Below are 57671 nucleotides of genomic sequence, written 5' to 3'. Positions count from 1 at the left end.
GCCACGGCGCGGGTGCGATCGCGTTCGGCGCTATGGCCCCCGTGGTTGAGGATAGCACGCAGCATCTGTCCGAACCTGATCTCCAGGCGATGGCCGTCTACCTCAAGTCGCTTCCCCCTCAACAGACCTACGGGAGTTTCGCTAACAACCCGCACGCTCAGGTGCAAACCGCGCGAAGCATTCGAACCGGCGAAGTCGAGCGCCCTGGCGCCGGTGTTTATCTATCCTTCTGCGCGCGGTGCCATCAGGTCGACGGGCGAGGTCAGCCCGGAAAAATTGCAGCGCTCGCTGGCAATCCGCTTGTCCTGGCCGAAGATCCGACCTCGGTGATGCGCATCGTCATAGAAGGTAGTAAGGGTCCCAACACCAAGACGGGACCCGCGCCTCAGAAGATGCCCGGATTTAACGGCAAGCTGACGTCCTCTGAGATCGCTCAGGTGGTGAGCTTCGTTCGCGGCGCATGGGGCAATCACGCCGCGCCTGTCTCGGACCAAGAAGTAGAGCGGCTGCGATCGGCCATCCACAAGTAAAGGGCGCCTGAAGTGCCTCAAAAAAAACGTCGCAACAACATTGTTATGCGGAAGGCGTTTAGGCGCCTCAACATTCGCGTGACGGCGTGCTTGAAGGAGAGCCAATGAGACTGGTCGCCGCAGGTTGCAGACGGCATTTGAATCTCACAGTGGTCTTTAACGACACATGTAACGTTCCTGGTCCAGTTATGCGGCGCGCGGCTAGCCCCCTCGAGGGGATGCATAACTTCTGCTTCTCTGCAGCTGGAGGCCGACCGGTCGCGTCCCGTTATCCTTCTACTTTCGGAACTGGCCGCCAGGCACGAAAAGATGCGAACGTCGCTTAGCGGTGTTTTCCAGGGATAAGAGCAGCACGTCTATCTATTGGCACAATTGCAGAACGTAGTCATGCTATGCATTCCGCTCTTGTTACGCGGAAAACCTAGGCAAGCCGAAGGGCAGGTCCTGCTCCAACGCAAGAACGCTACGATGTTCCAGGGCAACGCACCGCGAGCATAACCGCGCGCAAGGCAAATATATCACGGTGTGATATAAAGGAGGAAGCGCGTGTATTGCATGCCTACGTCAGACACTTGAAAAGATGCCCATACGACAACATTCGTTGCCCAGTTCGAACTTGTGGCCAGGCCTACGCTGGTCCGACGCAGTGAGGTGAGTATGTCGATCTTCATTCTCCCAAAATTGCGCGCGACCGTTCGCGATGCCATTTCCCGCCTCCGTTTTAAGTACTCGCACAGCGGAACGGCAGCTAGGTGGCCGATTGTCGGAAGACCGCGCGATTCGCGCTGCAACCAGCTGGAACAGCAAGCACGTTTTCGGATGCTCCTGGAAATGAGTTGCGCACAGGTCATGCATACTCCGGTGACGACCGTTCACGGAGATGCAACCGCTGGAGAGGCGCTCGCATTACTTGACAAAACCGGATTCAAGCTGCTCCCGGTGATCGATCGCGAACGGCGGCTTTTGGGCGTTGTTGCGCGGGATGACCTTCGGCCGGCTAGACAGGAACTTCAGTTCGCTTCACGGGCGGCCGGAAGGCACGGCGGCGAGTTGATAGACGAAGAGGTGACTGTTCACGCGGTCATGCAATCGGACGTGAGTACTATCGATGCTGACACACCGATCTCGAAGGTCCTTCCGCGCTTCATGGCGAACGGACATCATCATTTCCCTGTCGTACGGAACGGCGCTGAGTTGGTTGGAATGTTGACTCAGTCCGATCTGCTCATGGCTGTCTGCGGCGACCGATGAAAGATCTGAAAGCCAATGCCTGCACGGCGAATCTCGGGAATGACCGGAAGCAAGGAGAGGGTTCATGTTGGACTCAGGGTCTTCGTCGCGTTCAAGCAGGAACACCGGTCGCGAACGCCGCCAGCATCTGAAGGTCGATCCTTTCTGTCGCCGATGACTACCGTCCCGGTGGGGAAGCTATCAGTACACGCTCGCCCGACATCTTCGCCAGAACACTGCGACAGGACAATACCGTCCTCATTGCGTTCACCGCCGTGGAAGAATGCGTCGCTCGACCGCTCTGCTCGTGATGCATTGGGGCGGGTTGAACACGGGTTAGGAACTTAGCACTTATCTCGGTCTGTCACCTCGTCCCCGAGCGCGTGGTCCCGATAAAGCCATGCGCCATCCGTCCCTGATTGCCGCAGTTTGGAAGTCGATGGCCTTGCGGCCCTGCGGGCGACAGCCTGAGCGTCGTTCCTCGGCTGGTGTGGGCAGAATTTGCGATAAAAAACAAATTATGGTTCGATAGGTCATGGTGACCGGCTGCCAGGGCTGGTTGCGCCCGAAAGAGAGCGTTCGTATAGGAACAACGCCCGTACCGGAGAAATGCATGAGCCTCGCCGACTTTATTGAAGCTGATTTATCCGGTCTGATCGACGACTGGACCCGCTACGCGCTTGTGCTCAGCCAAGAGGAGAGCCAACTGACGGAAGCGCAACTGCGTGATTCGGCGGCCGACATCCTGAGGGCGATCGCGACGGACATGCGTGAGACGCAGAGCGCCGGGCAGCAGGAAACTAAATCGCGCGGCGACAAGGAGGAGCCGGATTCCGCCTTTAACCGGGTCGCGCGACTGCATGCGGAGGATCGCCTGTCGCACGGCTTCAGCATCGACGACGTGGTTGCCGAGTTCCGTTCCCTGCGCGCCACAGTGCTGCGCCGCTGGCAGGAAACGTCGCCCACCGGTGCCGAGGCGTTTCAAGAGATGATCCGGTTCAACGAGGCGATCGACCAAGTGCTTGCCGAATCGGTGCGGCACTACGCACACCGCACTGAGCGCATCCGCGACTTATTCGCCGGCGTGCTCGCCCATGACCTGCGCTCGCCACTGGGCGCAATACTGAATGCCGGCGAAGTACTCTTACACGACGAGGGTCTCTCTGCTGGCGGCGCAAGGGCAGTGGCATTTGTTCAGCGTGGCGCGATGCGGATGAAACATATGATCGATGATCTGCTCATCTTCACACGCACGCGGCTGGGCGACGCGCTTCCGGTAAGTTTCACACCGCAGGATATGGAGCGGATCTGTCGCGATGCGGCGGACGAAGTGCGCGCGTCCTACCCCAATGCCCATATCGAGCTGCGTCTGGCCGGCGAACTCCGCGGCAGGTGGGACGGTAGCCGACTCAGCGAGTTGCTGGCGAACCTGCTGACGAACGCTGTGCGCTACGGAACAGGTCGTATCGTCGTAGAAGCCACCGGTCATGACGGCCAGGTTACCCTAGTCGTATCCCACGAAGGCAATCCGATCCCGGAACGCGCGCTGCCCACGCTGTTCGATCCGCTGACCCGGGCTGGCCCGGCCGACCGGCGTGGTACGGCGGCAGGCCTGGGCCTGGGCCTTTACATCTGCCGCTGCATTGCCATCGCGCACCAGGGAACAATAGGGGTCGCTTCTTCAGAAAACGGCACTTCCTTCACCGTCTGCCTGCCGTGCTCGCCAGCATGATACGACCGACAACATGTTCAATGGGCGCGTCCAGCTCGTCCGGTCACATTCCGCTTGTACATAGGTCCGTATGGGTCATGTCGTGCTATCCGAGATCGCTAATCTCTACCGCGCGCTGTCTGCTATGCTCGCTTTCGAGCGCCGTAGCGACATCCCACAAAACTGAAGGAAGGGCAGCAACGGGTCCGGGAAGGAGCCAATGGTGTCCGCGGGACAGCCGCTGTTCGAGGACTGCTACGACTCACCGATAGCATGGTGCCGATGCAGATGTGCTTTCAGGCCGCGCTGTTGCGGTAAGTCTTCATGTCGAGACATTCGGCAAACCGATAATGCGCCGCGGCGTCGCGGTGATTACTGATTGATTGCAGCACGGACACGGAAATTCAACGCGCTACTGAACCGCAAGCTGCTCAAGGGTTAAAGCTAGCTGGTATCTGATCCCCGTGGCTATCTCGCCGACGATAGCCCATCGTTCGTACGCAAACGTTCAGCTTACGACAGCATGTATGGACGCCGACATGCTCAAGCGCCAGTTCATCGGCCACCGGTATCGGAACCGACTTTTGATGCCGAGCACTTCGCTCGCCAACGGAGACCAGGCGAGTATCGCGGGGTATTTGGCAACTTCGATGGCTCGCGTTTGGTAGGTATCGCTGGCCTTGGACGCGAGGACCGTCGGCAGCTGAGCCACAAGGCTTTCCTTTGGGGCGTTATGTCGAACCGGACATGAGGCGTCAGGGCGTCAGCAAGATGCTGATCAGCGAAATCCTCAGTTTTGCGAAGCGCGTGCCGGGCATTATTCAAGTGAATCTGACCGTCAAGGCGGCCAACACGGCGGGCCTCAAGCCTTCACGCGTCGCTCGGGTTTCAGCAGTTTGGGCTGGAGCCGAAATCTTGATTAGATGCCGGTGCTTTCCCGGCTGGCAATGGGATACGCCAGCGCTCTCGAACGATATGCAATGACAAAAAGCCACGCCGCACTATAGCGATCTGGCGTCCGCGGAGGGCACGCCCGTGCCGCGTGCAACGTACCGCGCTACCGCGGCGGCTCCTTTTCGTGCGCTTGGCACATCGAGCACCACCAGCGTCAGTTTCGTCGGCGTCAGCGATCCGTATTACGGGCATTTGAAAATCGGCTCGCTCGATTTGTCCGCTGCGCGCCTGCCGCCGCCCTGACGCTAAATAACGACGGCTTGGCCCCGATGAATGCACAGGTGCGCGTGAAGTTCCGCGGGCAGCAAGGAAGGCGGGCCCGTTTGGTGATCACCTTTTGCATAGGTCGAGAAGATAGGCGCGTAGGGCTTTGGGTTCCAATTCGTCGGTCCCAATTCGTCTTCATCCTCGATGCGCTTTACAAAAAGCCTCAGCCGGGAATTTTCCGAGCACCCGCGAGGTATACCGAGCAAGCGCGCTTCAGCGCGCAATCTCCCCACGCATCCTGCACTTTCCAACGAGACCCGCAGGCGCGCGTTACCGCGTCGCTGACCGAGGCGTCTTAAATAGTCTGTCGCAAGCGCGTCGCACGCTTGCGCCCCGTAATTTACTCCAAGAGGTGTTGGAAATGAAAGCAACCTTTCTTCTAGCAATCACGGCCGCGAGCATGCTCGCGGTCGGTCCCGCCGGTGCTCAGGACATGGCGCCGACGGACGGCACGACGATGCAGCAAAGAGCCCAAGGCGGCCAAGCCGCGCCGGGCGACACATCCTATGGCGGTATGGATTCCGCCAGCATGACTGGCAATACGTCGCGAAACATGTCGCCTGCAGGCCCGAACGGGCATTGCACGCCGGGCCTCAGTTGCGACATCTACCGCGGGCAATAAATCGGTATGCGTCGTGTGATCAACACGCATAACACGCGCCATGCGTCGCGCATCAAATGGAGGTAAATGATGAAGACCCTCTTCGCAGTTGCAACGCTTCTTTCGACGGCACTGGTCGCGGCGGCAGCCCAAGGCCAGACAAGTGCACCGCTCACGCGAGAACAGGTTCGGTCCGAACTGGCGGAACTGGCGGGCGCCGGATACAGGCCTACATCTGACGATCCGAATTACCCAAGCGACATTCAGAGCGCCGAAGCTCGATTGTCCGCACAACCCGGCAGAAGCGAGGCCAATAGCGGCCACGGTGGTTCATTCTCTGGTGCGCAACAGGCCGGCGGTCCGGCAGCCGTGGGCGCGACACAGAAGGATATCTTCTTCGGGCAGTGATCGATTTCGCCGTACTCGCCGCATTCCACGGCGTCCGATTGCGCGAATCAGGACGGCCGCGCTGCGACGGGTAGGTTGCTGGCGCGAATGCTGCGCCTCTCGCCAGCGACCACAGCGGCGACGTACTCCCGCGAACGCACTAAGAAACGGTTTCAAAAAGAGTTCGTAGGGGCTGTTAACTCGTAACGCAACCTGTTAACCTCGATCGACGTAACAACAGGATCGAGGAGATGGGCAAATCAATCATCGACGACGAACTGTGGGCACTAATCGAGCCACTGCTACCACCGGCGAAGCCACGCCGATTCAAGTACCCGGGCCGCAAGCCGGTACAGGATCGAGCTGCGCTGACCGGCATCCTGTTCGTGCTGAAGACCGGCATCCGGTGGCGAGATCTGCCAGCGGAGATGGAGTGCGGCTCCGGCGTCAGCTGCTGGCGCAGGCTACGCGATTGGCAGCAAGCCGGCGTGTGGAATCGACTGCACGCATTGCTGCTAGCGAAACTGCGAGCGGCCGAGAAGATCGACTTCTCCCGAGTCGTCGTCGATTCCTCTTCGATTCGTGCGGTTGGGGCGGGCGAAAACTGGCCCGAACCCCACCGATCGAGCGCGACCTGGATCGAAACACCACATCGCCACCGACGCCTACGGAACGCCAATCGCGGCAATCCTGACCGGCGCCAATCGTAACGACGTCACCCAACTGGTTCCGCTGATCGAGGCAATCGCACCGATCGGCGGCGTGCGTGGACGACCTCTGAGCCGTCCTGGCCGCGTCTACGCCGACCGCGGTTACGACCACGACAAATGCCGACGCATCCTTCACGAACGCAACATCCCAACCATCATTGCGAGGCGCGGCCACCCTCACGGTAGTGGCCTTGGAAAAGTCCGTTGGGTCGTCGAACGTACTCACGCCTGGCTGCATCATTTCCGCCGTCTCCGAATTCGCTTCGAACGTCGCGCCGACATTCACGAAGCGTTCCTCAAACTCGGCTGTTGCTTGATCTGCTGGAATATCCGGCCGTTGTAGTCATTGCGCAGAACCATTAGAACTTACAGATTACGAATCGGCCTTTCAGCGAGTGAGTGCAGCAATGATGCGAAGGTGTCGCGCCGTTCCTCATCCGCGAGAATCAGGAATCCCTCGAACTGATCGAGCACTAGCAGAATTTTTTTTTGTGAAATCTTTTTCGTCGCCCTTTCGAGTAGGTCACGGAGAGTCACATCACCGGTCGGTGGCCGCTCCCAGACAGCACCGGGAGCTAGCAACGCCCGAGTAACAGCAGCGATCGGATCGCCAATCAGCCGCGCACTCACGACGCGCACATCCGCATTTTCTCTGGCGAGCCGAGGCAGCACCCAAGCCAAGAGGATCGAACTTTTCCCTTGAGCCCGAGGTTCCGCTGAGACGGAGGAGCGGCGCGGGGTTGCCGACTAACCACGCGTAGACTTTTTCGTGAACGTTGTCCGCACGGCGAAAGTTCGAGCTTGGTTCGTACGGTGTTAAACGGAAATAGTCCGGATCCTTGATCTTGCCGTCTATACCCAACTTCATTGCAAGACGCTTGTACCGCTGCTCGCGCCAAGTTGGAATAAGCCATAGCAGGATCAGCACCGCCGGTACCATGGCAAAGGCGACGGCGATCCAGACTGATACGCCCCATTTCTCAGTTTCCAACCGAATTACACCCGGAATCCCCGAATCGCTATGAGCAGAGCAATGTAAAGCTTGGTGGTCTGGTATACCGCCTTGAGAATCGACAGAAAAGACTGTTCCTTTTTACGCGACGAGAGCGTCCGTTTGTCCGTTGACGTGCTGGAGGCATCTGTTGGTTTCGACATATCCCCTCCAGTATTTTTCAATTTATAGGCGAAGAGCGGGCTGCGTATCAGACGAAATTGCCGACGTCTTGGGCAACGGGCCAAGCCTCACGATTATTTTACAAATCTTAACCGTGCACACAGGAGCAGCGGCGGCATGGTCTTGGTCCGCCCTCTCAAAGATGCTGCGTATATGCTTGCTCACGTCGCGAATCCGCAGGTAGGTTTCGTCGCAGCGTGTAGCGCAGTTGCATGTTGGATGGCACTTGATCATTCGAAAGCGGCCGCAGGGGCCGCACGAGCCTGTACGGCAGCAACAGGTCGGCAAGGGAAGCTCGCCTGTTGGCGCGTTCTGCGGCGAGCCGCGCGTCCAATGAACTTCGGGGATCGGCCAAAAGGCGACCTCCGAAAGCGGGTGGCGAGTGACCGAAACGCCTTGCACAAGCTGCCGCCCTCAATCAGCCCAAGCGCTGGCTGCCGAGGGGTTGCCGCTCAACGCAGTCACCGCTCATCGTCTCCAAGGAGGCTCATTTCACGAATCGCCGTCATCCAACCAAACGATGTCATCCCGCCACTGCTCATTCTGAACGAAGCCCGCCAGCTTTTCTCGCAGCATCGCGGTCCAAGCAGTCACGAATCGGGACGAGGGCGCATCGCGCAACGTGGTTATCGCGACCGTCGAACGTATCGAGGGTCGATTGATTGCCTGTGCTAGTACATCGCCTCTCGCTGCTTCGTCGCGGATCGCGATTGACGTAAGGATAGAGTATCCGACGCCAGCTTTCACAAGCTGCTTGGTGAGAGCAACGCTATCCACCTCAAGCTCAACCCGTAGCCGAATGCCATGTTGGACGGCAGCGTGTTCGATGACGCGCCGATTGCTGTGCGGCAAGCCCGGCAGAATCAACGGAAGGTTGGCGAGGTCGCGAATGTGAAAACCCTCTTTGGGCATTTTCGTGCCCGGGGGAGCGATCAGAATCATCGGCTCACTGTAAAGAGGACGGACGTTGAACGCATCGAGCGGAGGCTGGTTGTACACAACGGCCAAGTCGACCCGTCGGTCCAGCACCCATTCCTGTAGCGAGCTGCTCTGTCCCTCGCGGATATGCAACGAAACCCGGGGAAACACGGCCCGGAAACCGCGGACAAGCTCGGCGCCAATCAAGGTACCCATCGTGGGCGGTAGACCCACGGCAAGGTACCCTCGCTCTTCATCAACGCTCGCCCTGACATGCTCGCCGGTTTCGCCCACCATTTGTGTGATGACTTCTGCCCGCTCCAGCAAACGGGCACCAGCGGCAGTCAATCGCACGCCACGGCCGTGCCGAACGAATAGCGGCACCCCAATTTCTTCTTCGAGCTTGGCAATTTGGCGGCTCAGTGCGGGCTGTGCGATGTAGAGCTCGGCCGCGGCCCGATTAAAACTGCCGGCGCGCGCCACATGGATAAAGTTCTTCAACTCGCGTACGTCCATATCCCCTTCGAGTTATGCTTGGATGGCATACCTTCGTATAGTTACTCGGTCTTTGTCAAGCCTCTGCGGAGCTCTTATGCTTGAGCCAACAAATACAAGACAGAAAGAAGTGGAGACGAGTCAATTCCAACGGATCGCAAAGTGCGCATCCGAACTTCAACAGGCGTGATGACACTGGAACGGTGAAATCAGCCCGACTCGCATTATTCCGCTCCCGCTCTCTGCCCACAGAAACTTGACCAGTGCCAATGGCCGGGCGGGCTTCGAGTGCCCATCGCCCAGTGATTGGACGCGAGGTCAACGGTACAGGCCGATTCACGGCCAATAGTCGATATAGGAGACGAGATGAAGCGGTTAAAGCAATTACATGTGCAAGTACTCATCGGACTTGCGTGTGCAATCGTCTTGGGGTTGACGAAGCCCGAGTGGGCCGTCGCGATGAAGCCGCTCGGCGTGGGCTTCATCGCCTTACTCAAGATGATGCTGGCTCCCATCATTTTCTGCACGTTGGTCCAGGGTATTGCCCACGTGAAAGACCTGCGCATGCTCGGCCGCATGGGCGTCAAATCGCTCGTGTATTTCGAAATTGTGAGCACCGTCGCGATGATTCTCGGCTTCGTGATGGTGAATGTGTTCCAACCCGGCACCGGGCTGCACGCCACGAATATCGCTGAAAGTCAGGCAGCGGTAAAGGCGACAACGAGTGCCGGTGGCATCTCCGCCGTTGACTACCTGCTGAGTCTGATCCCGCATACGCTTGTCGATGCATTCGCGAAAGGCGATATCGTTCAAGTGCTGATCATCTCACTGCTCGCGGGACTCGCGCTAAACATGGCCGTAGGTCCCGAGTCGATCCTCCTGCGCGGTATCGACGAAGCACAGTCGGTTCTCTTTCGCATGCTTGCGTTCATCATGAGGCTTGCGCCGCTGGGTGCATTTGGCGCGATGGCTGCAGCGATCGGGAGCTACGGCAGCGTGACGCTGATGTACCTGCTGAAGGTCATCGTTTTGTACTACGCGGCGTCGCTGCTCTTCGTCTTTGGCGTGCTTGGCAGCATTAGCTGGATAATTGGTTTGCCTTTCTTCAGCATTTTGAAGCTGATTCGGGACGAACTCCTGCTCATTTTTGGTACCGCGTCGAGTGAAGTTGCTCTGCCTCGCCTTATTGAAAAGCTTCAGCGCTCCGGTTGTGATGAGGCGGTCGTCGGATTTGTTCTTCCAGCGGGGTACAGCTTCAACCTAGACGGCACGTCCATCTACATGGCCATTGCGATCGGCTTCGTGGCGCAGGCGACTGACACACCGTTCTCCCTGGGGCAGCAACTTGGACTGCTCGCTATCTTGAGTCTTACCTCGAAGGGCGGCACGACGGTCGCGGGTGGTGCCTTCGTCAAGTTGGCTGCAACGTTGCAATCCGTGCGGAGTCTGCCTCTCAGCGGTCTAGGCCTCCTCTTCGGGATCGATCGCGTGATGGCCACGGCGACGGCCCTGGTGAATGTAGTAGGCAACACACTTGCCGTCTTCGCGATCGCCCGATGGGAAGGAGCCTTTGACGCAAGCGCGTTCGAACGAGAGACCGGTGCTAAACCGCGCCGCTCATGCCTCAAGCAGCAGAAGGGCGCCGCTACGACTGCTACGGCCCAGTCGAACTGAACTCACCGAGGGTACAACGCTCATGACACGTCTTCCTCCAATCGACCCCGCGCAACTTGATACAGAGCAGCGGGCCGTGTACGACGCAATCGCCAATGGTCCGCGCAAGGGTGTACGAGGACCTCTCGCCGTCTGGCTGCATCGACCGAAACTCGCTGATCGCTCCCAGGCCTTAGGCCGCTATTGCCGATACGACAGCAGCGTGCCTGCCCGGCTGTCGGAGCTCGCCATCATGTTCATGGGCCGCTACTGGCTTGCCGAATACGAATGGGCCGCGCACAAGCCGTTCGCGCTCGAGGCCGGCGTGTCGAACGAAGTCATCGACGCAATCCGCGTCGGCAAAATGCCTCCATTCGCCCGTCGAGACGAAGAGTTGGTGTTTGCTTTCCTCACCCAGTTGCATGAACAGCGAAAAGTTGACGACGCGCTATATCAGGAGCTTGTCGAGGAAATCGGCGAAGGCGGCGTTGTGGACCTTGTCGGCATCGCCGGCTACTACACGCTGATCTCAATGACCATCAAAGTTTTCGAAGTGCCGCATCCGCCAAGCGTCGCACCGGAACTTCCCCAAGAATCGAACTGAGGAGCATCAAGTGGAAACTTCGCAGAATCCCATCGATAACACGAATTCAGGACGCCTTAACGGTAAGGTTGCTATTGTCACCGGCGCGGGCTGTGTGGGTCCCGGATGGGGGAACGGACGGGCAGTTGCAGTCCTCTTTGCGCAAGCAGGAGCCAAGATCTTCGCGGTCGACAAGAATCCCGAGGCGATGGAGGAAACCGTACGCCGAGTGCGCGAGGTCGGCGGTGAAATCACTTCCTACGGCTGTGACGTCACGGACTCGACCGCCGTTCAAGCGATGGTCGAGACGTGTCGCGGGAAGTACGGGCGTGTCGACGTTTTGGTGAACAACGTCGGCGGTTCGGCCGCGGGTGGTCCCGTCGCGCTCTCCGAAGATAAATGGGACGCTCAGGTCGCGTTCAACCTGAAAAGCGTGTACCTCATGTGCAAGTACGTACTTCCAGTGATGGAAGCCCAAGGCAGCGGTTCCATCGTGAATACCGCATCGACCTCTGGCCTGCGCTGGACCGGCTCCGCCCAAGTCGCGTACGCCGCATGCAAAGCCGGCGTTATCCAGCTGGGCAAAGTGGTCGCGGTCGAGTACGCCAAAAAGGGCATTCGTGTGAATACGGTCGTCCCTGGGCAACTGCACACGCCGATGGTCGAGGCGCGCCTCGCCGGGCAACGCTCGGGTGGAGACGTGGACAAGTTGCTGGAGAGCCGCGTTGCACGTATTCCGCTCGGCTTCATGGGAGACGGGCGCGACACCGCGAACGCCGCGCTGTTCCTGGCGTCGGACGAAGCGCGTTTCGTCACCGGCACGGAAATCGTCGTCGACGGCGGCATGACCGCACGGTGCGACTGATGAACAGCCTGCACACGACCGGTGGCCGGTGGGACTGCCACACGCATATTTACGGACCGTGGCAAGACTACCCTCTTCCCGAGGACGCTGTCTATCGCCCCCAAGAGGCGCCGCTGACGGCGCTCCTTGAAATGCATCGGAAGCTGGGCATTTCCCACGGGGTACTGGTTCAAGCGGCCTGCTACCGGACCGATCACACCGCGCTGCTCGACGCGCTCTCGCACACCGAGGGCCAATATAAAGGCGTCGCGCTCCTCGATGGCTCGGAAAGTGACAGTCAGCTGGAGGCGCTTCACGACGGCGGAGTACGCGGGGTCCGTTTGAACTTCATGGGGCACCTTGCTGAAGCTCAAAATCTAAGCGAGCTCGGTGGGCTTGCCGAACGGGTTGGTTCTTTGGGTTGGCATGTTCTGCTCCACGGCAAGCTGGATCAGGTCCTTCCCGTTCTCGCCAGTTGGCGCAAGCTTCGCACAACGTTAGTCATCGATCACATGGCACGTCCCGACCTCGATCTCGACGCTGATATCGAGGGGCTGGTGGCGCTGAGAAAATACCTGGACAACGAACACCGCTGGATCAAGCTGTCCGGCGTGGACCGGATGATGGGTGGCTCGGATAAGCCCTGGTTCAAGGCCTTACCTCACGTACGTGGGCTGCTCGCGGCAGCGCCTGATCGAGCGATTTGGGGCAGTGATTGGCCACATCCCAATATCCAGGGCGACGTACCGAATGACGCCAAGCTTCTCGAGTTCATCGAAACGGCCTGCGGCGATACTCAAACCGCTGATGCGGTGCTTGTTCATAATCCCCGCCGGCTTTACCTGTAGGTGGCATCATGCGCACAACGACAATCACTCAGGAGACAGGGTACAGCGCCGAACAGGCTGCTTGCAGAAAAGCAGCGTGGCGCATCGTACCTCTGCTGGCGCTCGCCTACTTCGTCAACTATCTGGACCGCACGAACGTCGGCTTTGCCGCACTCGCCATGAATCGGGACCTCGGGCTGACGGCATCGCAGTTCGGCTTGGCTGCGGGCATCTTCTATGTCGGGTATTGCTTCTTCGAGGTGCCGAGCAATCTCGCGCTTTATCGATTTGGCGCACGACGTTGGTTGGCGCGAATCATGATTACCTGGGGCCTGTTCGCCGCCGCCACGAGTCTTGCGACCGGCCCGATCAGTTACTCACTGCTTCGTTTGCTCGCGGGCGTCGGCGAGGCCGGTTTCTTTCCTGGGGTCATCTTCTTTTTGACATTGTGGTTCCCGGCACGCTATCGCACGCAGATGATGGCGTGGTTCCTGGCGGCCGTACCGCTTTCGTCGGTGTTCAGCGGCCCCCTGTCGGTCTCAATGCTCACGCTCGAGGGCTGGCTTGGACTTCACGGCTGGCAGTGGCTTTTCATCCTCCAAGGACTTCCGGCGTGTCTGCTCGGCATTCTGTGTCTGAAATTTCTGAGTGACTCGCCGGACAAGGCGCATTGGCTAACGGCCGAGGAGCGCTTGGCTTTGCAAGCGGCCGTTGAACGTGAGCGTCCGGCGAACGTCGAGAAGCACTTCGTTCGGTCGCTTTTGGACTGGCGCGTTTGGTTGCTAACCGGCATCCTTTTCAGCTACATCATCGGCATTCTCGGCATCGGCGTCTGGCTGCCGACGATTCTAAAGACGCACGATCTCGGCAACACGGAGATTGGGCTGCTTACCGCGCTTCCCTATGTCGTTGGAAGTGTGGGGATGCTTCTGTGGGGCCGAGTCTTGGCTCGCTCTCAGCGCTATGTCAACCATCTTGCGCTGACCTGCGGGCTGGCAGCGATCGGTTTCTTTTGCTCGGTGGTCTCGGACGACCTGATGCCGGCAATGGCCGGCTTAACGATCGCAGTTATTGGCCTCTCGTCGGTGCGCACGTGCTTCTACAGCATTCCAGCGACGTTCCTCGGCAAGGAAGCAGCAGCCGGCGGACTTGCGTTCATCAACTCTGTCGGCAGCCTCGGTGGCCTGGTCGGCCCTTACATAGTGGGTTGGCTCAAGGATACGACAGGCTCTTTCAAGGCGGGCCTTATTGGAATGGGCGCGATGCTCGTGCTCGCAACCGTTCTGACTGTTGTTCTGCTGGTGATCATGAATAGGAAGGACGCGAGATGAGCACATGGCAACCCAGTATGCGTACTCCCGACCCTGCAATCCGCGCGTTGGACAAGCGATTCGAACATTACCGCCTGGCGCATGCGAAGGTCGAACGCTTATGGACAGGGTGCCGTTGGGCGGAGGGACCCGTGTGGTTCGGAGATGCAAACTTGCTTTACTGGACCGACCTCCCTAATGAGCGCATCTTGAAATGGGATGCATCGACTGAGCGGGTTTCGACCTGGCGCGCGCCATCAAACAAAGCGAATGGCATGACCCGCGACCGCCAGGGCCGACTCATCGTTTGCGAACACGGCACCAGGCGCGTCACGCGTACTGAATACGACGGACGGGTCACTGTGCTTGCCGACCAGTTCAACGGAAAGCCGCTTAATTCTCCCAATGACGTCGTCGTTACTCGCGATGGTGCGGTGTGGTTCACGGACCCGCCATTTGGCCTCGTGAGTGACTACATGGGACAGGTAGGAGAGCCAGAGTTGCCCGCATGCGTCTATCGGCTCGACCCGCAAAGTGGGCAACTCGAATGTGTCGCCGACGACATCGAAGGTCCAAATGGCCTCGCGTTTTCGCCGGATGAGCGTGGGCTGTACGTCGTCGCATCCCGAGCCCGCCCGCGAACCATCATGGCGTTTGACGTTCTCGATGGCCAGAGGCTTCGGCAGGGCCGCGTGCTCATCGATGCAAAAGACGGGACGCCGGACGGCTTTAGAGTCGACGTCGACGGAAACCTGTGGTGCGGGTGGGGCACCGGCACCGAGGAGCTGGATGGCGTCCGCGTCTTCGCGCCGGACGGTACGGCGATTGGACACATAGCGCTGCCCGAGCGTTGCGCGAATTTGTGTTTCGGCGGACGCGACAACAACCGCATCTTCATGGCCTCGACCACGTCTTTGTATGCGCTGTTCGTCAATGCACGCGGCGCAGTCTAGACCGCGAGCAATCCGTATTCATACAGAAGGAGACAAGTAATGGTAGTCGGAAAGAAATGGTCAATGCGCGCGTCCGTCGTGGCGCTCGTCTGCGCAGCCGGATTTAGCGTGGCAGCGCAAGCGGCGGACGTTCATGTGCTCGCAACCGGTGCACTCTCCGCCGCATTCAAGCAACTGGTCCCGGCGTTCGAGCGCGACACCGGCAACCACCTGTTGATTTCCTGGGGTCCATCCTATGGCGCGTCTCCCGACGCCCTGCCCGTGCGCATCGAGAGCGGCGAGCCGATGGATGTCTGCTTCATGATCGGTGCCGCGCTCGACGAGCAAATCAAACAAGGCGCGTTCGTCGCCGACACGAGGACCGACATTGCTGAATCTGCAGTCGGGGTGGCGGTACGCCCAGGCATTCCGAAGCCGGACGTCTCGACGCCCGAAAAACTCAAAGCGGCGCTCCTGTCTGCCAAGTCCGTTGCCTTCTCGGAAGGGGCGAGCGGAACGTACATCACCGGAACGCTGTTCCCCAAGCTCGGCATTGCCGAGCAGATGAAGGAAAAGAGCGTGCTTATAAAAGGTCGTGAGCTGGTAGGTGCGGCTCTTCTGCGTGGCGATGCAGACCTGGGTCTTCAGCAAATCAGCGAATTAAAGGCATTCCACGACATTCAATTCGTGGGTCCCCTTCCGCGAGAAGTACAGAAGGTGAGCGTCATTTCTGGCGCAATTTCGAAGAACGCCCGGCAAGGCGATGCGGCGAAAGCCTTCCTCGTCTATCTGAAGTCAAAAAACGCCGTAGCCATCTTCGACAGCACCGGACTCGAGCAGCCGCAGACGCACTGATACCCAAAAACATCGACCCGAAGCTGCGGAGAACGCTTGTACCGCCGCTGGGTCGTTGTCGTGCCTACTTCCAGGAGACATCTATGAAATTCGCAACAAGCGCACTTGCCGCGGCACTCTTCACTCTTTCCGTGGCCGCGTTCGCAGCAACCGGTACTGCCAAGATAACCGACGACGTCGTCAAGCATGACAACGTCCAGATCGAGGTGCTAAGCCAAGGCACGGGCCCGACCGTCGTCATCCTTCCGTCTTTAGGACGTTCGGTGCGCGACTATGATCAGGTAGCCCAGTACCTGGTCGCAGATGGCTTTCGAGTGCTGCGTCCGGAGCCGCGCGGTGTTGGCAAAAGCAAAGGACCGATGGAGAACCTGAGCGTGCATGATTTCGCGTCTGACGTCGCGATGGTCATCGACGAAAAGAAAGCGGGCCCGGTGGTCGTGGTCGGACACGCGTGGGGCAACTTCGCCGCGCGCCAGTTGGCTGCGGACCGTCCCGACCTCGTCAAGGGCGTCGTTGTGGCAGCTGCCTCGGCAGGCAAAGTTCCACCAGGCTCGACCGAGAAGCCAATCAACGCCGAAATGCGCAAGGCGATCGACGGCGCGGGGGACCTCAAGCTGCCGGAGGCACAGCGGCTTCAGTACCTTAAGGAAGCGTTCTTCGCGCCCGGAAACGACCCGAGCGTTTGGCTGAGCGGGTGGCATCCCGAAACGCATGAGGCAGAGGGACATGCTCGCAATACGACTCCGGTCGACGATTATTTCGCTGCGGGCACTGCACCGATTCTGGACTTGCAGGGAGAGAACGATGCAGTGGCACCGCGTCGATTTTCCCAGGTTCTCAAGTCCATGCTCGGCGACCGGGTGACGGTGGTCGTACTGCCGAACGCGGGCCACGCCATGGCGCCTGAACAGCCGAAAGCGATGGCCGACGCAATCTCCACTTTCGCCAAGCGCGTGAACCAATAACCTGACGTCGATACTCAAGCGGCAAAGCGGATCGAAGTTCACCGCTTCGCCGAAAGGAAGAGCAACCTCTCGATGGCATACAACATGGACACGGAAGTATCGATGGATGGGTTCAATTCTCGCCGGCGCGCCCTGGCGTTGAGTCTGGCGGCGGGATGGATGGCGGGCTCATGGAATAGTGCCATGGCACAGGCGGCGGAAAGCCACCGATTCTCAAACTCTTCCGGCAGTGAAAACCCTGCGTTGAAGGCGCCGCCGTTGGCGTGCGACGCGCATATCCACATCTATGACGATAAGTTTCCTATCGTTAATCCAGCCACCGCACTCCCGCGTCAGGCGACGGTCGACGACTATCTGCAAATTCAGATTCGGCTCGGGACGACCCGAACGGTCATCGTCCAGCCTTCGAACTATGGAACAGACAACCGCGTCACGTTGGACGCGATCGCAAGACTCGGGGCGGCTAAAACGCGCGGCATTGCGGTTATCTCCACGGACATATCCGAGAAGGAACTGCTTGCGCTGCATCGAGGTGGAATTCGCGGTGTGCGATTTTCTCTTTTTGAACCCAAGAATGCCGTGACCCGGGTCGATATGATTGAGCCGGTCGCCATCCGAATTAGCGACTTGGGCTGGCATGTGCAGCTACAGATGCGTTCAGACCTCATTGTCGAGCAAGCTGAAACGTTGAAGCGTCTGCCGTGCCCTGTTGTTTTTGATCACATGGCACGGTTGCCATCAACTGAATCGGGGCGCGAAGCACATAACGTTGTCCGCGGGATGCTCGATCAGGGACGCACGTGGGTCAAAGTATCTGCGGCTTATCTGAACACGAAAGTAGGCCCGCCGACCTACGAAGATGTGACAGCAATGGCCCAATCGTATATCGCGGCGGCTCCCGAGCGGGTCGTCTGGGGAAGCGACTAACCGCACCCGACTGAAAAGACGCGTAAGCCAGACGATGCGCAACTGTTCGATCTACTCGCCGCATGGGTGCCCGACAAGAGGGCACTACAGCGTATTCTTGTTGATAATCCGGCGACGTTATACGGCTTCCAGGCTTAGCAATTTGGCGGAGTCTGTTCGACGTCTTGACTTCTTTCATACAAGGCGCGTCTGCCTGCTGGCTAAAAAGCCGACAACTGATCGCCTGGCCGGCCGGCCGCCGGCGCCTTGACTTTGCGAGCCAGCGGCCCGTGATCTCTGCGAAGGAGACCAGCAGCCGTTTGCTAGAGCTGTGGACCCGCCAGTGACTGGCTGCTTTACATCGTCCTTCGGACAAGCGGGTCCAACGACCGGACGGCCGAAAAGGGTGTGCGCCGTGAAAAGGTGGCGCTTTCCAGCGGGTGCAAGCCCCGCCCGGCAACCGCTCCAGCCGGAAGCAACCGGAGCAGCAATGGAGGCAACGAAGTGGCTGGGCCTTCGGTGATGCGTGTCACAAATTGGTGACAGCGCGAGTGTGCAGGCCGTAACGCGAGTGAACGTCGAGCAAACCTCGAAAAGGTCGATGCGCAGGCCGACCCGACAACCCTATCGGGGAAGGTTGATACGGCTGGGTGAATGAGCAGGCTGGACGCCCAGTCGCTGCACCGGGGTAGTGGCGACAGCATGTACACAAGGAAAGCGTACGCAACACTTGGAAGTCCCTTGGCGTGGTCAGGGATGATCAACCGGACGCCCGCGAGGGACAGGCCGGGCGCCTTGGGATGACGGAGAGGCCCGTATTACCGTTGAAGCCGGTGTAATGCTGGTGGAGGGAAGGGGCCTCAGTTCAGGACAGACGCAATACGTGGTGAGGACGTGGAGATTGGGCAACCTATCAACTCCGATTCGTGTTCAGAAGCTGCAGATGGCGTTACACGCGAAAGCGAAGGCAGAAGCCGGGTACTGCTTCTACGCGCTGTACGACAAGATCTATCGTGAGGATGTGCTGGCGCATGCGTACGCTCAGTGTCGCTCGAACAGGGGCGGCGCCGGGTGTCGACCGGCAGGATTTCGCAGAGGTCGAAGCGTACGGGGTGCAGAAGTGGCTCGGCGAACTGGCGATTGCGCTCAGGCAGGAGACTTACCGGCCGGACCCTATCAGAAGAGTGTTTATCCCGAAGGCCAATGGCAAGCTGAGGCCGCTGGGCATCTCGACCCTGCGGGATCGGGTGTGCATGACAGCAGCGATGCTGGTGCTCGAACCGATCTTCAAGCAGACCTTCCGCCAGAGCAGTACGCTTACCGCCCGGGGCGAAATGCCCAGCAAGCGGTAATCGCGGTGGAGGAGCGGCTGCATCGAGGGCAAACGGACGTGGTTGACGCCGACCTCGCGGACTACTTCGGAAGTATTCCCCACGCCGAATTGATGTTGTCGCTCGCGCGGCGCATCGTTGATCGGCGTGTGCTGCATCTGATCAGAATGTGGCTGGAATGCCCCGTTGAAGAAACCGATACCCGAGGCCGGAAGACACGCACGACGGAGGCCAGAGATAGCAGGCGCGGCATTCCGCAGGGGTCTCTCATCTCACCACTGCTGGCGAATATCTACATGCGTCGGTTTGTGCTGGCATGGAAGAAGCTCGGACTTCAGCGAAGTCTTGGCAGTCGCATCGTGACCTATGCGGATGATCTTGTGATCCTGTGCAAACAAGGCAAGGCCGAAGAGGCGTTGCTGAAACTGCGCGAGATCATGGGCAAACTGAAGCTGACGGTCAACGAGGAGAAGACACGCATCTGCAAGGTGCCGGAAGGCACATTCGACTTCCTGGGCTACACGTTTGGGCAGCTGTACTCGGCCACGACTGGGCAGGCCCGCATGGGCATGCGTCCGTCGAAGAAGAGTATCCGTCGCATGGCCGAGAAGATTCATGCGATGACTGCCCTCAAGATGGTATGGCAGGAGACCACGGAGCTGGTGGGCAAGTTGAACCGCACGCTGCGCGGCTGGGCGAACTACTTCAGTGTAGGCACGGACAGACGCGCGTATCGGGCTCTCGACAACTACACCGCTGCGCGGTTGCGTCGGTGGTTACGCAACAAGTACAAAGCCAGGCGAAGCAGGCGCGGGGGCTATCCACGCCCGCACCTCTACAAGCACTTCGGTCTTGTGCGTCTGACGGGGCCTTGGGTGTAACGTGCCGTGTACGAAGGCGTGATGTCTTGTCCGAGAGCCGGATGCGGGAGATCTGCATGTCCGGTTCGATGAGCGGGGTGTGGAAACGGGGTTAAGGCGAGGTTACTCGGGCACCGCCAGACGAAAGGGGCGGCAACAGACAAACCGAACCTACCGCTACCGCGCCACATCTCGACTCTACCGTGAGAGGCCGATCGCAAAAAGCGAGGCAGCAACGTCAGCAGAGATCTTGCTAACCCTTGAGAGCAGTCAACACGGCTTGACGTACCAATATCGGCTTTGCACTTTTCTGAAGCCGAGCAAAGCGTTGCGATCAGTTTGAAAGCCACGAGGAGATCGCCCGAGCCGAGTCAGGCCGCACGATGAGAAAACCAGCGAATCCGGCGCAATCGATAGAATGCGGGCGAACTGATGAATGCTCAGCACGAGCCTGCCGCGCCGGTTGAACAGACAGAGGCCTTGCAGCATGTTGTCGAGCGCAAGGTCGAGATTGCGCGTGATATCTTCGAGCGCGAGCGCGGTCTGCGCTGCTGGGTGCAGTCGCGCGTGATCGTCGCGAAGCCGAAGAGCGCGCCGTCGTCGTCGTGGATCGCCTCAATCACGACATGCGCCCAGAAGCGCGTGCCGTCGTTGCGGTACGCCAGCCTTGCGCCTCGAACTTACCCGTCGAGCGGGCGGTTTCGAGGCCGTGCTGCGACAAGCTGCGATCATGGTCGCAAGGATCGTAGAAACAGGAAAAATGTTTGCCGACGATCTCGCGCGCCGTGTAACCCTTCGCGCGTTGCGCACCGGCGTTCCAGTTCGATACGATGCCGTCCGGATCGAGCATGTAGATCGCATAGTCGGTCACGCCTTCGATTAGCAGGCGAAAGCTACGCTCGTGATCGCGGGTCTGCTGCTGCATTGCGCGCGCCTCGGTTCGATCGCGCGTGACCTTTGCGTAACTGAGCAATTCGCCATCGTCGTCATGAATGGGATCGATGACCACGTGTGCCCAGGAGCGCGCGCCGTCCTTGCGTACGCGCCAGCCTTCGGTTTCGTACTTGCCGTCGGCAAGCGCGGTGGCGAGGCTGCGTGCGGGCGCACCGGACTCGCGGTCCTCGGGCGTGTAAAAGCAACTGAAATGCTTGCCGACGATCTCGTTCGCCGCATAACCCTTGGTCCGTTGCGCGCCCGAATTCCAGTTCGACACGACGCCGTTGGTGTCGAGCATGTAGATCGCGTAATCGCTGACGCTCTGCACCAGATAGCGGAAACGTCGCTCGTGATCGAGCGTGCCTTCACGCAGGCGCCGATGCTCGGTGCAGTCGCGCGTAATCTTCGCGAAGCCGAAGAGCTTGCCTTGATCGTCGCGCAGTGCATCGATGACGACATGCGCCCAGAAGCGCGTGCCGTCCTTGCGCAGACGCAACCCTCGGCTTCGAACTTGCCCGTCGTGCGCGCGATTTCGAGGTTGCGGCCGGGCTGGTAGTCGAGACGCTGCTCGATCGAATAAAAGCACGAGTAGTGCTGGCCGATGATCTCATCGGCCGTGTAGCCTTTGGCCTTCTACGCGCCGGCATTCCAGGTCGTGATGACGCCGTCGACATCGAGCATGTAGATGGCGTAATCGGTAATGCTCTGCACGAGCCGGCGGTACACCATGTCGGACGCGCATTTCGCGTGCGGCTTCGCAGCGCTTGCGCCGCAGACATGGCAGAACGCGCAGGCGCTGTTTTCTTGGCTCATCGGTGAATTATTGGGTCGCAAGACGGAAGAACGACACGGCTTCGGTCAGACGGCGCCCCTGATCGTCGAGCGATTGCGATGCCGCCGCAGCTTCCTCAACGAGCGCCGCATTCTGCTGCGTCACCTGATCCATCTGCGCGATGGCCAGACTCAGCTGTTCGATGCCGCGGCTCTGTTCGTTCGATGCCGCCGCGATCTCGTTCATGATGTCGCGCACCTTCGAGACGGCGAGCAGCACTTCGGACATCGTCGTGCCCGCGACGCCCGCGAGCGTCGAGCCTTCCGCGATCCGTCCGACGGACGCGCCGATCAGCTCCCTGATTTCCTTCGCCGCGCCCGACGAGCGCTGCGCAAGGCTTCGCACTTCCGCCGCGACGACGGCGAAGCCGCGTCCTTCCTCACCCGCACGTGCCGCTTCCACGGCCGCATTTAATGCGAGGATGTTGGTCTGGAACGCGATGCCTTCGATGATGCCGATGATGTCCGCGATCTGCCCGGAGCGCGCGCTGATATCCGACATCGTTTCGATCATGCGGCTCACGGCGGCGTTGCCCTGCTGCACGATAGCCGACGCATCCGCCGACAACGTGTTGGCATGCTGCGCGTGCTCGGCGTTCTGGCGCACCGTGGAGGTGAACTGCTCCACGCTCGACGCCGTCTCTTCGAGCGATGCGGCCTGTTCCTCGGTGCGCGTCGACAGATCGACGTTCCCGGTCGCAATCTGGCTCGAACCGGTCGCGATGCTGTCGGCCGATGCCCGCACGTTGCCGATCAGCTCGACCAGGTTCTTCTGCATCGTGCTCATCGAAGCGAGCACGCTGTCGGCCGGTGCCTTTTGCGCGTCGGCGACGGGACGCAGGTCGCCATCCGCGACGCGTTTCGCGACGTCGCTCAGCGTGTCCGGCTCTGCGCCGAGCGCGCGCAGAATGCTGCGCGTGATGGCGAAACCGGCCACGATCGCCGCGAGCACCGCAAGCGCGCACACGGCGACCAGCAGCATGCGCGAGAACGCGTAGTGCGACGCCGATTCCGCGACGAGCTGCACTTCGCGCGCGTGCGTCATGTCAGAGTACTCCTGCGTCGCCTTGACGAGCGCGGCGAGCAGAGGCCGGCAATCGTCGTTCATGCGCGCGATGGCTTCATCGTGCCGGCCCTTGAGCGCGAGGTCAACGATGTCGAGCGCGACAGGGCCATAAAGCGATTCGATCCGGTCGATCTCGGCGACCCGCGCGCGCACTTCGGGCGTGACATCGCTGGCACTCGCAACCAGTTCGTTAAACTTGCGAAGATCGCGCTGCACGTCTTCGTGCGCCTGCGCGACGGCGGCTTTTTCGAGTTCAAGATCGGCGGGCTTCGTGACGAGAACGAGATTGCGCGCAGCAATCGCGCGGCGATCCACGGCAGTGCGTACGCCGGCGGCAAGATTGGCGCGCGCATTTATGCCATCGACGAACGACGTGAAGCGCGCATTCGATTCGTGCAACGCCTCGATCGCGAGCGTCGCGACGATCAGCAAGGCGGCCGTGAGCACGCCGAAGCCGATGGCTAGTTTTGTTTTTACCTGCATTCGCTTCAAGTTCATTTTCGTTCTCGTCGTTGATTCGGTGGGCGCCATCGGAAACGCGGCGCCCCCGCCGGGGGCCGTGCAAACCTACTTACGGCACGAGAACAACGACAAAGAGATGAACGAAACGTGAACGGAAAACCGCAAACGTTTGGTGGTAGCGCTTATTTTGTAACAGCGGCGTATTTGCCGTTGGCGGATGCAGCAAATGCATTGGCGGATGCAGCAAATGTAAAAGGCATGGCTTCGTACGAACCTGCGTGAACGAACGACCGTAAGGCTGTGCCGATTTGAGTCGTTTATAGCTGGTCAATACCGGTGCCACGCGCGCTACCCGGAATCTCGATGAACGATAAATCCATTGTCCCGCTCGCCGATGACGACGCGTCACGTCAAATGCACCGGTTGCCGCGTGCCAGCCGGCCAGATCATCGATCAGGCGTTTGCCTTCCAGCCCATCGTGGCGTTAGGGCGTTGACCAGCGCAGAAGCCGCATCGGTAGTAGTAGTTTGAGTTATCGGTTGCCTTCCTTGACTTATCCGTGAGCTGCTGCGCATTGTCCATCATCCAGTTACCCTTTGATCTGGCGACCAAAGCTCGGAGTAGGCGACGGCTCGTCTTCAAGTGTTTATGAATTGACCAACGGTCTTTGCGCGCGATACGGCTGGACGAAAGAGTTGGCCGAAGGGCTTGGCACCACCGCGGTTTTTCTGGCATGCCATAGAGCTCGCTGGGTACGCTCAAAGTACCCTCAACGTTTGGCATAAGCGTTGCTTTGCGAGGGGAAACCCTAGCGCGCGAATGATGGCTACCGTCCTTCTTCTTGATGACAGTGAAGCGAATCTGCCGAGCTTGCGCTCAGCGCTTGAGCTCGCCGGTCATCGCGTGGTTGCAGGCGAAAGCGGTATCAAGGGCCTTGAGATAATTCGTTCCCTATGTCCTCACGTTATTGTTACCGACTGGCAAATGCCGGGCATGGACGGGGTGGAGTTCTGCAAGGAGCTCCGTAAGCGTGTCGTTTTTCGACGAGTTCCTATCATCCTCTTGTCCGGAGAGCGGGAGCCTTCCCTTCAAAGACCAGTCTGGACTAAGTTCTTCAGGAAGCCAGTGCCGCTCGCCGAATTGATAAATGCAGTTGAATCGTTTTCCCGTCGCAGTCGGTTCCTACCGCCCGCGGAAGCGATTGGCGAATTGCCTGCTTCCCGCTGGGCAGCCGTCCGCCCGGCATTATGGCCGTGATTGCAGTGTCACAGCAAACCGGTCAGAATTGCGTATGAAGCAAGATTCGACCACGCGCACGGTAAAACGGCCACATGATTGTCCTACAGCTCGCACCAGAGGTCGTATGGTCCCGTTACTCCGGCGCCGACGTTAGCCCCGAACTCAAAAGCCGACCCGCTCGGCAGCCCGACCTCGCAAGAGAAATTGCGGTGTCGAGAAGGCTTGCTGACGCCTTGGCGAGGGGCGAGAGTGCGACGTTTTCCATTCTCATGCAACACGCGCTGGAGTTGTGCGCCGCAGATTCCGCCGGCGTCAGCGTGTTGGAGGCGCAGCCAGACGGGTCTGCGTTTGCCAGGTGGATGGCGGTTGTAGGTATTAGCAACGAAGCAGTGAACGGGAGCTCACCGGTCGACAAAAGTATCTGCGGTCTTGCGCTTGAGATTGGTGAGGCTCGACTGTTCCGTCATTCGCAGCGATGCTCGACCGGCGGAGACGATGAGGTCGCTCCTGATATCGAGACGTTGGTGGTCCCCATCCCGGGCGTTGACGGTCCGCTGGGCACGCTAGCTGTTTCGTCGCAAAGCGGTGCCCCCCACTTTGACGCCGAGCATTGTCGAATTTTGACCAGCCTGGCGAGCATGGCCGGCGCGGCGCTCAGGACGCAACGCACACTCGACGAGTTAGGCGCGCGAGCAGAATCGGCGGAAGGGAAAGTCACGCGAGCCCGCGAGGCTAAGACTAGGACCGACGGCTTCATCGCGATGCTGAGTCATGAACTCCGAAATCCGCTGGCGCCCATCGATGCTGCGCTTAGGACCATTGAGCGGCTCTCGACGGCGAATGCCGCTGTACTCGCAGCGACGGAGGTTGCGCAGCGTCAGATGCGACGATTGTCGCGGCTTGTCGACGACCTGCTCGACACCACCCGAATTAGGCACGGGAAAATCACGGTCAAGAAGGACTATGCGAACCTTGAGGAAATTGTCGAAGACGCGGTCGCGTCGGTCCGCGCCGACGTGCAGCGGATTGGTCAACAGCTAGTTGTGCACCAGCCCGCCGCGCCAGTGACGGTCTTCGCGGATGCGTCGAGGCTCTCCCAGGTTTTCGCAAATCTTCTGTCCAACGCGGTGCGTTATACGCCTGCGGGACGCAAGATAACGTTGACAGTCGAGGCAACGTCGAGCGTTTGCAATTCGTCTATGCCGTCCAGCGTCTACATCACAGTCGAAGATGAGGGCATTGGCATCAGCCCCGAGACGCTGGCGCACGTGTTCGAGCTTTTTAGACAGTCAGACCCGGAACACCGACAGGCCGACGGCGGCCTCGGCATTGGCCTCGCTGTTGTCAAATATCTGGTTGAACGTCACGACGGCACGGTGAGCATTCGTAGCGCGGGTATCGGACACGGAACGACGGTCCACGTGGCCCTTCCGATTGTGCGGCCCGCCGTAGCGGCAGCCACAGCGCTGCAGCAGAAGCTTGTTGCTCAGCCAACGCAAATCCTTCTGGTCGACGACGACGCGGATTCCGCTCAAGCACTTGCGATGCTACTCGAGTTGGACGGACATTAAGTGCGCACGGCTTTCAGTGGGCCAGCGGCACTTCAGATAGTCGACACATTTCGCCCCGAAATTGCGTTTATCGACATCGGCATGCCGGGAATGACAGGCATTGAATTGCTTCAGCATCTTCGAACCCGTCCCCGCCTTGAAACCACCAGGATAATTGCTCTCACCGGCGCATCCGGGCCGGATACGCAAGCAACGCTTCGGGATGCAGGATTTTCCGAATGCTGTGTAAAACCACTGTTGCCTGAAAGGCTCTACGAAATCATCGATGAACGGCGCAGCTGATAAAGCGCGCAGAATTGCTCCGATTTGGGACTTTAAGCGAAGGGCGTCGCGCCTATCTTTGCGAGTACCTCGCGATACGTACGAATACCAACGATACGTGTGGCACAGTGGTTCGCCGAGCCGAAGACCTGCTGTCACGTCCCGACGCATTGAGGACAAAGCACAGCCATGATGTCAAGCTTCGCAACGCCCTCGAGGAGACCGTGGTGACCGCCGTTGTCCTTTTCACTCGAATACCCGAGGTGCGGTTTTGACATATCGACAATGCCTCGACATTGTGAACAGAGTCCGATTGGGCCTTTGCCTGGAGGTCGAAGTGGAATGCCCTCTCGGGCCATCACAAGAGGTAGTCGTAGTTGCAAGCAGTGCAGCGAGCAGTATATCTCGATACTGTCGGCGTCCCAAAACTCGTGCTCAGGCTCGTCATCGAGATAGTGCATGCGCCGCCACTCGCGAGCAATCCGGAATATAGAACCTTTCAATTTTGTTCCGCACGTGGAACATCTACACAGCTTTGAACTAGGAACCATGCTTGGGCTCCGCCGCGCCTCGGTCAACCGTAATGGTATCTCGCGACACATACCTTGGCCGAACGGCGTCAAGGGACTTTCGTACGGCGCGGCCTCGCAGCTGAAGATACCGCGGCTGTCATTCACGCAACTGAGGTTCTGCGTCATGTCGCGATTATTCTTGTGTTGGCACTCTTACCTATCCCCCTTCGGTAGAAACTTTGCTCGGCGATGCAATGTCGCCTCGGACTCACCTCTGCCATCCTTTCGCTAGCGACCGCGCCGCATGGCGTGGAGGGCTCAGATGACGCCATCACTGAGTTTTCATTTCAGCGATGCCAACGAATTTGAGGCAGGTCGTCCGGTTTGCTAAGCTTTCCCAAGTGGAACGGATAGAAAACGCGAGACTTGGCACCGACAATGCCGGATGGACTTTGATGAGGAGCAGACAAGAGAGCTGTCGACGAGTCGCTATTTCAACCTCGCAAGGGGCGCCCCGCAGGAGCCGCGCTCGCTGTGCATGCGGCACGGATGTGTTGCCGAATTGAAGGCTCCCAGCAACTCCTGGAATCGCACAACGCGTATTCCGTCTCGAAAGATGGGATTAGCGCGTCTACATTAACGCACAGATTTTGGCGGGTCATACTCCGTCTATAGTCATTTGAGACGCTGGCCGTAAGACGCATCGACCCCAACAATCGCAATTTGATGCGTTACAGACTAGGGCGATTTCCGACCGGTTCAGACGGAGGTGATGGTGGGTCAGCTCGATGAAAACAGCCCTTGGAGTCATATCGTTGCGTCGTTGTCCGGGAGCTTCACACCTCGCTTCTTTGCATCCCAGACAGAAGGAAGGCAGAGGGGCGCATTGGCCGCGAAAAGTTCGTGGCCGCGAGATGTCAGAATTCGCGTCCTTGAACGGCCGTCACCACGCACAGTATCAGTAGCATGGGGGCACCCGTGTTCGGGCTACGCGGGCGGACAAACGTGGCGCCGTGTCATGGCGCGCAAGAACGGAGTCTGTGCGCTAAGTGGGGAGCGTGTGCTCCGCGGCGACCCAATCTACAAGCTTGCTCGTTCGTCCGAACGGCACAACCGCGCCGATGAAGTGCTATTGGCGAGACATGTCGACGCTATCTTGCAGGCACAAGAATCAACGTTCCCTACAACACGACATGCCACGGTCCGAACGTTCGGGAACGTTTTCAGCAAAGAAGATAATTGATTTTCTCGACACGGTCGCTCGCCCGCAAATGATAAATACGTTCAACGTTGCGCGAAAGAGGAACGAGGTGGATCTGAACCGACAAGTCAGACTGGCGCGCTGATGCGCGTGAGTCCCCCGAGAACATCAAGATGGATAAAAACGACGATCGGCGGATCGTCGTCTTACGACAGTGCTTCCGACGGGCACAACGTTATCCCTTCAAGGCACAAAGGCTTCCGTTTCCACACGTCGACCAAGCAGGAATGCGTCAGCGACCAGACGCAAAGGCCGCACGTCGACATCCTGCGAGTGCTCGCTAATAAGCGCGTGAAAACGCTCGTACAGTGCGCGGTACTCCCGCTCTGGTTCAAGAGGCACCGGTTCACCGGAGATAACCAGACGCTTCCCCCCTTCGCGGATGGATAGCAGACCTGCATTCGTTTCCACGTCGATGTCCCATTGTTCGACGGGACCGTGACGCCAGTCGAATTCCGCAGTCACAGGTGCTCCATTCGTATCAATGCAGTCAAGATCGGCAGCGATCGGGGTATGCGCATTACGCGGCACGACGAGTTGTGCCCCGCGCAATAGCACTCCATCAGGCAATATTTCAGTGACGATCGACAAAGCATTGATGCCCGGATCGAAAACGCCCAACCCCCCCGGTTCCCAGATCCATTGTTGTCCCGGATGCCAGCGTCGCACGTCCTCTTTCCAGCGTGTTCTAACCGTCTGAACCTGCCGGCCGCTGAGCCAGGCACGAGCCGGCGCAACCGCACTGGCGTAGCGCGAGTGCCAGGTCGCGAACAGAGTCAAGCCATTGGCGCGTGCGATCTCTTGCAAGGCATTCACCTCGCCCAGGTTTGCGCTCGGCGGCTTTTCCAGCATGACGTGCTTGCCCGCTTCGAGTGCTCTGCGTGCCAGCGCATATCGTCCCTGCGGCGGAGTACAAAGGGAGACGGCATCGACTTCAGGTTCGGCGTTCAGCAACGAATCGATGTCGCGATAATTGCGTACATCTTGCACCTCCGCGTGCTGGCTTGCACACGCGACAAGCCTGAAGCCGGAACTATCGGCGATGGCCGGCAAATGTTGATCGCGCGCGATCTTGCCAATGCCTATGACGGCAAGAGAAAACACTGAGGTCATGTGTGGTTGTCTCGGAGAGATGATGACTGCTGTCACGCCCAGCGCAGCACGAGCGGATCGAGCCGTCGGGCAATGTCGATGAGTTCTGCCCGCGTTTCCGGATGCATCGCGGGCAGCGGGTGACGCGGACTTTCGCACGCGATGATCCCGCCTTCCTTCATCAGCGCCTTTGCCGTTAGCAGCCCTGCCTGTCGGTTCTCGTGGTTTATCAGCGGCAGCCAGCGCTGATAAAGCGCGAATGCTTCATCGCGCTTGCCTTCATGGTACGCCGCGAGGATCGGGCGAATACCATCCGGGAATCCACCGCCGGTCATCGAACCTGTTGCCCCGGCATTCAGATCCGCAAAGAGCGTGATCGCTTCTTCGCCATCCCACGGACCTTCGATCGCCTCGCCGCCGAGCCGGATCAGCTCGCGAAGCTTCGCTGCCGCACCGGGAGTCTCGATCTTGAAGTACGAAACCTGTTCGATTTCCCGCGCCATGCGCGCCAGGAACGTCGCGGAGAGGGCGGTGCCGCTCGCGGGCGCGTCCTGAATCATGACGGGAATCGTCACGGCATCCGACAAACGCGCGCAGAACTCGAATATTTGCGTTTCCGGAACGCGGAACGTCGCGCCGTGGTACGGCGGCATCACCATCACCATCGATGCGCCCATCGAATGAGCCTTGCGGCTGCGTTCGATGCAAACGTCGGTGCTGTAATGGCTCGTCGTCACGATGACGGGTACAGCTCCCTTTACGTGCTCCAGAATCGTACGTGTCAGGAGTTCACGCTCGTCATCCGCGAGAGCGAACTGCTCTGAAAAATTCGCGAGAATGCACAAGCCGTCCGAGCCTGCGTCGATCATGAAATCGACAGCCCGCTTCTGGCTGTCGAGATCGAGCGCGCCATATTCAGTGAAGGTGGTCGGCACCACTGGAAAAATACCGCGATAGCGCGGCGTGCGTTGAGTAGTCATTGCGTGTTATCCGACAAGGTCTGGTTCGATTGTTGATTCGAAGAACGTAAGTGCGTTAATGCGAATGGCGCGGCACCGCCGCACCGCGGCAACCTACGAGGAAGTCGAGATCGCACCCTTTGTCGGCCTGCAAGACATGATCGACGTAGAGCCGCGCGTAACCCCCATCGCCATGCACACGCGGCGGCTGATGATCGCTCATGCGGCGCGCGAGTTCTTCGTCGCTGATGTCGAGATGCAGTGTGCCCGCGTCGCAATCGAGTTCGATCCAGTCGCCGTCGCGCACGGCGGCAAGCGGCCCGCCCGCCGCCGCTTCGGGCGCGACGTGCAGGACCACCGTGCCATACGCGGTGCCGCTCATGCGTGCGTCGGAGATGCGCACCATGTCCTTTACGCCCTGACGCAGCAGCTTCGGCGGCAAGCCCATGTTGCCCACTTCCGCCATGCCCGGATAACCCTTCGGGCCGCAATTCTTCAGCACGAGCACGGAGTCCTTGGTCACATCGAGCGATTCATCGACGATGCGCTCCTTGTAATGCTCCAGGTTCTCGAACACGACTGCGCGCCCGCGATGTTTCAGCAGTTCCGGACTCGCCGCCGAAGGTTTCAGCACCGCGCCGCGCGGCGAGAGATTGCCGCGCAGCACGCGGATGCCGCCATCGTCGATCAAAGGATTGTTGAGCGTGCGAATCACTTCGTCATTCGTGTTCGGCGCGGTCTTCACGTTCTCCCACAGCGTTTTGCCGTTGACGGTGAGCGCATCGGGATGCGGGAGGAGATTCGCTTCTCCAAGACGGCGCAACACGGCCGGCAAACCGCCCGCGTAATAGAACTCTTCCATCAGGAAACGGCCCGAGGGCATCAGATCGACGATGGTCGGCGTATCGCGCCCGATGCGCGTCCAGTCCTCCAGTTCCAATGGCACGCCGATGCGTCCCGCGATCGCCTTTAAATGAATCACCGCATTGGTCGAGCCCCCGATCGCGGCGTTCGTGCGTATCGCGTTTTCGAAGGCCTCGCGTGTGAGTATCTTCGAGAGCGTCAAGCCCTCGAGCGCCATTTCGACGATGCGAATGCCCGACATATGCGCGAGCACGTAACGGCGCGAATCGACGGCGGGAATCGCGGCGTTGTGCGGTAGCGACGTGCCGAGCGCTTCGGCCATGCACGCCATCGTCGATGCGGTGCCCATCGTGTTGCAGGTGCCAGCGGAACGCGACATGCCCGCTTCCGCCGACAGAAACTGATGCAGATCGATCTCGCCCGCCTTCAGCGATTCATGCAGTTGCCACACCGCCGTGCCCGAGCCGATGTTCTTGCCGTCGAGCTTGCCGTTCAGCATCGGGCCACCCGTGACGACGATCGCGGGCACGTCGCAGCTTGCCGCACCCATCAGCAGCGCGGGCGTGGTCTTGTCGCAGCCGGTGAGCAGCACGACGGCGTCGATGGGATTGCCGCGAATGGCTTCTTCGACGTCCATCGCGGCGAGATTGCGCGTAAGCATCGCCGTGGGGCGCAGATTCGATTCGCCATTGGAGAACACCGGAAACTCGACGGGAAAGCCGCCCGCTTCGTAGACGCCGCGCTTCACGTGCTCGGCAATCTTGCGGAAGTGTGCATTGCACGGCGTCAGTTCGGACCATGTATTGCAAATGCCGATGATCGGCCGGCCGTCGAATTCGTGATCGGGAATGCCCTGATTCTTCATCCAGCTTCGATACATGAAGCCATTCTTGTCGTTGGTGCCGAACCATTGAGAGGAACGGAGCGTGCGTTTTTTGTCAGACATGGATGTTCTCGAATATGAAGGCAAGATTCGCGGAGAAGATTAGCCGCGCCCGGACATATTGGTCCAATCACTTATTCGGCGATCCCAATACCAGGATCGATATACGGGAAAGCGCGCAGCTCGTCACTCGCTCAACGCTCACGCCGCACGCCATAGACTTCGGCGGCAGCATCGCGCAACGCATGCAACACAACCGACGCCGGCGGCGACAGCGCATGATCTTGTCGCGTGATGATCCCGAAGGCGTCCATCCCGTAAGACAAATTGATCGCGAGACGCCTCAAGGTTCCGAAGTGCTCATACTGCCGGGCGACTTCATCCGGCACGACGGCGAGCATGTCGCTTTGAAGCAGCAAGCTCGAGATCGCAAGAAAGTTATTGGTGTTCACGACGTTTTGCGGCGGATTCAGCCCAAGCTCGGCGAAAGCCATATCGATGCGATGACGCAGCACACTGCCAGGCGGATGCAAAACCCACTCCGCATTCACGATGTCGCGCATGGTCAGTTCCGCGGTGTCCTCCAGCGGATGTCCCGGCCGCACGACCACGCAAAGCGGCTCATCGGCGATCGGCGCGTACTGCACCGAATCTTTCAATTGCCCATGTTGTTCGTGCACGCGGCCGATCATGATGTCGAGCTGACCCTGCGCCACGAGCGGCAGCATCACATCCGATGTCTCCACCTGTAACCAGATCTGCAGCAGAGGGTACTGTTCCTTCACGCGGCCAATGGCGAGCGGCACCATCCTCGCCGCCGCGGCCGCGATCACGCCGATACGCACCTGCCCCACGAGCCCGACGCGCAGCGCGGCGATCTCTTCCTGGGCCTTGTTGAGATTCGACAGAACCATGCGCGCGTGGCGGATCATCACTTCGCCGTATAGCGTCGCGTGCATGCCGTGCGGCGTGCGATCGAAGAGCCGCACCTCCAGCACATCCTCGAGTTCCTTCAACAGTCGCGATGCGCCGGGCTGCGTCATGCCGAGCACATCGGCCGCGCGTCGCACGTTGCCCTCCTCTTCCATCGCGGCAAGCAACAACAACTGGCGCGTCTTGAGGCGCGCGCGCACAAACCAGTTCGAATATCCCTGTCTCAACGTTGCACTCCGATTTTGTTTTCCAACTTGCTTGACATACCCGCTTTGGTATCGATGCTGGCAAAAAAGTGATTGGAAAGGAATCGGGGGCTTCCTTAGAATCCGACCGTCGATCTATCCATGAGTCGGAAACGCGCCTCGACATGAAACGCGAATCGCATCTTCCTCGGGTGCTGAAGCACTATGTGAACGGCGGCTGGACAACCAGTGCGACCACGGGTGTTTCTGTCAATCCGTCGGATCTGGATGAGCCCGTTGGCGAATACGCGCGCGCCGACGCCCGAATGGTGGACGCTGCGGTCGATTCGGCGAGCGCTGCCTGGCGCGATTGGTCGCGGGCCAGCGCCGCCCGCCGTGCGCGCGCGCTCGATGCGATCGGCAGCGAATTGCATGCGCGTCGCGCGGAACTGGGTTGTCTGCTGGCGCGCGAACAGGGCAAGACCTTGCCCGACGCAATCGATGAAGTCATTCACGCCGGTCAGGTCTTTCGGGTTTTCGCTGAAGAAGCCGCGCATCAGCCGGGCGAACCGCTCGGCGTCGTCGCGGTCATCACGCCTTGGAGTTTTCCACTGGCGATCCCGGCCGCAAAAATCGCCGCTGCGCTCAGGGCGGGCAATTGCGTGGTGTTCAAGCCAGCCGAGCTTGTCTCAGGTTGTGCGTGGGCGCTGGCGGACATCATCGACCGTTCTGGCCTGCCAGCCGGGGTATTCAACCTCGTACTGGGCAGCGGGCGCGTTGCCGGGGCGCGTCTGGTGGCCAATGAGATGATTCGAGCGGTGAGTTTCAGCGGCTCGACAACGACCGGGACGAGCGTGTTGCGAGCCAGCGCCGCGCGTCAGATGGAGGTCCATCTGGACACGGGAGGACATAGCGCGCTGATCGTGTTGAACGATGCAAATCTGAGCACGGCCGTCGATGTGGCCATCCAGAGTGCGTACGGCCTGAACGGGCAGCGTCATGCGGCGGCGTCGAAGCTGATCGTCGAACAGGGTATTCAACATGCGTTCACCGATGCACTGCTCGCCCGGCTTTCCGCGCTTTGCATCGATCATGCGTTGAAAAAGGGAACCGATATCGGTCCCGTGTCCAACGACAGCCAATTGCAGCGCAATCTCGATGCATCCGCGATGGCGATAAAGGAAGGGGCGACGCTGATTCATGGCGGTCGCGCAATTGAGCGCGAGACGCGTGGGTATTTCATGGAGCCGACGTTGCTTCTCGGCGGGCCTGAGATGCAGATCGCTCGGGACGATATCTTCGGACCGGTCGCAGTTGTCCTGGCCGCCGATGACTACTACCACGCTCTGGATCTCGCGAATCAAACGGCATCGGGTCTTCCCGCTCCATGCACCGGGATCTGCACGACGTCGCTCAAACATGCGCGGCATTTCCGTCGCCACAGTCATGGCAACAGGGTAACGGTCAATCGGCCGACCACGGCGGCAATCGGGTCAGGCGCTGAATTCCGTCCCAGGTCAACTACGCTTCGCTAATCGCCACGCCTCCTTTGATGCAGCAGAGGCGGGCTCCCAAGCAGTCATGCATCAACTAAAACGTGAGACACCAGGAGACAACATGAAATCGCTAAAACTGATCACCGCTACCCTCGCGCTGGCTCTTTGCGCCACTGCACCCTATGCCAACGCCGAGGACAAGGGCGTCGTAGGCATCTCGATGCCCACCAAGTCGTCCTCTCGCTGGATCTCCGATGGTCAAAGCATGGTCGATGCTTTCAAAGCCAAAGGCTATCAGGCGGATCTCCAGTATGCGGAGGACGAAGTCCCGAACCAGATTGCCCAGATCGAGAACCTCATCACCAAGGGCGTGAAGATTCTCGTCGTCGCGCCGATCGACGGCACCACCCTCTCGAACACGCTGAGCAAGGTCAGGCGCGCGGCATCAAGGTGATCTCGTATGACCGCCTGATTCGCGGCACCAGGGACGTCGACTACTATGCGACGTTCGATAATTTCGGCGTCGGCGCGATGATGGCCGACTCGGTCGTCAAGTCGCTCGACCTGAATAACCGGAAGACGCCCGCCAACGCCGAAATCTTCGCGGGCTCGGCTGACGATAACAATGCGCACGTCGTCTACGACGGCATGCTGTCGGTCATCAAGCCGTATATGGACAACGGCAAGCTCGTCGTGCGCAGCAAACAGCTTGCATTCGACAAGGTCGCGACGTTCCGCTGGGACGGCGCCACCGCTCAGGCCCGCATGGACAATCTTCTTTCCGCGTATTACGGCAATGCGCATGTGGACGCCGTGCTGTCGCCATATGACGGCATCAGCGTCGGCATCATTTCGTCACTCAAGGGCGTCGGCTATGGCACAGCGCAACAGCCCATGCCCGTCATCACCGGACAGGATGCCGAAATTCCGAGCGTGAAAGCGATCATTCGCGGCGATCAGAAGACCACGGTTTTTAAGGACACGCGCGAACTGGCGAAAGCCACCGTCGAAATGGCTGACGCGGTGCTCAACAAGAAGACCGTCCCGGTGAATGACACGAAGACCTACAACAATGGCGTGAAGGTCGTTCCCACCTACCTGCTGAAACCCGTTCTGGTTGATAGCGGCAACTGGAAGACGACCCTCGTCGCGAGTGGCTATTACAAGGAAGCCCAACTGAAGTAAGACCCGGTGCGTTGTCATCGCACAGCCATGCGCGATACGAACGGGCTTCGAATGATTGGCCGGCAGGGCATCCGTCCGGATGCGCCTGTCGGCCTCCAACGCCACTGGTTAGAAGGATATGGATACGATTCTGGAAATGCGGGGCATTCAGAAGAGCTTTGGCGGCGTCAAAGCTTTGAACAACGTGAATCTATCGGTCCGCAAAGGCCAGATTCACGCGATTTGCGGAGAAAACGGCGCCGGCAAATCGACTCTCATGAAGATCCTGAGCGGGGTTTATCCGCATGGGACTTATGAGGGAAAAGTCGTCTATCGCGGAGAGGAACGCAAATTCGCCGGCATCCACGATAGCGAACTCGCGGGCATCATCATTATTCATCAGGAACTGGCGCTGGTTCCGATGCTCTCCATCACCGAGAACATTTTCCTCGGCAATGAACAGGCAAAGGGCGGCGTGATCGACTGGGAAACATCCTACGGGAGGACCCGGCAACTGCTCGCGAAAGTCGGTCTCAGCGATTCGCCAGATACCCGGGTTGTCGCGCTCGGCATCGGCAAACAGCAACTGGTCGAGATTGCGAAAGCATTGTCCAAGGAAGTCAAGCTCCTGATTCTCGACGAACCGACTGCGAGCCTCAATGAAAAGGACAGCAACACGCTGCTTACGCTTCTGATGGAGCTGCGCGAGCGAGGCGTGACCGCCATAATCATTTCGCACAAACTGAATGAAATCTCGCGGGTGGCCGACGCCATTACCGTCATTCGCGATGGCTCGACCGTCGACGAACTCGACTGCAAGGCGCAAGCGATCAGCGAAGACCGCATCATCAAGGCGATGGTCGGACGCGAGATGAACGACCGCTATCCGCCGCGAACGCCGCAGATCGGCGAGACGATGTTCGAGGTAAGCGATTGGACAGTGCGTCATCCGAGCCAGACGGACCGCATCGTCATCAAGGGCGTGAACTTCCATGCGAAACGCGGTGAAGTCGTCGGCATAGCGGGGCTGATGGGCTCCGGACGGACCGAACTCGCGATGAGCGTATTCGGCCGCTCTTACGGTAAGAGCGTTTCAGGCTCCGTCAGGTTGAACGGAAAAGAAGTCGACGTGTCCACCGTGCCGAAAGCAATAAAGCATGGTCTTGCGTACGTGACAGAGGACCGCAAGGGCGCGGGCCTGATCCTGGACGACAACATCAAGCAGAACATCTCGCTTGCCAATCTCAAAGCGATCTCCCGCTTTACCGTCGTCGACGAGCATAAGGAAAATGCGATCGCGTTGGATTACAAGGAAAAGCTGCGCATCCGATGCCACAACATCCGTCAGAAAGTGGGCAATCTCTCCGGCGGCAATCAGCAAAAAGTTGTGTTGAGCAAGTGGCTGCATTCGGCACCCGAGGTGCTCATCCTAGACGAGCCGACACGCGGAATCGATGTCGGGGCGAAGTACGAAATCTACACGATCATCAATCAGGCGGCCAGTGACGGCAAATGCGTCGTCATGATTTCTTCCGAGATGCCTGAATTGCTGGGCATGTGCGACCGAATTTACGTCATGAACGAGGGCTGCATCGTCGGCGAAATGCCGGGCGCCGAAGCGAGCCAGGAAAAAATCATGCGTGCCATCATGAGAAACGGAGCCAACTGAAATGCGCGAGACTCTTCCAACTTCCGTAACGCCTGAAACGAAGGGCCGAAATACGGAATACACCCAATCGCTCAAGCGCGGGCTGCGCGAATATGGCCTCGTCGTTTCGCTGGTCATCATCATGGGATTCTTCCAGGTGTCCACGAACGGCACCTTAATGCAGCCGCTGAACTTGACGAACCTGGTTCTTCAGAATAGCTATATCGTCATCATGGCACTCGGCATGTTGATGGTGATCGTAGCCGGTCAGATCGATCTGTCGGTGGGTTCGACATCGGGATTCATCGGCGCGCTCGCGGCGTTGCTGATGGTCCAGTGGAACTTCGATCCTGTTCTAGGGACGCTCATCTGCGTGGCCGCAGGCGCATTGATCGGCGCGGCGCAAGGCTATTTTGTCGCGTTCTGGCGGATGCCCTCGTTCATCGTGACCCTCGCGGGCATGCTCGTGTTCCGCGGACTCACCATCACCTTGCTGCAAGGCCAATCGATCGGTCCTTTCCCCGACGTGTTCGCCATTGTCAGTTCCGGCTTCATCCCCGATTTTTTCAACGGCCAGCACCTCCGGATCACTTCGCTTCTGCTCGGCCTTCTAGTTGGTCTCGCATTCTTCTACATCGAGTCGCGTCAACGGAGCAAGGCGGCGAAGCATGGGGTCGATAGCGGCTCGTTCGGAATGTTCATTGCCAAGAACGTGGTGCTGACCGCTTTCATCGTTTATTTCAGTTATCTGCTGGCGTCTTATCGAGGCATGCCCACGGTACTCATGATCATGGGTGTGCTCATCGGTGCTTACACCTTTGTGATGAACCGAACGACCATTGGCCGGCGCATCTATGCAGTTGGCGGCAATGTGAAGGCGGCGAAGCTCTCCGGCGTCAACACGGAGCGCATCTCATTCTATGCGTTCGTCAATATGGGCATTCTCGCGGCGCTCGCTGGCCTCATCTTCGCCGCCCGTCTTAACAGCGCGACACCGAAAGCCGGTACGGGGTTCGAGCTGGATGTCATTGCCGCATGCTTTATTGGCGGAGCGTCTGCATCGGGAGGCGTGGGAAAAGTGATGGGTGCGGTGATCGGCGCGTTCATCATGGGCGTGATGAACAATGGCATGTCGATCATGGGTATCGGCATCGATTATCAACAGGTGATCAAGGGATTGGTTCTGTTGGCGGCTGTCTTTATCGATGTCTATAACAAGAACAAGATTGGCTGACGAACTTCGTGCTTGCGCCGTGGCGCGCGAGACGGGACGCTACGCGTATTCATGCTGCATCCGACAATGAACGCGGTCCTGAACGTACGAGGAAGACGATGACGAATGCTGAAACCACCGACGACGAACTGGCATTGCGCGGCGCATCATTGCCAGCCGTCGTGCTGCGTTTGAACTGCTGATGTGGCGGCACAACCGCCGGCTCTATCGCATGGCTCGCGCAACCTTGCGCACCGATACCGGAGCGGAAGATGCGCAACAGGATGCGTATCTGCAAGCGTAACGGTCGATGAACCAGTTACGCGGCGATTCGCAATTGTTCACATGACTGTCACGGCTCGTGCTGAACGGATGCTTCGCGCGATTACGGCGCTCGGCGCGTCGTCACAACGTGACCCCGATCGTGGACACTCCCGATTACATCGACCATGCCGGCGCCATGCCATGGGTGTTTAGGATCGCAGAAATACACGTCGCCGTCGGTGGCAACGGTGAACCGCTTGTGTCCCGCCATCTCCGTGTCCCGATCCCGGGTGAGGGATTTATAGAGTTCCTGGGGAAACTTCCCCACGTGTTTGATGAGCGCCTTAGCCACCGTTTCACTGTCCTTGCTGTCAATCTTGACGAGCATGACATAGCGCGTGTGTCGCTCGACAAGCGTGGCAATTTGACTGTTACAGCTACCGCATAGGAGGTCGCCCTCAGTGCCCCGGAACCGCGCGGTCTTCATCAGTAGCGGGACGTTCGTTGATCGAAACCGCATCGCGGATACGGCCATGATTCTCAGTCTACTGCGTGTGATGACGTGATCGATGCATGGCACGAAGTGCGCCGCAGGTGCTCCAATAGCTCTCTCTTCAGCGCGCCGCGTGCCTCAATGAACAGCGTTCGATAGATCGTTTCGTGCGACACGTGGAGATCCTCGTTGCCCGGCCATGTTCGCTTTAGCCATCCGGCGACCTGCTGCGGTGACCACTGCAGTTGCTGCTTTATGGCCACGATCTTTGCCAGCGCTGGTTTCGTGCCCAATTTGCACACCTTCGGGCGCAACGCCCGCTGCCAGGCAAGCTGATCGGCGCAATCCGCCCGATAGCCTTTCTCGCCGCTGTTGCGCTTGATCTCCCGGCAGATCGCGGAAGGCGCTCGCGACAGGTGCCGTGCGATCGACTGGATCGAATGTTCTGCTGCGATACCTCTTGAGATTTCTTCGCGCTCAGCAAGCGTGAGCGACCGCTTCGATCGCTGTCGCGGTGGAGGCTGAATTCCTCCAGTTTGCGCCAAAATTTCCGCCACGGATGAATGATTGCGATCAAACAGCTGCGCAATGTGCTGCAGCGACTCGCCCGCACGCCAGCGCTCCCACATCAGCGCTTTCTGGCTCTCGCTGTAATAGTTCCGGCGTCTCTGTTTCATCGCGACACTCCCGCCGCTTAAGCAGAGTTCATTGTGTTGCATCGACCGGTTGAATCCGCCCCAGGATGTGGTCGATTCGTATCTGGCGGCTCAAAGTGTCGTTTCGGGTCGCCTAGGGAAGTTGGGCGACCAGTCCGTTCCGGGTTCGGCCAGCTGTTAGACGGTTAACGATACGCGGCAATTGACGCATCAACGGCCGGTTTGCTTCAGACATCCGACACCTGTCCGGCTTTCTTTGTGCGGCCGACTACCGCAACCGCGAGTTCGACGATCATCTTCTTGTGGCCCACGGGGAGTTGCGCATGAGAGCGCTGAAGTCTCGACGGACGAAGTGAGGATCTTCATAGGCCATTACATCCGCCAAACCGGTTCCCTGGGTGGTTTCGGGGCGATGCTTAAGGCTGTCATAGAGAGCACGCATGAATGCTTCAGCGAAGCCAGGCGGGTGAGGATAGGCCGTCTCGACGGCGTCTCGCTGGTCGGAGCTGAAACCGTCATAGCCGGCGCCCACCAGGTCCATGTTGGCTCCCTGAGCAACGAGTGCGGCCAGCGGCGATACCTGCGCAGGGATACCGTTCGTTGTATGTAGTGCAATGGCAAGCCAAACTTGCTCGATGAGGGCTTCTGAAATGCCGTGGCTTCGCAGGAATTCCCGCGCGGCGTTGGCACCGTCGACTTCGTATCGCATATGGCTCTGGGAATACCCCTCCGTCAAGCCGAAATCATGAAACATTGCCGCGACGTACAGGAGTTGCGGGTCGTAAGGTATGCCGCTTCGTCGCGCTGCTAAGGCAGCCCAGTAATAGACCCGTGTTGAATGCTGGAAAAGAAAGTCTCCCTCGGAATCGCGGATGTATCGCGCTGCGTCGCGTGTCAACTTGCTGTCGGGGATCGCGACGTCCGAAAGCCTGCCCGCCGCTTCGGGGACTGGAAGGTCCGGCGCAGGGGCCCGGTCAGCGGCGCGCACTTCAGCTGCTCGAACGATCGATAAGATGGAAATAAGAAGCACGGCGCAAGCCGTGCGTAAAAAGCTACTGATTTTCATGATCCAGGTCCTTCTCAAGAGCAGATAGATTCACACGGCATTCCCGTCGGTTGAGTGATAGCTACAACATCTGCCCCCACGGTTGTCACACGATGCCAACTAAGACGGCGCGGACGATGGTCGACCTGCAACTACACGCTTCATTCCCTCGTTGAACGCATCGATGAGTTGCTCCTCGAGGTCTTCTCCGCGAGGGTGAGCGTTGACCACCTGTAAGCGCTGCTCTTCGGTGAATTCATCGTAGGCAAAGCCGAGGACGTCCAAAGCGACGCCTGCCGTCACCAGCTGAACCACAGGCTTTTTTTTATTGCGAAATACCGGGGTTGTGTGCAACGCTAAGGTGTCCCTTACCAGATCGATTTCGTCTTCGGGAACGCGGTGATTGTGAAGGAAGCGTCGAGCGGCGTTCGCACCTTGATGCCTGCGATGATCGTCATGCTGATGACTCCAAGGATACTTACTCCGCCGTCGAATTCGCTAGCGGAGAAGCGCATCAAAAACTGCGTTTGAAAAAAGCTCGGTGTGCCGAATCCGAGGCGCTTTTTTGCTGTGTAAGACGTGTGGCGGTTACTCTTCCCGGACAGCCTGGGGCGTGTTTCGGAAGCTGATTGCCATACGGTTATAGGTATTCATGAGGCTGATCGCGATGGTCAGGTCAACGAGTTCGCGCTCGTTGAACGCGGTACGGGCAGCTTCGTACGACTCGTCCGGGACACCGGTCTGCGCCACCAGCGTGACCGTTTCCGCCCATGCGAGTGCTGCGCGCTCGCGGTTGTCGAACAGATGGCCCGCTTCCCTCCAAGCCTGCACGAGCGCCAGCTTTTCGATCTTCACGCCTTTCTGGAGGAGATCGCGCGTATGCATGTCGAGGCAATAGGCGCAGTTGTTGATCTGCGACACGCGCAGGTAGACGAGGTCCACGAGAACCGGCGACAGGTCGCTCTGCATGACGTAGCCGTAGACGCCGCCAAGAGCTTTGACGCCCGCGGGCGCAATCTTTGTGTAATCGAGACGCTTGCTCATAATGTGACTCTTTGATGAGGTGGTCTACTTAATAGGGATAGTCAGGGCTTGGTCTTTGCTGTCCGCGATAAAGACGGCGAGCAACTTTGCAGGATTTGTTGTGCTCGCATTGCGGCTTATACGGTGAACTGCGCCTGGCTCTTCGAAGAAGCTCTCGCCAGCGTGATAGACGCGCTTCTGACCGTCATCTACCTGCGACTCGACCTCGCCCGACACGACATAGGCATAGATGAAAGCTGAGCCCGCATGCCTGTGGACGGATGACGCCGCCCCCGGCGGGTAATCAACGACGACAGCGGTCAACGACTTCCCCAGAACGTTGGGAATGGCGTGCTGAAAGTTCGGTGTGACCGTTTCGGTCCCCCCGTGCGCCGACGCCGGCACGGCGATGGCGAAGGCGATGGCTGCGCCGGTAGCTCTCGCGATAGATTGGATGGTCATAATGTCTGCTCCTTTGTGTTGCTCCATTGTCATGCGACGTTGGGGCACGCAAAAGCACCAGGAACGAACAATTTCGATGCACCAAGAAGCGAGCTCGGGCCGGATTCGCGGGTCCCTCAGTGATGCCCGCGGACGATTTCCAAGAGGCGAGAACAGTTGGCCGCCACCGTTCTTTCATCCGAATTCGTGACGCCGAGCAGCAGGCCTTGTTGCGCGGGCTTGCGGGTATACCAAGGCGAGAGAGGAACCGGCGCCAGCCCGAATAGGCGCGCCCGGGAAGCGATATCCGTATCCGATACGGATTGAGGCAGCGCGGCTACCACAGTCATGCCTGCCGCGGCATGGACGCTGATTGATTCCGAAGCCAGTTCATTCAGACAACGAACTAGCGCGGTCTGTCGGGCAGCGTAGAGGCGCTTCATACGCCGCAGATGGCGGAGATAGTGCCCGTCATGCATGAACTCCGTTACGGCATGCTGCACGGATGCAGTCGGGGCAGGCGCGAGGCTCGCCGCGATTTCGCCGAGCCGGCGCGCCATGGAGAGCGGAACAACAAGAAATCCAAGACGCAGTGCCGGGCTGATCGTCTTGCTGAAGGTGCCGATGTGAAGTACCCGACCGTCCGGATCGAGCGAGGCGAGTGCCGGTGCGGCCCGTCCTTTCAGCTGCAACTCACCGAGATAATCGTCTTCGATGATCCAGCCGTCCCGCTGTTTTGCCCAGTCGAGCAATGCGATACGTCGTGGGAGTGACATTGTCATTCCGAGTGGCGCTTGCTGGCCCGGTGTCACCACTGCAAGGGAAGCTTCAGGAGCGATGCGGCTCCCTGCGTCGATATCGAGCCCGTCCGCTTCCACGGGCACCCCTGCCACGGTCATCCCCGCCAGCCCCAGCGCAGTACGGGTTAGAGGAAAGCCAGGATCTTCTATCCAAGCCTGTCGGCCTTCCATTTGCAACCCGCGAATCGCTAGGTTGAGCGCGCCGGCAAATCCTGCCGTGACGAATACTTGCGAGGGACTGCATCGAAGCCCGCGTGAGACGGCAAGATACGAGGCGATCTCCTGTCGCAACTCCGGCTCGCCCCTCGGATCAGGATAGCCGACGGGAGCCGCTGCAGCCCGGCGCGCCGCACGAGACTGAATACGCGACCACAGCTTGAACGGAAAGGCGTCCTGGGAGGGCACGCCCATCTGAAACGCCAAAGGCGCCGTGCTGAAGTCGTAAAAGAGATCCGGAAGCGGTGGTGCGTCCGGCGACCATTTGGTTGTCGCCGGCAAGGGACGCGTGGCTACCCGAGTGCCCGCAGCGCCCAAGCCGATCGCGAACTGCTCGTCGATCAGACGCTCATAGGCGGCCCGCACGGTGCCCCGGGACACGCCGAGCTGGGCAGCCAGGTCGGACCACGAGGGCAGCCGCGCGCCGGCGGCAAGCTGACCCGACTCGATTGCACTTCGAATCGAGCCGTAAATTTGCGCGGACAGCGGGATGCGTCCGGCGCGATCGAGGCTTACAGAGAGCGTTGCCATGGGCGCGATAGTACATTGGAATTCTCCAAACTTAGGCCTTTTCCATGACCTATGGCAGGCGTAATTTGTTCGGTGTAGCGCCCTCTAGACCCTTCTGGTGCGGAATGGCCGGCGTAGGGCGGTCCGGAAGTCAAGCGTGCAGCAGGAACCGCAGGTTCTTCACAGCCCGAGGACATCGATGAAGCAACATAAAGCAGCGCCAGCGAATCAAATGCCCGACATCGTCATTCCTGACAGTCAGCTAGTGCGGGAGGTGACTCAGCTTATCCGCGACACCGAAAGCGAACTGCTGTTTAACCACTCGACCCGGGTCTACCTCTGGGGCGCGCTGTTGGGCAAAAGGAAGCGCATCACCTTCGACCAGGAGCTCCTCTACGTGGCCGCCATGTTCCACGACATCGGTTTGACGCCGGCCTATCGCGAAAGCGAACTGCGTTTTGAGGTCGACGGCGCCAACGCTGCGCGCGATTTTCTACGCAGCCATCATGTCGACGAGGCGGACGTAGCCAAAGTGTGGACCGCTGTAGCGCTCCATACGACGCCGGGCATCCCTGAGCACATGCACGGCGAGATCGCGCTGGTGCAAGCCGGCGCCGGGATGGACGTGGCAGGACGGGGCTTTGATGACTTCACCGAGGAGGAACGCACCGCGGTGATCGCAGGCTTTCCGCGCGGCGCCGATTTTGCCGCCAAGATGATCGACGCCTTCTACGACGGCATGCAGCATCGCCCGAGCACTACGTTCGGCACGTTCAACGACGACTTTCTGGCGTACAAGGACCCCGGCTTCGAGCGGGTGAACTTGTGCAGCATCATCTTGAATTCCCGTTGGAGCTAACGTCCTTTCGGACCAACGAGCCAACTCTCTCAGGCCTTTCAGGATTTTTTCCGATGTTCAAACGTACATTCTTGGTGACGGGCGCCAGCAAGGGTATCGGGCGTGCGTTGTCGAACCGGCTCGCCGCCGACGGACACCACGTCGTCGGTCTTGCACGCGGCGCAGACGACCCAAGTTTCCCTGGGACACTCGTTTCCGTCGATCTGACGGACCGAAATGCGACCGCGCGTGCGCTCGAAGGGCTGGCCGAGCACTATGCCTTCGATGGCGTCGTGAATAACGCAGGGTTCGTCCGGCCGGCAGGTGTTGAAGCGATCGATCTCGACGACCTCGAAGCGTCCTTCCGTCATAACCTCACTTCCGCAGTGCAGACCGTACACGCCCTGCTGCCCGGCATGCGGAATCGAGGGTGGGGGCGAATCGTCAATTTATCCAGCCTTGTCGTGCTTGGCGTGGCCAACCGCACGGCTTACGCTGCGGCTAAAGCCGCGATGATGAGCTTTACGCGGACGTGGGCGCTTGAGCTTGCGCAGACGGGGATCACTGTCAATTCCGTCGCGCCCGGACCCACCGAAACCGGACTATTTCGGCAGAACACGCCGGTTGGCAGCGAAGCGGAGCAGCGCTTTCTGTCGCTCGTGCCGATGAAGCGATTCGGCAAGCCTGAGGAATTGGCCGCGGCTGTAGCATTTCTTCTGTCCGAGGATGCGGGCTTTATCACCGGACAAACGCTATTCGTTGACGGTGGCGCGTCGGTGGGAAAGGCTGCGTTCTGATCGCCCGCCTATTATCGTGCTCGAAGTATGCAAAGGCGCAACACGGCGCTTCGCTAATACGGCTCTAAGGCAACGCTGATTAAGTCCACCGCTTGTGCGGGTTAAGCGTTATAGAGCGCACAAGCAACGAGTAAGCCAAAAGACAATGAAACAGCAGACGCTCGCGATGGCCGCGGATCAAGGTGCGGGTTTCGAGACTATACTCGTTGCTTGTGCGCTCTATAACGCTTGACCCGCAGCTTTCCAACATAGTCGTCGGCACCGGCATCCAATCCCGCTATTCGGTCTTCCGTGGTGTCTTTCGCCGTCAGCACGAGAATGGGAACGGGGTTTCCTTGTGCGCGCCAATGTTCAAGCAGACTTCTTCCCGAAAGACCCGGAAGCCCCAGGTCCAGCACAACCATGTCGTAGCGCGTGGTCGACCGCGCGAGCTTGGCGGGTTGTCCGTCCTTCGCTCAATCCACTGCGAAGGACGCGTTGCGCAGACCTGCTTCAAGGCCGCTGCCAATGAGGTCATCATCTTCAACCAGAAACATGCGCATGTGGTGTCCACCGAATGTTCGACCAGAATCCTGTTGGTAGTCTAGGCGGTTATTCGCGCGATGGGGCCGCTATCCTAAGTTTGTGTTCAGGTTCGACGCGTTAATATCGCAACCTACGCCTTTCTGAGGAGCGACCAGCGTGGTTGAGAATCATTTGCAGAGTTACGTGTACAGTCCCGTCGCTCGTACACTTCATTGGCTTATTGCGGGCCTCACCCTTGCCCAGTTCATCATCGGTTGGACGATGCCGGATGTGCATCACGATACTTTGCCAACAGGCGAGATTGCGTGGCACTTGAGGGTGGGAGCAGTGATTGTCGCAGTAATGGTGGTTCGAATCATCTGGCGGATTACGCACGCGCCCAAACCGGCTGAACTCTCGCCGCAGTTAAGGTTCGCATCGAACGTAACTCATTGGCTTCTCTACGCCTTGCTGGTGGCTGTACCGCTTGCTGGATGGGCTAATGCGTCGGCGAGAGGCTGGATGGTGAATCTCCTAGGCGTACTTCCCTATCCTGCCCTAGCACCGAAGGGGTCGTCGGCAGGAATGGCGCTGGGCGACGTCCACAGCGTGCTCGCATGGGTGTTGCTCGCGGTGATTGCTTTGCATATCGCGGCTGCCTTGTTCCATCGCTTTGTATTTCGTGACTCGGTGCTCCGACGTATGCTTTGAATTATGTGCCAGAAATTCTCCGTCTCAATACGTTGGGCAGCAGCGTGGTCATTAGGCAATAGGGTTTTTAATTCGGGCGACCAGTCAAATGGCCGGACGTTTTCACGCATGCCGGATAAACGCTCCAATACGCGGATTCAGAATTATTTATATTCGCATCGGCGCTATGGGCAACTCATTTTTTACGGTTCGCCCGGCAGCGTCATGTCATCGAATTGCTGCAGAGGATGATTGAATGGCTTCAACACAAGAGCTTCGAAAATATCGAGCTAACCTCGCCGACGAACTTCACAGTGCAGCAATTTACGAGACGCTCGCACAGGTTGAGCGAGATGAATCCCGCAAGCAGGTGTTCAGTGAACTCGCGGCATCCGAGCGCCTACACGCCGGGGTCTGGGCGGATAAACTAAAAGCGAACGGCAGAAGGGCGCCATCTGGGGTAAGCGCCAAGACGTATCTGATGAAGGGTCTCGTCCATCTGCTCGGGCCGCGCTTCGTCCTTCCGTCTCTCGCGGCCGCCGAGTTTGCAGACCGGAACAAGTATGCGGGCAATCCGGATACTGCGCGCATGTCGGAGGACGAGCACCAGCATGCAAATGTTGTTCAGGCTATGGCGAACGCTGGAAAGCCCGCCGCTGCTCAGGGCGCAGACATTGCTCAGGCAGAGTCGTGGCACCGCGGTGTCGCGTCAGGTAACGACCTGCGTGCCGCCGTGCTCGGTGCTAATGACGGCTTAGTCTCGAACTTCTGTCTAGCTATGGGCGTGGCAGGCGCTGGGACCGGCAACAAAGCTATTCTGCTGACGGCGCTCGCCGGACTCATTGCCGGCGCTTGCTCGATGGCGCTCGGTGAATGGCTATCGGTGACCAACGCGCGCGAGTTAGCGCAGGCCCAAGTCTCGAAGGAAGCGAACGAGCTTGAGCACAGCCCCGAATCCGAAGAGCATGAACTCACGCTTATCTACAAGGCAAAGGGATTGAGCGCTGACGAAGCGAAGCGAGTCGCATCACAACTCATGCAGGACAAGGACAAGGCCTTAGACGCTCTCGTTCGTGAAGAGTTGGGCCTAGACCCAGCCGAGCTTGGCGGCAATCCGTGGTCCGCAGCTGGCGTGTCCTTTTGCTTATTCGCGATTGGCGCAATCTTCCCTGCCATGCCGTTCCTATGGTCGTCGGGGATGCCTGCCATCGTGCAGTGCGTTGGATTCAGCGTGGTGGCACTCGCGGCTATTGGCGTTTTTACGTCGCTATTCAATGGTCGCAGTGCAGGCTTTTCGGCGGTGCGACAGATTCTCGTTGGTCTAGCCGCTGCTGCTTTCACGTTCGGCGTTGGTCGATTGCTCGGGGTAGCGACTTCTTAGGAGCTTCGAAAGCCCGGGCTGGAGCGCGCACAGTATGTCCCGCGCCGTCGAAGCGCGGCCGACAACAAGAGCTTACTCGGCCACGGCGTCGACGGTATCAGTCGATGCAGCGTTTCGCTCGTCTTCGAAGGCGACTCGTTGGTCGCAAAAACAACTGGGCGACCTTTCAACATTTAGGGGCGTACTGGGCTCACGAGCCGCTAGCACATCTCTTTGAACTCTACCTCGTCATTCTCAATCGACGCTCGACGCACGCTTACGGACCCTTAGTTAGGGATACTGCTGCCGGATCGCTGAGTAAACGATTCTCACTCTTGTGCTATTTCAGGCCGTTGACAAGGTATGTGAAGGTTTGACATCGCAGGAGAATGTATCTCGTGGTATGGACCATGCTATCGACAACGCCATTAAAGCTGCTAACGCGTTCGTTGCATCGGCTGAAGTCTAGAGTAAGGACAGAGGTGTCTGCGATGACAAAAAGAGCGCGCGAAGCAAGCCGAGACAAGCTGGCCCATGTTCTTCACATTGACGGCGAAATCAAACACCTTGAGACCGTGCTACGCCTCCAGCGTAACAACGACCTCTTTGCTCACGACTATTGGAAGCAACGAATCGACGAAGCCCAGTCGACGCCTGGTCTGCTGCCCGCTCAGAAGAAAAGGCTAGACAAGCTGCGCAACCTGTTAGAGATGTTCATGCAGCGTCAAGACCTGAGCGACCGTGCCCAACCATAGTTGCAATCCTTTGCTTACACGAGAGTTGGCTGGGCTGCGTGCCGCAATGCCACTGCGCCCACGGACGAGTTCGCTTGCGTTCCTAGTTTAAGCGATGGCTCGATGACGTCGCTGCTCACCGCTACGAAGCGGCGTGCTCACAATCGCGCTCTATCACCGCTTGCTGCCAATACCAGCGGAGCAGGGCACGAGAAAGGCTCGCTACGATGAGGCGTTCAGCATCGTGCGCGAGATACAGAGTCTGAGAAGAGAACTCGGCGAGCAGATTGAGTTTGCGAAGGAACTCGATATCATTCGAGACGCGTATGGCGCCAAAAAAAATTTCATGAAGTTGCTCGCTATTTTCGCATGATGCAATGCGATAAATCGATGGTATTGAGGCAACTGCTTCATTGGTTTCCACTGGTCGATACCGTTGCAATGAACGCCCGCGAATCGACTTTATCCATCATTAGAGCATCGCTCTAGGTGCTAACGCGCGCAATTCGTACTGCGCATATGGCATAGTGCACTGTTTGCAACCGTGAACGGGAAAGTCATGGCCACCCTTCAGAGCCTTCAGGCGAAGATTGCCAAATTGCAGTCGCAAGCTGAGGCTATCGTCAAGAAACAATCGGCGAAAGTCGTTGCCGACATTCATGCTCTGATGGCAGAGCATGGGATAACGATGGATGACCTTGGCTCTGCGTTTGGTGGCAAGAAGCGTGGCAGCAAGATGGCGATGAAGTCAGCTTCAGACAAGACAGCGTCGAATGCGAAGTATCGTGACCCGAAGTCTGGAGCGACTTGGAGCGGGCATGGCCGCGCCCCCAACTGGATTGCTAGCGCCAAGAATCGCGACAAGTTTCTTGTTGATGGCAGCGCCGCGGACGTCTCTACTGTCGGCAAAGCATCGCCCAAAGCTGTCGGCAATTACATCCGTGGTCCACAGCCGGCGTTGTACCGTAACCTAAAGTCCGGGGCGACATGGAGCGGTCGTGGCAAGGCGCGGGGATGGCTCGCTGGTGCCAAGGACAGAAGGAAGTTCTTGATTGACGGCAATGCGCCAACAGCGCTTACTTCCGACAAAGGTTCAGTTAAACCTGCAGGCAATTACGTTCGCGGACCTCAACCCGCGAAATATCGTGACCCAAAAAGCGGCGCAGAGTGGAGCGGTCGTGGCAAGGCGCCGAGCTGGCTTGTTGGTGCGAAAATATAGTCACGTTCCTGATTGACGGCGCAGCGTTCACGGCGGCTGAAGGCAAGGAAAGCACGCCGAAGGCCGTGACGGCAAAGAAAGCGGCCGCGAAGAAAACGACCACAAAAGCATCGGCAAAGAAGGGCTCTGCCAAGAAGGCGTCGGCGACGTCCGCGAAGAAATCTGCAGGCAAGAGCGCTACTGCAAAGAGGTCGACGTCCGCATCGAAGAAGGGACCGCAGGCTGGGAGCAAGAAAACTCCGGCGAAGAAGGTTGTCGCCAAGAAGGCTGGTCGTGCATCGACAGAGAAAGTTGCAGACTCGACGCCTCCGGTGCCTTCGACGAGCATGAGCGAGGTCGACGCGGTTGCTTCTACTTGAAGGCGCCTGCATACTGCACCATGGAGGCCGACTGACGAAAATCGGCTGAAGTCCGTGAGCTCACCGTGCCGAGTAGTCTTTGACCGCATGGCGCGGTTGCCGCAAGCGGCGTAACGGCGCGATGCCTACAACGTCATTCGTGCGATGCGCGACCAAGGGCGCACTTGGGTGAAGGTGTCCGCCGCATACCTGAATACAGAGGTTGGACCGCCGCGCTATGCAGACGCGACCAGAATGGCTCGAGTACATTGCGGCGGCTCACGAGCGGGTCGTATGGGGAGTGATTGGCCGCAAACCAGACCATGCGCAACTTCTCGATTTGCTGGCTGCATCGGCTCCCGATACCGCGACTCAACATCGCATTCTCGTCGATGCCCGCGACTCTTTAGGGCTTCTGAGCCGTAAGCGCTACGACGCCGGCGGCCCGCGCGCCGAGGGTGAAGCACTGATTAAGTTGCCGGTCCGATGGCAATGCGGCAGGAGGCGCGATGACGCGCGCCGCGTCTTGCAATCAATGTCAAACCAATTCGACCGTCGCTGTTTCAGGCATCGGCACGGTCGCCGCAGTGGTAGCGGCGGCTTTGCGTGATTTCGTTTTGCGAGCAGACGTCTTTGCAGCCGTGGTGATATTTTCGGAGCCCTTCGTAGCGGCCTTCTTGGCGCCCGCAGCCTTCTTCGATGCCACCGCTTTCCTTGTGCCAATCTTCCTGCTCGCAGCGCGGACCTTCGATACGGCCTGCGAAGTGCTCGACTTGCGAGTCGGCGACGCGTTCGATGTGGCGGTAGGGGCTTCTTGAATCAGGAACTTTATTCTGTCCTTTACCGAGGCGAGTCACTTGGGAGCAGGGCCGTGAGCGTCGATAGCAGCCGTTTTGTTTCTTGGCAGTGGTGGTCCGCTGGGCAATTCTGCGCTGCAGAAAAAGCGGCTTGCCCTCCTCGTGTAGCCATAATTTTCACTTACTGAATATTCGAACAGCGAGGCTTGAAGGGAAAAGACTCGATAAATCAACAATTTACGTGCGACATGGGAAGGGTGCACTGTGAGATTGTTTGGCTGCAACGTGGTCGAAGCGTCAGTTTGAAAACACGGCATCGGACCCACGCATTCGGGAGCCGAGCGACATGAGTAGATCATATCTGACGACATTGGTGGGGTAACGACACAAATATCGCGAGCCAGCGCCCACCTCGATCAACGCGGCGGCGACCGCGCACTAATATGCATGAATCAAGGCGGCGACGTATCCTCATTTTCGGCTAATGCGGCAAGCATAAGCTCCCAGGCGTTCCGTGCTAGAGGGTTCGCCATGGCCGATTTCCTATTCCTACTCTTTTTCCTCGCTGCGCTGGCCGGGTGTGTCGTCACTCGCATGCTGCGCGAGCGCCACTTCCTGGCAAGGGATAGGCGCCGCAGTGTCTTCATGCGACGCGGGCTCGAGTATGCCTACGTCCAAGGCGTGATCGACGGACAATCGCAGTCCGTGGACGTCGATGCTTTTAATTCGCGTATGTCGGCGTGGCTGGAGACGACCACGTTTCCTGACAAATGGGACAGAGAAGCAGTACTAGTCACGCCTAAGCCCGTGGCGCGTAACACACTAAGCGCCGAAGCGAAGGCGATGTACGCGCGGTACGGACATCATAATCGTCATGATACCGGGCCGCCTCACTGATCAAAGCCGGTTCGCCGGACTGAACGATCGCGAACACCTTGATGTTTGCCGACGAGGACCTCACGGCTTCCGAGCTTCACGGTCGGCGCGCGGCGCGATTGGCGAGATGCAAGAAACACCCATCACGCGATACATGAACGGGACCGACGATCTTTTGCGTATCAAGTGACGGATCATCGACGCCCGTGGGCAGATCACCATGCCGTCATCGAGCCCAACGCGCATTTTGTGCGTACAGGAGCCTGCGCTGATTCTAGCGCTCGCAAATCGCGGGCGTGATCACGACATGCGCATTCAGCGCGTCGATGCGGTGCGCGCCAAAGACATCCGTGTTCCATCCCGGTAGCACGCCGGGCCCGTCTTATTTGGACACGTTCGATGGTCAAAATGGGACCGTCACCGGTGAGGTCCTGCGGTGGACTAACGCTGGCGTCGGCGGCCTGATCGAGCTCGGTCGCGCCGGGGCGTTCAATCTGGCCATCGCAGGTAGCGCCGGTCATGGCGGTGACAACCAGCTGTCCACCAGTAACGCTCCCGGTGGTTTTTATCCCGGCGGCTTCGTGCCGCTCGGCACGGGCGCGACGGGGACGGGCACCGGTAATGGTGCAACGACACGGTTTAGCTCGGGCGGGTCGGGCGTGCAGGTCTCGGCCGGCTGGCAATGGCATACGCCAGCGTTCTCGATCGATATGCAAGGACAAAAAGCGACGCCGCTCTATAGCGATCTGGCGTCCGCGGAGGGCACGCCCGTACCGCGTGCAACGTACCGCGCTACCGCGGCGGCTCCTTTTCGTGCGCCTGGCACATCGAGCACCACCAGCGACAGTTTCGTCGGCGTCAGCGATCCGAATTACGGGCATTTGAAAATCGGCTCGCTCGATTTGTCCGCTGCGCAGCGTGCCGCCGCCCTGACGCTGCATAACGACGGCTTGGCCCCGATGAACGCGCAGGTGCGCGTGAAGTTCAGCGGGCAGCAAGGAAGGCGGGCCCGTTTGGTGATCACCTTTTGCATAGGTCGAGAAGATAGGCGCGTAGGGCTTTGCATTCCAATTCGTCGGTCCCAATTCGTCTTCATCCTCGATGCGCTTTAAAAAAAGCCTCAGCCGGGAATTTTCCGAGCACCCGCGAGGTATACCGAGCAAGCGCGCTTCAGCGCGCAATCTTCCCACGCATCCTGCACTTTCCAACGAGACCCGCAGGCGCGCGTTACCGCGTCGCTGACCGAGGCGTCTTCAATAGTCTGTCGCAAGCGCGTCGCACGCTTGCGCCCCGTGATTTACTCCAAGAGGTGATGGAAATGAAAGTAACCTTTCTTCTAGCAATCACGGCCGCGAGCATGCTCGCGGTCGGTCCCGCCGGTGCTCAGGACATGGCGCCGACGGACGGCACGACGATGCAGCAAAGAGCCCAAGGCGGCCAGGCCGCGCCGGGCGACACATCCTATGGCGGTATGGATTCCGCCAGCATGACTGGCAATACGTCGCGAAACATGTCGCCCGCAGGCCCGAACGGGCATTGCACGCCGGGCCTCAGTTGCGACATCTACCGCGGGCAATAAATCGGTATGCGTCGTGTGATCAACAGGCATAACACGCGCCATGCGTCGCGCATCAAATGGGAAAATGATGAAGACGCTCTTTGCAGTTGCAACGCTGCTTTCGACGGCACTGATCGCGGCGGCAGCCTAAGGCCAGACAAGTGCACCGCTCACGCGAGCACAGGTTCGGTCCGAACTGGCGGAACTGGCGGGCGCCGGATACAGGCCTACATCTGACGATCCGAATTACCCAAGCGACATTCAGAGCGCCGAAGCTCGATTGTCCGCACAACCCGGCAGAAGCGAGGCCAATAGCGGCCACGGTGGTTCATTCTCTGGTGCGCAACAGGCCGGCGGTCCGGCAGCCGTGGGCGCGACACAGAAGGATATCTTCTTCGGGCAGTGATCGATTTCGCCGTACTCGCCGCATTCCACGGAGTCCGATTGCGCGAATCAGGACGGCCGTGGTGCCGCGTGTAGGTTGCTGGCGCGAATGCTGCGCCTCTCGCCAGCGACCACAGCGGCGACGGACTCCCGCGAACGCACTTAAGTGACAACGACGGACGATGCTTCTAGTTGCATGATTGGTCGACAACGATGCTTCGTGTAAGGGCGGACTCACACGTTCGAGCATATCGACTGTCCTTTCGGCTTACGGGCTTTCATCTCGCTTCCACACGGCTGTCGACGCACCATATCCAAAGCTCGACCGCGTGGGCGTGCGCGTCGAAGTGAGCGGCACGCAGTCTGGCCCGCTGATGGGCATCGCCGCGACCAGCAAGTCGGTGCGCTTCGCGATCCATTTTGTTTCATCAGGTGCGCGACGGCCGCATCGCGAAGACGTGGCATCTCGAAGACTGGCTGAGCGTGTTTCGCCAACTCGGCGAGATGCCGCGCAGTGCCGGGCGCTGAGCCTTCGGGCGCAGCAGTGTGTTCGCGGCAGAGGTCGACGAGCCGCGGGTCGTGCCGTTCGCGCGTGCACCAGGTCATGCTGAGCCGGGGGCATCGCTTTCGAAGGAATCGAAGCACAGCCATTCTCGCACGCGCGCCGAGCCGATCTGCACGGCGGCCGCAAATGCGCCTGGCGTACGGTGCGGTGCATGAGAACGGTGCATGGCGAGGAAGCGCGAAGGGGGAACGGAGGACGCTTGCCTCAGTTGCGCCAGGAAGCGCCATTCGCATGAGACATCGTCGAGTGAGCCAGGCGTCGGTTCCACCCGGCGATCCGTCATTCGATCCACAGTGCGAAAGGCCTTACTTGTTGACCAGGCCACTTGAGAGCCAACAGTCCTCACGGTGTCTTGAGCAGCTTCTTGGCCAACTTGGGGGGACGGGATTCGGGAAATGCGTATTAGGTGCAGCGTCAAAAGCACTCGCGAAAAAATTCCGTTGCAATGGGCTACGACGCAAACAACCTAGAATAGCCCCGGATTGGACTCTGTCAGAAAGCCATCGATATGGCTCAAGCGTGAGTGCGATTCTCGTCGCGCTTACGTCCACAACCGACGGTTGCGGACGGTATCATCATGCCCTTTTGCGGGACGACTTCAGGGCCAGGCTACCGACATCGAGTGTGGGCGTCGTCTTCAAGTCGCCACCGCCGACATGCCGCGGCCGGACAATCTTACTTTTATCGTGACTTCCTAAATGACGTTGAAAACATTGATTCGACCGTCGATGAAGAGACATGCCGTCGCGCTCGTTGGGCTCTTTGCTTGGTTAGGCGTTGCGGTATCGGCCCCGCTTAGCCTATCGCCAGATGCCCGGGCGACGAAATTTGTGGTGGCTGTCGCCACAAGTGATTTGCGCAGCGCACGCGAAGGCGGCAGGCACGCGTTCTCATACGCACCAGACGAAACTGAGGCAACGCTGTCCTCCGCAATATCGCAGTGGTTGACGCAGGGCGACAGGCGAGGTCTCCGGCTCGCGTTGGCTGATCAGGAGACGATCTTCGCGTTTCATTGGGCGGCTACGCAGATGCCGGCGCGATCTCTGTGCTTTATCGATATTGACAGCGATGAATGTCAGCAAGAGTTGGGATACTGGCTGGCGCGCGTGAGGAATGGTGACTCGAGGTTTATCGCGGCGTATCGACGGGCGCAGATGCGGCTGGGATTGCCGCCGATCATTACGCAGAAAGGCCAAGCGATGTGAAGTCGTCACTCGGTCCGGGGCGGTGCATCTGTGCCAACTCAAAGCTTACTTTTAGTGGACCGGTCATTGGACGAATCGTGCGGCGTTAGATGTGTAGGCCAATGAGGATCGAAAGCTTCTTTGTGAAGCGCCGGTTCGAAAGCAGCGTGAGTTCGTCGATGGTCGCGAGTTGCAGTTCGGCCATTTCCTGTTCGGCCATGCGGCCGAGGTCGCGCAAGAGCCGGCGGTCTTCCTCTCCGAATGCGCGGCTGCTGATCGATGAGACACAGCGTGCCGAGCTTCGCGCCATTGGGCAGGCTTAGCGGGTAGCCCGCATAATACCGGATGAACGGCGGCCCGACCACGAGCGGGTTGTCGTCGAAGCGCGCGTCGGCGCGGGCATCGGGCACGATCAACACGTCGCTGCCGCCGATGGCATGTGCGCAGAACGAAACATCGCGCGACGTTTGCCACGTCTTGAGGCCAGTGGATCACTTGAACCACTGTGCGATTCTCGTCGACCAGACTTACCAGTGCACGTGCCGCGCTCAGGCAAGCGGACCGCTGACTGAGTATTGCTTGTTATCGGTCACACGCAGCCGCTCTTACTTAAGCATCGCATAAGGTTAAACCACGCACTATATCCGGGCGATCCGCCGATTTCGCTCAGACGAGAGGCATCCCAGTGAAGCCGCTCAGGCGGTGCCGAGATCAACCACGCCTACCGGTCATTCAATGGTCACAGCCGCCATGCGACGATCCGTACTTCACTCAGTGTGGCCGAGACACGCATGACAGTGCATCTTATTCCCGTATGGATGTGGCTGATCATTGGGCTGTGTTGCGCGGCGACGTGTCATGCCGCGTTCGCTACGCTTCTGCACGGCGGCAGGCGCACCGCAGTGCCGTTGCGAAGCGACGATTGCACGAGCGCCAACCCCGTCGCGCCGGTCAGCATCCTGAAGCCGCTATGCGGCGCAGAACCGCGTCTCTACGCGAACCTCCAGACGTTCTGCGCGCAAACGCATCCCTCATATCAACTTCTTTTTGGCGTCGCGCACGCGTCGGATGCCGCGGCGAGTGTCGTGCGGCGGCTCGCGCGGGCGTATCCCGAGCGCGATATCGAACTCGTCATCGACGCAACGGCGCATGGCAGCAACCGCAAGGTCGCGAATCTCATCAATCTGTCGCGACACGCGAAGCATGATGTGATCGTGATCGCGGACAGCGATATCGCCGTGGAACCGGACTACCTGATGCGCGTGACCGCGCCGCTGGCCGATCCGGGCGTGGGCGTCGTCACCTGCCTTTACCGGGCGCGCTGCGTCGGCGGCATCTGGGCCAGACTCGGTGGCCTGTTCATCGACGAATGGTTCGCGCCGTCCGTGTATGTCGCGAACGCGCTCGGTTACGGGCGCTTCGGCTTCGGCGCGACGCTCGCGCTGACACGCGAGACGCTTCAGAAGATAGGCGGCCTCGAAGCTTTGCGCGACTGCCTCGCCGACGATTTCTGGCTCGCCGAGCGCGCTCGCGTCATCGACTTGCGCACGGTGCTGTCCGATGTCGTCGTCACGACCGATGTCATCGAAGACGATTTCTCTTCGTTGTGGCGGCGCGAGACGCGCTGGCTGCGCACCATCCGTTCGATTAATCCCTTGGGTTTCGCTTTCCTGTGCATTACGTTTGCATCGCCGTGGCTTCTGACGAGCGCGATTCTCGGGATTTCTTTCGACACGAGCGGCACGGACCTCGCACAATCC

The 57671-nt window shown here is 59.2% G+C and carries 53 protein-coding genes and 8 pseudogenes (1 of these 61 running past the window's edge); 43 read left to right on the top strand and 18 right to left on the bottom strand.

What is annotated here, in order from left to right:
• The 7 genes from BG60_RS29535 to BG60_RS29505 form a co-directional block, all read left to right on the top strand.
• Positions 1 to 530, top strand: the final stretch of a protein-coding gene (locus BG60_RS29535) for a c-type cytochrome (RefSeq protein WP_008345191.1). Its footprint begins 754 nt before the window's first position; only the last 530 of its 1284 coding nucleotides appear in the window; its start codon lies beyond the left edge, outside the window; its stop codon occupies positions 528 to 530.
• Positions 531 to 1187: 657 nt separating this feature from the next.
• On the top strand, positions 1188 to 1781 hold the full coding sequence (locus tag BG60_RS29530) for a CBS domain-containing protein (RefSeq protein ID WP_235366195.1): 594 nt from the start codon (positions 1188 to 1190) through the stop codon (positions 1779 to 1781).
• Positions 1782 to 2373: 592 nt separating this feature from the next.
• On the top strand, positions 2374 to 3492 hold the full coding sequence (locus BG60_RS29525) for a sensor histidine kinase (protein ID WP_008345189.1): 1119 nt from the start codon (positions 2374 to 2376) through the stop codon (positions 3490 to 3492).
• Positions 3493 to 4107: 615 nt separating this feature from the next.
• Complete coding sequence (locus BG60_RS40105) at positions 4108 to 4455, top strand: GNAT family N-acetyltransferase (RefSeq protein ID WP_326929439.1); 348 nt, start codon at positions 4108 to 4110, stop codon at positions 4453 to 4455.
• Between the two features lie 598 nt (positions 4456 to 5053).
• Positions 5054 to 5314 carry a hypothetical protein gene (locus tag BG60_RS29515; RefSeq protein ID WP_008345186.1) on the top strand — a complete coding sequence of 87 codons (261 nt, stop codon included), beginning with the start codon at positions 5054 to 5056 and terminating at the stop codon, positions 5312 to 5314.
• Between the two features lie 66 nt (positions 5315 to 5380).
• Positions 5381 to 5701, top strand: coding sequence for a DUF4148 domain-containing protein (locus BG60_RS29510; protein WP_051078937.1), 321 nt, complete (start codon positions 5381 to 5383; stop codon positions 5699 to 5701).
• Between the two features lie 230 nt (positions 5702 to 5931).
• A protein-coding gene (locus BG60_RS29505; RefSeq protein ID WP_085955282.1) for an IS5 family transposase occupies positions 5932 to 6733 on the top strand; the annotation gives its coding sequence in 2 pieces (ribosomal slippage) (positions 5932 to 6281 and positions 6280 to 6733; 804 coding nt in all).
• A gap of 23 nt (positions 6734 to 6756) precedes the next feature.
• Here the strand turns inward: BG60_RS29505 and BG60_RS29500 are convergent.
• Both BG60_RS29500 and BG60_RS29495 read right to left on the bottom strand, forming a co-directional pair.
• Positions 6757 to 7077: an nSTAND1 domain-containing NTPase gene (locus BG60_RS29500; RefSeq protein WP_326929441.1), complete on the bottom strand. Its 321-nt coding sequence runs from the start codon at positions 7075 to 7077 to the stop codon at positions 6757 to 6759.
• A 979-nt stretch (positions 7078 to 8056) separates the two neighbouring features.
• Positions 8057 to 8998, bottom strand: a complete 942-nt coding sequence (locus BG60_RS29495; protein WP_008345181.1) for a LysR family transcriptional regulator — start codon at positions 8996 to 8998, stop codon at positions 8057 to 8059.
• A 345-nt stretch (positions 8999 to 9343) separates the two neighbouring features.
• Between BG60_RS29495 and BG60_RS29490 the strand changes: the two genes are divergently transcribed.
• From BG60_RS29490 to BG60_RS29445, 11 genes are all read left to right on the top strand, one after another.
• Positions 9344 to 10651, top strand: a complete 1308-nt coding sequence (locus BG60_RS29490; RefSeq protein ID WP_008345180.1) for a C4-dicarboxylate transporter DctA — start codon at positions 9344 to 9346, stop codon at positions 10649 to 10651.
• Between the two features lie 22 nt (positions 10652 to 10673).
• On the top strand, positions 10674 to 11234 hold the full coding sequence (locus BG60_RS29485; protein ID WP_033536072.1) for a carboxymuconolactone decarboxylase family protein: 561 nt from the start codon (positions 10674 to 10676) through the stop codon (positions 11232 to 11234).
• A 10-nt stretch (positions 11235 to 11244) separates the two neighbouring features.
• The gene (locus BG60_RS29480) at positions 11245 to 12078 is read left to right on the top strand and encodes an SDR family NAD(P)-dependent oxidoreductase (protein WP_235366197.1); all 834 of its coding nucleotides are present in this window, start codon (positions 11245 to 11247) and stop codon (positions 12076 to 12078) included.
• Positions 12078 to 12905, top strand: a complete 828-nt coding sequence (locus BG60_RS29475; protein WP_033536073.1) for an amidohydrolase family protein — start codon at positions 12078 to 12080, stop codon at positions 12903 to 12905. The genes BG60_RS29480 and BG60_RS29475 overlap by 1 nt, the downstream gene beginning before the upstream one ends.
• An 8-nt stretch (positions 12906 to 12913) precedes the next feature.
• Positions 12914 to 14215 (top strand): MFS transporter, encoded by a 1302-nt coding sequence (locus tag BG60_RS29470; RefSeq protein ID WP_008345176.1) that lies wholly within the window; start codon positions 12914 to 12916, stop codon positions 14213 to 14215.
• A complete protein-coding gene (locus BG60_RS29465; protein ID WP_008345175.1) occupies positions 14212 to 15147 on the top strand; it encodes an SMP-30/gluconolactonase/LRE family protein in 936 nt (311 codons plus the stop codon). Before BG60_RS29470 ends, BG60_RS29465 begins: the two co-directional genes overlap by 4 nt.
• Positions 15148 to 15186: 39 nt before the next feature.
• Positions 15187 to 15981 (top strand): molybdate ABC transporter substrate-binding protein, encoded by a 795-nt coding sequence (locus BG60_RS29460; RefSeq protein WP_008345173.1) that lies wholly within the window; start codon positions 15187 to 15189, stop codon positions 15979 to 15981.
• Positions 15982 to 16064: 83 nt separating this feature from the next.
• Positions 16065 to 16946, top strand: coding sequence for an alpha/beta fold hydrolase (locus BG60_RS29455; protein WP_008345171.1), 882 nt, complete (start codon positions 16065 to 16067; stop codon positions 16944 to 16946).
• A gap of 84 nt (positions 16947 to 17030) precedes the next feature.
• Positions 17031 to 17873, top strand: coding sequence for an amidohydrolase family protein (locus tag BG60_RS29450; protein ID WP_235366198.1), 843 nt, complete (start codon positions 17031 to 17033; stop codon positions 17871 to 17873).
• Between the two features lie 1010 nt (positions 17874 to 18883).
• On the top strand, positions 18884 to 19204 hold the full coding sequence (locus BG60_RS39720; RefSeq protein ID WP_235366199.1) for a reverse transcriptase family protein: 321 nt from the start codon (positions 18884 to 18886) through the stop codon (positions 19202 to 19204).
• Positions 19102 to 20064 carry a reverse transcriptase domain-containing protein gene (locus BG60_RS29445; protein ID WP_241484907.1) on the top strand — a complete coding sequence of 321 codons (963 nt, stop codon included), beginning with the start codon at positions 19102 to 19104 and terminating at the stop codon, positions 20062 to 20064. Before BG60_RS39720 ends, BG60_RS29445 begins: the two co-directional genes overlap by 103 nt.
• Positions 20065 to 20588: 524 nt before the next feature.
• Here the strand turns inward: BG60_RS29445 and BG60_RS39355 are convergent.
• The 4 genes and pseudogenes from BG60_RS39355 to BG60_RS29435 all read right to left on the bottom strand — a co-directional run.
• Positions 20589 to 21352, bottom strand: a pseudogene (locus tag BG60_RS39355) (PAS domain-containing protein); the annotation flags it as partial.
• A 51-nt stretch (positions 21353 to 21403) separates the two neighbouring features.
• A pseudogene (locus BG60_RS40100) lies at positions 21404 to 21565 on the bottom strand (hypothetical protein); the annotation flags it as partial.
• A 47-nt stretch (positions 21566 to 21612) separates the two neighbouring features.
• Complete coding sequence (locus BG60_RS40095) at positions 21613 to 21792, bottom strand: PAS domain-containing protein (protein ID WP_051078935.1); 180 nt, start codon at positions 21790 to 21792, stop codon at positions 21613 to 21615.
• A gap of 7 nt (positions 21793 to 21799) precedes the next feature.
• Complete coding sequence (locus BG60_RS29435) at positions 21800 to 23374, bottom strand: methyl-accepting chemotaxis protein (protein WP_081851901.1); 1575 nt, start codon at positions 23372 to 23374, stop codon at positions 21800 to 21802.
• Between the two features lie 111 nt (positions 23375 to 23485).
• On the opposite strand from BG60_RS29435, the gene BG60_RS39995 reads away from it, so the two are divergent.
• From BG60_RS39995 to BG60_RS40210, 5 genes are all read left to right on the top strand, one after another.
• Entirely contained in the window at positions 23486 to 23620 is a 135-nt protein-coding gene (locus tag BG60_RS39995) for a hypothetical protein (RefSeq protein WP_268811638.1), read from the top strand.
• 537 nt (positions 23621 to 24157) lie between these two features.
• On the top strand, positions 24158 to 24595 hold the full coding sequence (locus tag BG60_RS40215; protein WP_075583571.1) for a response regulator: 438 nt from the start codon (positions 24158 to 24160) through the stop codon (positions 24593 to 24595).
• Positions 24596 to 24669: 74 nt separating this feature from the next.
• Positions 24670 to 26148 carry a hybrid sensor histidine kinase/response regulator gene (locus tag BG60_RS29430; protein WP_008345164.1) on the top strand — a complete coding sequence of 493 codons (1479 nt, stop codon included), beginning with the start codon at positions 24670 to 24672 and terminating at the stop codon, positions 26146 to 26148.
• Complete coding sequence (locus tag BG60_RS37930) at positions 26149 to 26430, top strand: response regulator (protein WP_081851900.1); 282 nt, start codon at positions 26149 to 26151, stop codon at positions 26428 to 26430. It abuts the gene before it with no gap.
• A 1263-nt stretch (positions 26431 to 27693) separates the two neighbouring features.
• Entirely contained in the window at positions 27694 to 28164 is a 471-nt protein-coding gene (locus BG60_RS40210; protein WP_075583570.1) for a DUF3331 domain-containing protein, read from the top strand.
• A 201-nt stretch (positions 28165 to 28365) separates the two neighbouring features.
• Here BG60_RS40210 and BG60_RS29425 read toward each other — a convergent pair whose 3' ends face one another.
• The 4 genes from BG60_RS29425 to BG60_RS29410 form a co-directional block, all read right to left on the bottom strand.
• The gene (locus BG60_RS29425) at positions 28366 to 29295 is read right to left on the bottom strand and encodes a Gfo/Idh/MocA family protein (RefSeq protein WP_033536074.1); all 930 of its coding nucleotides are present in this window, start codon (positions 29293 to 29295) and stop codon (positions 28366 to 28368) included.
• A gap of 32 nt (positions 29296 to 29327) precedes the next feature.
• Entirely contained in the window at positions 29328 to 30254 is a 927-nt protein-coding gene (locus BG60_RS29420; protein ID WP_008345157.1) for a dihydrodipicolinate synthase family protein, read from the bottom strand.
• A gap of 55 nt (positions 30255 to 30309) precedes the next feature.
• On the bottom strand, positions 30310 to 32043 hold the full coding sequence (locus BG60_RS29415; protein WP_008345155.1) for an IlvD/Edd family dehydratase: 1734 nt from the start codon (positions 32041 to 32043) through the stop codon (positions 30310 to 30312).
• A 131-nt stretch (positions 32044 to 32174) separates the two neighbouring features.
• Positions 32175 to 33140 (bottom strand): LysR family transcriptional regulator, encoded by a 966-nt coding sequence (locus BG60_RS29410; protein ID WP_008345153.1) that lies wholly within the window; start codon positions 33138 to 33140, stop codon positions 32175 to 32177.
• A 143-nt stretch (positions 33141 to 33283) separates the two neighbouring features.
• Between BG60_RS29410 and BG60_RS29405 the strand changes: the two genes are divergently transcribed.
• The 5 genes and pseudogenes from BG60_RS29405 to BG60_RS39715 all read left to right on the top strand — a co-directional run.
• Entirely contained in the window at positions 33284 to 34633 is a 1350-nt protein-coding gene (locus tag BG60_RS29405; protein ID WP_008345151.1) for an aldehyde dehydrogenase family protein, read from the top strand.
• Positions 34634 to 34715: 82 nt separating this feature from the next.
• Positions 34716 to 35779: pseudogene (gene chvE, locus BG60_RS29400) on the top strand (multiple monosaccharide ABC transporter substrate-binding protein).
• 118 nt (positions 35780 to 35897) lie between these two features.
• Entirely contained in the window at positions 35898 to 37427 is a 1530-nt protein-coding gene (mmsA, locus tag BG60_RS29395) for a multiple monosaccharide ABC transporter ATP-binding protein (protein ID WP_008345148.1), read from the top strand.
• A gap of 1 nt (position 37428) precedes the next feature.
• Complete coding sequence (mmsB, locus tag BG60_RS29390; protein ID WP_008345146.1) at positions 37429 to 38640, top strand: multiple monosaccharide ABC transporter permease; 1212 nt, start codon at positions 37429 to 37431, stop codon at positions 38638 to 38640.
• A 98-nt stretch (positions 38641 to 38738) separates the two neighbouring features.
• Positions 38739 to 39052: pseudogene (locus BG60_RS39715) on the top strand (RNA polymerase sigma factor); the annotation flags it as partial.
• Between the two features lie 30 nt (positions 39053 to 39082).
• Here BG60_RS39715 and BG60_RS29380 read toward each other — a convergent pair.
• From BG60_RS29380 to pdxR, 6 genes and pseudogenes are all read right to left on the bottom strand, one after another.
• A pseudogene (locus BG60_RS29380) lies at positions 39083 to 40053 on the bottom strand (IS30 family transposase); the annotation flags it as partial.
• A 271-nt stretch (positions 40054 to 40324) separates the two neighbouring features.
• The gene (locus tag BG60_RS29375; RefSeq protein WP_008345138.1) at positions 40325 to 41098 is read right to left on the bottom strand and encodes an HD domain-containing protein; all 774 of its coding nucleotides are present in this window, start codon (positions 41096 to 41098) and stop codon (positions 40325 to 40327) included.
• Between the two features lie 99 nt (positions 41099 to 41197).
• Positions 41198 to 41431, bottom strand: a complete 234-nt coding sequence (locus BG60_RS37260) for a hypothetical protein (RefSeq protein WP_326929448.1) — start codon at positions 41429 to 41431, stop codon at positions 41198 to 41200.
• 234 nt (positions 41432 to 41665) lie between these two features.
• Positions 41666 to 42121 (bottom strand): carboxymuconolactone decarboxylase family protein, encoded by a 456-nt coding sequence (locus BG60_RS29365; RefSeq protein WP_008345135.1) that lies wholly within the window; start codon positions 42119 to 42121, stop codon positions 41666 to 41668.
• Between the two features lie 24 nt (positions 42122 to 42145).
• Positions 42146 to 42562 (bottom strand): cupin domain-containing protein, encoded by a 417-nt coding sequence (locus tag BG60_RS29360; protein WP_008345133.1) that lies wholly within the window; start codon positions 42560 to 42562, stop codon positions 42146 to 42148.
• A gap of 116 nt (positions 42563 to 42678) precedes the next feature.
• On the bottom strand, positions 42679 to 44088 hold the full coding sequence (gene pdxR, locus BG60_RS29355; protein ID WP_008345132.1) for a MocR-like pyridoxine biosynthesis transcription factor PdxR: 1410 nt from the start codon (positions 44086 to 44088) through the stop codon (positions 42679 to 42681).
• A 178-nt stretch (positions 44089 to 44266) separates the two neighbouring features.
• Between pdxR and BG60_RS29350 the strand changes: the two genes are divergently transcribed.
• Positions 44267 to 44926 carry an HD domain-containing protein gene (locus tag BG60_RS29350; RefSeq protein ID WP_008345130.1) on the top strand — a complete coding sequence of 220 codons (660 nt, stop codon included), beginning with the start codon at positions 44267 to 44269 and terminating at the stop codon, positions 44924 to 44926.
• A gap of 53 nt (positions 44927 to 44979) precedes the next feature.
• Positions 44980 to 45702 (top strand): SDR family oxidoreductase, encoded by a 723-nt coding sequence (locus tag BG60_RS29345; RefSeq protein ID WP_008345128.1) that lies wholly within the window; start codon positions 44980 to 44982, stop codon positions 45700 to 45702.
• A gap of 239 nt (positions 45703 to 45941) precedes the next feature.
• Here the strand turns inward: BG60_RS29345 and BG60_RS37925 are convergent.
• Positions 45942 to 46244 (bottom strand): annotated as a pseudogene (locus BG60_RS37925) (response regulator); the annotation flags it as partial.
• A gap of 139 nt (positions 46245 to 46383) precedes the next feature.
• Between BG60_RS37925 and BG60_RS29335 the strand changes: the two are divergent.
• The 12 genes and pseudogenes from BG60_RS29335 to BG60_RS29280 all read left to right on the top strand — a co-directional run bounded on the left by BG60_RS29335 (position 46384) and on the right by BG60_RS29280 (position 55932).
• Positions 46384 to 46917, top strand: a complete 534-nt coding sequence (locus tag BG60_RS29335; protein WP_008345125.1) for a cytochrome b — start codon at positions 46384 to 46386, stop codon at positions 46915 to 46917.
• Between the two features lie 235 nt (positions 46918 to 47152).
• The gene (locus BG60_RS29330) at positions 47153 to 48277 is read left to right on the top strand and encodes a VIT1/CCC1 transporter family protein (protein WP_008345124.1); all 1125 of its coding nucleotides are present in this window, start codon (positions 47153 to 47155) and stop codon (positions 48275 to 48277) included.
• A 470-nt stretch (positions 48278 to 48747) separates the two neighbouring features.
• Positions 48748 to 49011: a hypothetical protein gene (locus BG60_RS29325; RefSeq protein ID WP_051996696.1), complete on the top strand. Its 264-nt coding sequence runs from the start codon at positions 48748 to 48750 to the stop codon at positions 49009 to 49011.
• A 133-nt stretch (positions 49012 to 49144) separates the two neighbouring features.
• Positions 49145 to 49363, top strand: a complete 219-nt coding sequence (locus tag BG60_RS29320; protein WP_008345121.1) for a hypothetical protein — start codon at positions 49145 to 49147, stop codon at positions 49361 to 49363.
• A 186-nt stretch (positions 49364 to 49549) separates the two neighbouring features.
• Positions 49550 to 50209 carry an H-NS family nucleoid-associated regulatory protein gene (locus BG60_RS37250; RefSeq protein WP_008345119.1) on the top strand — a complete coding sequence of 220 codons (660 nt, stop codon included), beginning with the start codon at positions 49550 to 49552 and terminating at the stop codon, positions 50207 to 50209.
• The gene (locus tag BG60_RS38825; RefSeq protein ID WP_160172914.1) at positions 50158 to 50568 is read left to right on the top strand and encodes a hypothetical protein; all 411 of its coding nucleotides are present in this window, start codon (positions 50158 to 50160) and stop codon (positions 50566 to 50568) included. The genes BG60_RS37250 and BG60_RS38825 overlap by 52 nt, the downstream gene beginning before the upstream one ends.
• Positions 50569 to 51056: 488 nt before the next feature.
• Entirely contained in the window at positions 51057 to 51365 is a 309-nt protein-coding gene (locus BG60_RS29305; RefSeq protein WP_008345117.1) for a hypothetical protein, read from the top strand.
• Between the two features lie 510 nt (positions 51366 to 51875).
• Positions 51876 to 52241: a hypothetical protein gene (locus tag BG60_RS29300; RefSeq protein ID WP_008345115.1), complete on the top strand. Its 366-nt coding sequence runs from the start codon at positions 51876 to 51878 to the stop codon at positions 52239 to 52241.
• Positions 52242 to 52606: 365 nt separating this feature from the next.
• On the top strand, positions 52607 to 53332 hold the full coding sequence (locus BG60_RS39255) for a hypothetical protein (RefSeq protein ID WP_008345113.1): 726 nt from the start codon (positions 52607 to 52609) through the stop codon (positions 53330 to 53332).
• Between the two features lie 206 nt (positions 53333 to 53538).
• A complete protein-coding gene (locus tag BG60_RS29290; RefSeq protein WP_152563240.1) occupies positions 53539 to 53799 on the top strand; it encodes a hypothetical protein in 261 nt (86 codons plus the stop codon).
• A 148-nt stretch (positions 53800 to 53947) separates the two neighbouring features.
• Positions 53948 to 54184 (top strand): annotated as a pseudogene (locus BG60_RS37245) (DUF4148 domain-containing protein); the annotation flags it as partial.
• Positions 54185 to 55425: 1241 nt separating this feature from the next.
• Positions 55426 to 55932: a hypothetical protein gene (locus BG60_RS29280; RefSeq protein ID WP_152563239.1), complete on the top strand. Its 507-nt coding sequence runs from the start codon at positions 55426 to 55428 to the stop codon at positions 55930 to 55932.
• Positions 55933 to 56059: 127 nt separating this feature from the next.
• On the opposite strand, the pseudogene BG60_RS39710 reads toward BG60_RS29280, so the two are convergent.
• A pseudogene (locus BG60_RS39710) lies at positions 56060 to 56448 on the bottom strand (GAF domain-containing protein); the annotation flags it as partial.
• Between the two features lie 254 nt (positions 56449 to 56702).
• On the opposite strand from BG60_RS39710, the gene hpnI reads away from it, so the two are divergent.
• A partial coding sequence (hpnI, locus tag BG60_RS29270; protein ID WP_034473680.1) for a bacteriohopanetetrol glucosamine biosynthesis glycosyltransferase HpnI occupies positions 56703 to 57671 on the top strand: 969 nt, incomplete at its 3' end.

It is taken from the genome of Caballeronia zhejiangensis (assembly GCF_000698575.1).
In the GTDB taxonomy this organism is placed as follows: Bacteria; Pseudomonadota; Gammaproteobacteria; order Burkholderiales; family Burkholderiaceae; genus Caballeronia; species Caballeronia zhejiangensis.
Note: the sequence above shows the minus strand (reverse complement) of the source record. Positions and strands in the feature narration are given on the sequence as shown.

Coding starts and splice junctions, on each gene's coding strand:
- BG60_RS29530 (WP_235366195.1), top strand. CDS start 1,188: ATGTCGATCTTCATTCTCCCAAAATTGCGCGCGACCGTTCGCGATGCC.
- BG60_RS29525 (WP_008345189.1), top strand. CDS start 2,374: ATGAGCCTCGCCGACTTTATTGAAGCTGATTTATCCGGTCTGATCGAC.
- BG60_RS29515 (WP_008345186.1), top strand. CDS start 5,054: ATGAAAGCAACCTTTCTTCTAGCAATCACGGCCGCGAGCATGCTCGCG.
- BG60_RS29510 (WP_051078937.1), top strand. CDS start 5,381: ATGATGAAGACCCTCTTCGCAGTTGCAACGCTTCTTTCGACGGCACTG.
- BG60_RS29495 (WP_008345181.1), bottom strand. CDS start 8,998: ATGGACGTACGCGAGTTGAAGAACTTTATCCATGTGGCGCGCGCCGGC.
- BG60_RS29490 (WP_008345180.1), top strand. CDS start 9,344: ATGAAGCGGTTAAAGCAATTACATGTGCAAGTACTCATCGGACTTGCG.
- BG60_RS29485 (WP_033536072.1), top strand. CDS start 10,674: ATGACACGTCTTCCTCCAATCGACCCCGCGCAACTTGATACAGAGCAG.
- BG60_RS29475 (WP_033536073.1), top strand. CDS start 12,078: ATGAACAGCCTGCACACGACCGGTGGCCGGTGGGACTGCCACACGCAT.
- BG60_RS29470 (WP_008345176.1), top strand. CDS start 12,914: ATGCGCACAACGACAATCACTCAGGAGACAGGGTACAGCGCCGAACAG.
- BG60_RS29465 (WP_008345175.1), top strand. CDS start 14,212: ATGAGCACATGGCAACCCAGTATGCGTACTCCCGACCCTGCAATCCGC.
- BG60_RS29460 (WP_008345173.1), top strand. CDS start 15,187: ATGGTAGTCGGAAAGAAATGGTCAATGCGCGCGTCCGTCGTGGCGCTC.
- BG60_RS29455 (WP_008345171.1), top strand. CDS start 16,065: ATGAAATTCGCAACAAGCGCACTTGCCGCGGCACTCTTCACTCTTTCC.
- BG60_RS29450 (WP_235366198.1), top strand. CDS start 17,031: ATGGACACGGAAGTATCGATGGATGGGTTCAATTCTCGCCGGCGCGCC.
- BG60_RS39720 (WP_235366199.1), top strand. CDS start 18,884: ATGCGTACGCTCAGTGTCGCTCGAACAGGGGCGGCGCCGGGTGTCGAC.
- BG60_RS40095 (WP_051078935.1), bottom strand. CDS start 21,792: ATGAGCCAAGAAAACAGCGCCTGCGCGTTCTGCCATGTCTGCGGCGCA.
- BG60_RS29435 (WP_081851901.1), bottom strand. CDS start 23,374: ATGAACTTGAAGCGAATGCAGGTAAAAACAAAACTAGCCATCGGCTTC.
- BG60_RS40215 (WP_075583571.1), top strand. CDS start 24,158: ATGATGGCTACCGTCCTTCTTCTTGATGACAGTGAAGCGAATCTGCCG.
- BG60_RS29430 (WP_008345164.1), top strand. CDS start 24,670: ATGATTGTCCTACAGCTCGCACCAGAGGTCGTATGGTCCCGTTACTCC.
- BG60_RS40210 (WP_075583570.1), top strand. CDS start 27,694: ATGGTGGGTCAGCTCGATGAAAACAGCCCTTGGAGTCATATCGTTGCG.
- BG60_RS29425 (WP_033536074.1), bottom strand. CDS start 29,295: ATGACCTCAGTGTTTTCTCTTGCCGTCATAGGCATTGGCAAGATCGCG.
- BG60_RS29420 (WP_008345157.1), bottom strand. CDS start 30,254: ATGACTACTCAACGCACGCCGCGCTATCGCGGTATTTTTCCAGTGGTG.
- BG60_RS29415 (WP_008345155.1), bottom strand. CDS start 32,043: ATGTCTGACAAAAAACGCACGCTCCGTTCCTCTCAATGGTTCGGCACC.
- BG60_RS29405 (WP_008345151.1), top strand. CDS start 33,284: ATGAAACGCGAATCGCATCTTCCTCGGGTGCTGAAGCACTATGTGAAC.
- mmsA (WP_008345148.1), top strand. CDS start 35,898: ATGGATACGATTCTGGAAATGCGGGGCATTCAGAAGAGCTTTGGCGGC.
- mmsB (WP_008345146.1), top strand. CDS start 37,429: ATGCGCGAGACTCTTCCAACTTCCGTAACGCCTGAAACGAAGGGCCGA.
- BG60_RS29375 (WP_008345138.1), bottom strand. CDS start 41,098: ATGAAAATCAGTAGCTTTTTACGCACGGCTTGCGCCGTGCTTCTTATT.
- BG60_RS29365 (WP_008345135.1), bottom strand. CDS start 42,121: ATGAGCAAGCGTCTCGATTACACAAAGATTGCGCCCGCGGGCGTCAAA.
- BG60_RS29360 (WP_008345133.1), bottom strand. CDS start 42,562: ATGACCATCCAATCTATCGCGAGAGCTACCGGCGCAGCCATCGCCTTC.
- pdxR (WP_008345132.1), bottom strand. CDS start 44,088: ATGGCAACGCTCTCTGTAAGCCTCGATCGCGCCGGACGCATCCCGCTG.
- BG60_RS29350 (WP_008345130.1), top strand. CDS start 44,267: ATGAAGCAACATAAAGCAGCGCCAGCGAATCAAATGCCCGACATCGTC.
- BG60_RS29345 (WP_008345128.1), top strand. CDS start 44,980: ATGTTCAAACGTACATTCTTGGTGACGGGCGCCAGCAAGGGTATCGGG.
- BG60_RS29330 (WP_008345124.1), top strand. CDS start 47,153: ATGGCTTCAACACAAGAGCTTCGAAAATATCGAGCTAACCTCGCCGAC.
- BG60_RS29325 (WP_051996696.1), top strand. CDS start 48,748: ATGACAAAAAGAGCGCGCGAAGCAAGCCGAGACAAGCTGGCCCATGTT.
- BG60_RS37250 (WP_008345119.1), top strand. CDS start 49,550: ATGGCCACCCTTCAGAGCCTTCAGGCGAAGATTGCCAAATTGCAGTCG.
- BG60_RS29305 (WP_008345117.1), top strand. CDS start 51,057: ATGACGCGCGCCGCGTCTTGCAATCAATGTCAAACCAATTCGACCGTC.
- BG60_RS29300 (WP_008345115.1), top strand. CDS start 51,876: ATGGCCGATTTCCTATTCCTACTCTTTTTCCTCGCTGCGCTGGCCGGG.
- BG60_RS29290 (WP_152563240.1), top strand. CDS start 53,539: ATGAAAGTAACCTTTCTTCTAGCAATCACGGCCGCGAGCATGCTCGCG.
- BG60_RS29280 (WP_152563239.1), top strand. CDS start 55,426: ATGACGTTGAAAACATTGATTCGACCGTCGATGAAGAGACATGCCGTC.